We start from the raw sequence: 42,034 nt of genomic DNA, 5'->3' as shown, positions 1-42,034 counted from the left end.
GCCCCTACCCGTCCCATCCTCCAGGGGCTTCGCCCCTTTGCCCCCCCTTCATGCCCCCTGGTTGACCGTCGTCTGCGGATTGGTGGGGGCTGGTCACGCAGTTCCCCGCGCCCCTGACGGGGCGCGGGGGGCTTCGCTCGGTGCTGTTATGCCCAGGGGCTCACGGCCGTGAAGCTGCTGTCGGCTCGGAAGGTGTCCGTGGCCTGGTAGGTGTCCACGCGCAGTTCGTAGTTGTAGTGGCGGATGTAGCGGCCGGGGTAGTTGTACGACTCCAGGCGGACGGAGCCGGCGGTCGTGCCCGGACGGGCGCAGTACGTCGCGTCCTTGTCGAACACCGCCGTGCCGTCGTCCGCGGCGAAGCGGACCCTGAAGTCCCAGTGCCGCAGGTAGCGGCCGGCGGAGTCGCGGAAGGAGTAGCAGTTGGCGTCCGCGAGGCCGGGCACGATCGTGAAGGTCGCGCTCTGCTTGACGGCGGTCGTGCTGGAGGACGTCACCGGGTCGACGTACCCGAGGTTGTCGGTGCGGGCGACGGCGTAGCGGCCCGGGAAGTTGACGGACTGCAGGGAGCGGGTGGTGTTGGTGGGGAGGGTGACGCCGCCTGACACCGTCTCCTTGAGGACCGTCAGATGGCGTACGAAGCCGGTGAGGCCCGGGAGCTGGGTCGGGGTCGACCAGGTGGCGAAGTTGTTGTAGCTGTCGCTGTACCAGTACTGCCCGGCGCCGTAGGCGTCGTAGTAGATCCGCCAGCCGCCGTTGTCGAGCTGGACCAGTGCCGGGCCCTCCATGCCGGAGCCGAAGCCCGCCCAGTTGCCGGTCTTCGTGATGGTGTACGGGCCGGTGAGGCTGGAGGCGGTGCCGTACTCGATGTACTTCGTCGTCTCGTTCTTGGTGAACGCGTGGTAGGTGGAGCCGATCTTGACGATGAAGGTGTCGATGTAGTTCGGGCCGATGCCGGAGAGCTGGGTGGGCGCCGACCACGCGGTGAGGGCGGAGTTCGTCGCCGTCAGCTTGTACGGCTTGAAGATGTACTCGCCCTCGGCGGCGATCGACGCGGACAGGATGATGTTGACGCTGCCGTTGGTGTCGACGAACCACTCCGGCGCCCAGGCGCGCTGCAGGCCGCTGATCGGGACCGTGTAGTCGTAGAGGAAGGTCCAGTTGAGGCGGTCGGTGGAGCGGGCGAAGCCGATGGTGGTGGAGAGTGCCGACCAGGTGCGGGTGGTGTAGGTCAGGTAGTAGTAGCCGTCCGTGTGCTTGAAGATGCTGGGGTCACGGATCAGGCCGGAGGGCGGGGTGTACGCCGGGCCCTTGCGCAGGGTGAACCCGGTCGCGTCCGGCGAGTCGTAGACGTACATGTTCGACTCGCTGCTGTTGGTGAACGCGGTCATGGTGTACCGCGTCGCCTGTCCCGTCGGCGGGTGGGCGGCTCCGGCCGCGCCGGCGAAGGCGGTGGTGAGCCCCAGGAGGGCGGCCACCGAGGTGAGGAGGGCGAGGACCGCCCTGAGGGTTCTGTTCAACGCTCGTCCCATTTCTGCGTGAACTGCCCTGAGGCGTGAGGATGTTGTTTTGTTCGGCATGTCGTACATCGTGCGGAACTTCGGTCAGAAGATAAGAGGGGGGTATCTGCACGTCAATGGGTTGCGCAGGGATTGTGCGAGGTCGGGTTCCGCTTAGCTGCCGTCCAGTGTCCCCGAGTTGCCTCCGGTCCCGAGTTTCCCCAGCTCACGACTGGTTTCCCGAGCGGCTCACAGGAGGGCAACAGGAAACCCGTCGACCCGGCGGGTGACGGGGGCAACTCTGGATTCGTCAGCACGCAGCAAGACCACCACCAGCAGGACCCACGACCAAGGGGGAACGATGCGCAAGCTCAAGACGATGCGGACCGCGGCGGCACTGGCACTCGCGGTCGGCACGATGACCGCGGTGGGCGCGGGCCAGGCCCAAGCGGCTCCGCAGGCCACCGTCCACGGCTGTGCCTCCGGGTACGTCTGCCTGTACCCCGGCGCGGGCTGGAACGGTGACCGCCCGACCATCACCTACTACCGGTACGGCACCTACAACCTGAACAACGTGACCGGCACGTACCGCATCCTCAACAACCAGACCGGCAACGCCTGGTTCCGCACCTGCACCGGCTACAACGGCACGGGCTGCGAGGGCTTCCTGTACCCCAACATCTACATCGACAAGAACATGACGCCGATCAACTCGGTCGTCGTGGGGCAGTAGCCCTGGTCGCTCGATCGCTTGCTCGATCGCTTGCTCGATCGCTTGCTGGATCGCTTGCACGAACGTCCGGAACCGCATCGGCCCGCGGTTCCGGACGCTCGTGTTTGCGCCACTCCGAGTGAAAGGCTTGTCCGCCCTCAGCGTCCCGACAGTAACCTGGGCATCCGCCGTCTCACGGCCCGCACTGCCCTGGGGGACACCTTGAGGGACCCGCAGCTCGGAGATGCCCCCGAGCACCCGACCGACGGGGACGGGACCGCGCCGACCACGCCGTCCTTCCCCGCACAGCTCAGACGACTGCGGCGGGAACGCGGACTGTCGCTCACCGACCTGGCCCGCAGCACCCACTACAGCAAGGGCTACCTCAGCAAGATCGAGACCGGTACGAAACGCGCCACCGTCGATGTGGCCCGCCTCTGCGACCAAGTACTGCACGCCGAGGGCGAGTTGCTGCGGCTGGTCGAGCGGCAGGCCCCGCCCGGCGACGGCGGACCCGAAGGGGAGACCGCGTCCCGGCAGTCGGGCGGCACGTGCCCCTACCGCGGTCTGTCGGCGTTCACCCCGCAGGACGCGCAGTGGTTCTTCGGACGGGAGCGCGCGACGGCCGCCCTGGTGGAACGGGTCTTCGAACGAGTCGGCAGCGGACCGCTGATGCTGGTCGCCCCCTCGGGCGCGGGCAAGTCGTCCCTGCTCAACGCCGGCCTCGTGCCCGCCCTGAAACGCGGGGACTTCCCCATGCCGGGCGCCGACCGCTGGCCGGTGGTCCTGCTCACCCCCACCTCCCGCCCCCTCGACGAACTGCTGGAACGCACCGCCAAAGCGGTCGGCGGGGACCTCGGCATCACCGTGGAGACGGTGCGGGACAACCCCGCCGCCCTGCTCGCCGCAGTACATGCGATGTCGGACGAGCCGCACACGGCCCTGATGTCGGACGAGCCGCACACGGCCCTGGGGGACCGCAGACCCCCGCCCCCTCATCCCGTCCTGATCGTGGACCAGTTCGAGGAACTGTTCACGCTGTGCTCCGACGACGAGGAGCGCCGTGCCTTCGTCCAGGTGCTGCGCGCCCTCGCGACCACCGGGCCGGAGGACGACACGCCCGCCCCGGCCGTCGTCGTGCTCGGCGTCCGCGCCGATTTCACCGGAAGCTGTCTGGGCCTGCCCGAACTGACCCCGGTCCTCACCGACGGACTCTTCGTCCTGGCCCCCATGACCGTGGCGGAGCTGCGGGAGTCGATCACCCGCCCCGCCGAACTCGCCGGTGTCACCCTCGAACCCGGCCTCGTCCCGCTGCTCCTGCGCGACGCCGGACTGCGCGACGAACCCGGGCCACCACTACGGGGCACCGCGCACGTCGGCGGGGCCGACGCCCCGCACCCCTCCGGAATCGACGCCCCGCACCCCTCCGGGATCGGCGCCGCGCACCCCTCCGGGATCGGCGCCGACGAGACGCCCTCCGGCGCGCTCCCCCTCGTCTCCCACGCACTGCTCGCCACCTGGCAGCGCCGCACGGACTCCGCGCTGACCGTCGACGGGTACGAACGGGCCGGTGGCATCCAGGGAGCCATCGCCCGCACCGCCGAGAACGTGTTCGCCCGGCTGTACCCGGCCGAGCAGCGGACGATCCGCCGCATCCTGTCCCGTCTGGTGGTGGTCGCGGACGGCGCCGGAGCGACCCGTCGCCGGACGAGCCGGGCCGCCCTGATGGCACAGCTCGGCGACGCGGACGGCACGGCCGCCGCGCTCGACGCCTTCGTCCGCGCCCGGCTCATCACCCTGGACAGCGACACGGTCCAGATCACCCACGAGGCCCTGCTGCACGCCTGGCCCCGGCTGCGCGACTGGATCCACGCCGACCGCGCCGGCCTCCTCCTGCACCAGCAACTCGCCCACGCGGCCGCCGAATGGGAGCGCGAGAACCGCGACCCGTCCGCCCTCTACCGGGGCACACGGCTGGAGACCGTACGGACCTGGGCCGACGAGTCCGACGGCCGGCGTCGCCTCGGCCCCGGCGAGGAGGCGTTCCTGAGGGCGAGTCAGGCGGAGGAGGACGGCCGCCGCAGACAGGCCGGACGCCAGATCCGGCTGCGCCAGTCCCTGCTCGCCACGCTCGCCGTCCTGCTCGGGCTCGCCGTGACCGCGGGCGGCCTCGCCTACCAGCAGCGTGAGGGCGCCCTCGACCAGGAGCGCGCCGCCCGCTCCCAGGCCCTCGCCGTGCGGTCCGCGTCCCTCGCCGGAGGTCGGCCGGAGGCCTCGATGCTGCTGGCGGAGGAGGCCTACCGGGCGGACACCACCGTCGAGGCGCGCGGCGCCCTCCTGAGCACCCAGGCCCAGCCCTTCTCCGCCCGGCTCGGCGGCTACCGGGGCCCGGTCAACGCGGTGGCCTTCGCGCCGGACGACCGGACCCTGGCGACGGCCAGCTCCGACGGCACCGTCATCGTGCGCCGCGCGACCGGCGACCACCGGACGCTGGCCACCTTCACCGTCCCCGGCCGGGTCCGGTCGGTCGCCTTCAGCCCCGACGGCCGCACGGTCGCGGCCACGTCGACGGACGGCCCCGTGACCCTCTGGGACGTCCGCGACCGCCGTCGGACAGCCGCCCTCCCGGCCGGTACCAAGGGCGACCGGGCGGTGGCCTTCGACCCCCGCGGCGGCACGCTCGCCGTCGGAACCGCCGACGGCGCCGTCGAACTCTGGAGCACCGGGCGCACCCCCCGGCGCACGGCCACGCTCACCGGTCACAAGGGCACCCTCAACGCGCTGGCGTACGCGCCCGACGGCACGAAAATCGTCTCCGCCGGCGCCGACCGGACCGTACGCCTGTGGGACACCGACCGCGCGCGACGGCTCGACGTGCTCGAAGGCCACACCGACGAAGTGCTGGGCACGGCGTTCTCCCCGGACGGACGGCAGGTCGTCTCCGGCGGCATCGACCGGACCGTGCGGCTGTGGGACGTGCGCGGCGGCGAGCAGACAGCGGCGTTCACCGGGAGCAGCGACGACATCAACGCAGTCGCCTACACGCCCGACGGCACGGCGGTGATCGGCGCGGTCGGCGACGGCACGACCCGTCTGTGGGACGTGCGCGGCGGCCGGCAGACCGCCGTGCTCGCCGGACACACCGACTACGTCATGGGGGTCGCCGTGACCTCCGACGGGACCCGGCTGGCCACGGCCGGCTTCGACCAGTCCGTAGTCCTGTGGGACCTGGGCGGGCCGGTGCTGACGGCACGTCCGTTCACGGAGGTCTGGCAGGCGGCCTACAGCCCCGACGGGAAGCTGCTGGCCACCGCCGACACCGACCACACGGTGCGGCTCTGGGACGTACGGACCCACCGCCTCCTCAAGAGGCTCACCGGCCATGCCGAGACGGTCTTCTCGGTGGCGTTCTCCCCCGACGGCAGGACCCTCGCCTCGGCGAGCTCCGACGGCACCATCAGGCTGTGGGACGTGGCCGGGCGCAAGTTCCTGGCGACGCTCACCGGTCACACCGGGGAGGTCTTCTCGGTGGTCTTCGCGCCGAACGGCAGGATCCTCGCCTCGGCCGGCGCCGACCGCACAATCCGCCTCTGGGACATCGCCTCACGACGCGACATCGCCGTCCTCGAAGGACACGAGGACTACGCCAACGCCGTCGCCTTCAGCCCCGACGGCCGCACCCTGGCGAGCGCCGGAGACGACCTGACCGTACGGCTCTGGGACGTCGCCTCGCACCGGGCCCTGGCCGAACTCACCGGTCACACCGGCGCGGTGCGGAGCGTCGCCTTCAGCCCGGATGGCCGCACCCTCGCCAGCAGCGGCAACGACGGCGCCGTACGCCTGTGGGAAGTGCGCACGCGTCGTTTCGAGGCAACCCTCACCGGACACACAGGCTCCGCCCGGGGCCTCGCCTTCTCACCGGACGGCCGCATGCTCGCCAGCAGTGGCAACGACCGCACGGTGCGGCTGTGGGACATGCGGGCGCGGCAGCCCTGGGCGACGCTGTCCGGCCACAGCAACGCCGTGTGGGGCGTGGACTTCGCGCCCGACGGGCGGACGGTCGCCAGCAGCAGCACCGACGGGACGGTACGGCTGTGGGACCTCGACGCCGGGGCAAGCCTGGAGAAGATCTGCCGCGTGAGCGCCGGGCTCGGCCCGGCGGAACGCGACAGCCTGCTGCCGGGAACACCGGTGTCCGCAGGCCCGCCGTGCGGGCGCCGCTAAGAAGTCATCTCATTTGGTGTTCGCGGGTGGGCTGTTGGTCGTGGTGGGGATCGTTGAGCGGCTGGTGCCAGACGAGTTGTGGGTGCTGTTCCAGCGTGTGGTGCCGGAGGCGCCGTCGCGGCCTCAGGGCGGTGGGCGGCGCCGGCACTGCGCCGTGAAGTACTGGCCGCGATCGTGTTCGTGGCCACGTCGGGTTGTACCTGGCAGCAGCTGCCCACGGCGTCGTTCGGCCCTTCGGGGGCGACAGCCCACCGACGGTTCTCCGAGTGGAGCAAGGCCCGGGTGTGGGCCAAGCTCCACCGCCTGGTCCTCGACGAACTCGGTGCCCGCGGCGAGCTCGATTGGTCCCGCTGCGCGATCGACTCGGTGAACATGAGGGCGGCCTGGGCCATGAGTTTGCTGAGCTCCGCCACCGCATGGTCGCGCTGGCTCTCCCGCACCGCGTCCCCACGCCCGAACCACTCGGCGACCCGGCCCCGAAAACCGTTTCACAGGTCAGTCCCCGCTGCCTGGACCACTGCAGATCCGCCCGCCGCCGCTGTCGCCGATACCAACTCGTCCAGCATGCCGCCTCTTTCAACTCCCGTGGCCCTGCGGGCATTACGACCCTAGCGCGCGAAGGGCGCCCGCGGAGGGAACTCGCACCTGGTCGGGGCCCGGCAAGGTCGACGCCCTCGATGGCGTCAGCCGCTGCGGTACGGAGCAGCCCGGCGCCGCGTGGGACTACCTCGCCTCGGTAGTCCCCTGAGCCGGTCCCCGCCCCGTCTCCCGGCCCTCTCCGCCGCGTTGGGTACGTCCTGCTTGCTTTGGGGGCTCACCCCGACCTAATATCGTCATCGTGACGATAATCGCCCAGTGGCCCCCGCTCCCTGCAGGCATCGACTCCAGGGGCCTCGAGTCCCTCCACGGACTCGAAGTGCACAAGTGCGTGGCCCGCGGTCCCGCCGTCCACCTCAATGCGCTGCCCGCGGCCGTTCCGGGCTGTGGGGCCCACGGCCACGTGGGGATCGGCGACGGCCTCAGCACGGAGAAGTGATCATGTTCGAAATGCCGGTAAATCCCTTTGAGCTCTCCGAAGAAGTGCTGAGCCGAATATCTGCCGATGACTCATGGACCCCGATCGAATCGGAGATCTCAAAGGCCAACGCCAAGGTGATTCGCCATTTCCTCACTCCGGCCGAAGTGGAGGCATTCGCGACCGAACTGGCCGCCCAGTGCTTTGCCCCGGTGGGCCGAGACGGCGTTGCCGCCGACTACGCAGAGGGAGATCCGGTCGCTCATCTCCGCGCCACGGCCGAATCCACATCCCTGGCGGCAGAATTCTACCGCAGGCTGCGGACGCTTCTGTCGCTTGAAGTGGGATCGGATGATCCGACGGATTCGGACGGAAGGCCCTGGAGGCCGGCGGCCGTCAATCCGCGTATGCGCTTCATCACGTACGAACACGGCGGATTCATTGTCCCACACTACGATTCTCCATATTTCGCCCCAGACGGAAGGCGCACTCTCCTGACGGTCGTCGTCTACCTGTCGTATGAGGCCGTGGGCGGAGAAACGCGGTTCATCGCCGATAAGCAGAACGATCTTCCCTTTGCGCAACGTGACTTCTCTGACTGGCCGCGGCTCGCGAAGCCTGAGGAAATAGTGAGTGCCCTCCGCCCCGAACCGGGCGATGCGCTCCTCTTCTGGCATCGGACGCTTCACGACTCGGCCCCGCTTCTTGAGGGTAAGAAAACAATACTCAGAACCGACGTGCTCTACGAGCCAGTGGATGTGCCTTGAGCAGCGGCAAGGCCACCGTCGCGCTGTCCCTCACCCCGGAGACCGACGTCCGGCACGCCGTGATCGCCCACCTCCGAGCCGGGCGGCATCGGGTCCTGCCCGCGGCCGGACATCGAATCCACTCGCACCGAACGGCAGGGAGAGCAGCATGACCAACGGGAGGATCCACACCGACTGGGTGGAGACGGTGTCTCAGGACGGCCTGCACCTGATGCAGACGCGCTTGGAGGTGAGAGTTCCTACGTCTGAGGGTCGCAAGTTCATCACCTGCGGTCTGGCCCGGAAGACGTACGTGGTGAAAGACGGTATTGCCTGTCGGGTTTCGTCCTACGCACTCGGCCGCGACCTGGGCAGCCCGGGCAACTACGACTTCGAGATCGTTTCTGCGACGGGGGGCCCTCCGATCCGGAGGTTCTTCAACTGGGACGGCGTGCCGGCCGAGATACTCGAGGGCGCTCTGTTCGACGCGCATGAGGGGCTTGACGATGGCGAGTACATCGTCCGGATCGCGGCGGGAATGACGACCAGCTGGGACAGCGGGACGGGACAGGGCATCGAGCTCCATGTCCCGTGCCACGAGCTCGCATTCGGCGTGGTGGGATCCGCACCGCAGGAGGTGCGCGCGAGTACCGGCGGCCCGTGGGCGGCGCGGCCCTCCGTGGAGATCCCCGTGGTCGATTGGCGCGATCAGTCCACGGCGGAGGCGGCATGGGAGGCCTACCTGAACGGGAGCATAATCAGTCGGGATGCCTACGGGATCTTCTCCCCGCAGCATCTGATGAGGAATCAACGGGATACCGCTCTGGAGATTCTCCGGAGCGAAGGCTACGCCATACCGCGAACCCCGGAACCCGCCGAGACGCCTGGGACCTGGCGCCGCTGGGGTGGAGCATGGATGCCGGCCGATGTGCTCGCGGCCCTTCACACCGTGCCGGACGACACCGCGCAACGTGCGTGGTATCAGGGAGCGAAGGAATCCCTGGACAGCGCATGGGATATGTACCTCCTGTGGACCACCGACGTGTTCTGACCGGGCCCGCGCTCCGTCCATGACCACCGTGGCGGGCCGTCGGCAGTCACCCGGCACCGAGGTGCCGAGTACCGGCCGCGGCCCGGTCCGCCTCCGGCCTGACTGCCGGTCGCGGCCCGGGCGAGGATGTACGGCAGCACCAGAAGGTGCGCCCGCGAGGTTGCGCCAGCGCGGCATCCGCCACCGCATCGCCCGCAGGGGAATCGAGTCCTCGCAGCGGCTCGGACGCCACCGCTGGACCATAGAACGACCATGGCCTGGCTCGCCGGCTACCGCCGACTCCACCGCCGCGCGACGAACGCAAGGCGCAACGCTTCCTCGCCTTCACCAGCCCGGCCCGCACCCTCGTCTGCTACCGCAGACTCACCAAATGAGATGACCTCCAAGTGAGCAGCCGCCCTGCTCACAGCGGGTTTCCTAGGTGTTTCCCGGTTGCCCGATCGAAGGGGGCGACACCTGCGCCCGCACGAGAAGGCCGCGGAACGGCAAGCTGCTGCAAGACCGCAACGACCGCACGACCGCAACGACCGCAACGACCGCATGATCCACGTCAAACAGGAATCGGGGGTCCCGGCATGGTGAGCCGGACCGGACTCAACCGCCCACTGAACGCACGCGCACTGATCACACGCGCACTGATCTCTCTTCTGGCCGTCCTCCTCTGGGTGCCGGTGGCCACGTCCGCCACCGCCCAGGCGGCACCCGCCGCTCCCGCCGCCGGCGACTGCCGCCCCCTCGCACCCGGCGCGTCCGCGGCCGCCGAGCGGGCGATCGCCGCCGCCTGCGCCGAGGTCGCCGCCGGCACCTGGTACACCTGGGGCGGCGGCCACGGGGCCCAGCCCGGACCCACGTACGGGATGGTGGACCCCAGCGACCCGGAGGACAGCAAGCACGACCCCGAGCGCCGCGGCTTCGACTGCTCCGGCCTGGTCCGCCACGCCTACGCCCAGGCCACCGGCGGCTCCGACATCCTCAACGGCGTCGCAAGCCAGCAGTACTACACGCACCGCGCCGCCGCGCGCTTCACCGCCGCCCAGGGCCTCGCCCCGCTGCTGCCCGGTGACCTGCTGGCCTGGGGCACCAAGAAGGACCTGCAACACATCGCCATCTACCTGGGCGCCGGCAAGATGGTCGAGGCCAAGGAGTCCGGCACCAAACTGATGGTGAGCGACGTGCGCCTGAACGGCTCCTACTTCGGCGCCGTCCGCGTCAACACCGGCGCGGTCACCGGCCACGTCCACCAGACCTGGGGCACCGACGTCTGGACCAAGGCCCAGCCTAGCCTCGGGGCCGACCGCGTCTACGCCTTCCCGTACTCCACCACCATCCGCGTCCAGTGCCAGAAGCACGCGGAGAACGTGATCGCGGAGGGCTACGAGAACGACGTCTGGTCCTACCTCCCCGACTACAAGGCCTGGGTCACCAACATCTACATCAAGGGCCCGGCCTGGCTGGCCGGCGTACCCGACTGCAAGGAAGCGCCTCCCACTCCGTGACGGACTCGTGCCGGTGACCGTGGGGGGAGGTCACCGGCACGAGCGCATTCTGAGGCACTGGCACAGCCGCCGACGGAGCTGAGTGAGGACAGGGAATTGGGGGGTGGACCCCGACGCGGTGGAGGACGCCGCGCCTGGTCCGGAGGGCTCACCGGAATGCGCGACGCACGGGGTGCCGCCGTCCGGCCCGTACAGTACGAAGTCCGGCTTCATGCGGATCGCGGCGGCTCTGTCGAGGTGGTGAGGGTCCTGGAGCCGGGCGGTGTGACCCGAACCGGTGGTTCGGAACGCCTCCCGCAAGGCGACCGTCACGAAGTCCTCGAAGAGCCTGTTCATGTCGAACAGGAACCCGTCGATGCGCAGCCCGCCGGGCGAGTGCTCGGCGGAGATGCCGTCCAGGACAGTGCGGGCGAGGTGCAGGGCGTGGTGGTATCGGGCGTTGAGGCGGGTGGGCAGCCAGTCGGGGATCGGCTGCCCGCGCACGATCGCGGTCACACCGGCCAGCCGGGCGCGCTGGTGCAAGAGCCTGCGGCGTACGTCGCGCGGCACACCGGGCAGCCGAAGGGGACGTTCGACGGCCGTACGCAGGATGCGGTTCTCCGCGATGTCGGTGGTGAACTCGTCGTATGCGATCTCCACAGGCAGTGTCGCCCCGAAGCGCCGTCGTATCTGCTCGGCCTCCCGGAGCCGTCCGCGGACGACGAGAGCGCTCTCCTCCGCCGCCTTGTACCCCTGCAGCAGCCCTTGCCGCAGCGCCCGGTCCACCTGCCGCTCCACCGCGTGGGCGAGCGCGGGCACCAGATCACGGTGCTCAGCAACCTCGACTTCCCCGTCCCGCCAACTCCCCTTGGGATCAAGGCTGTAGCCGAGCAGGAAGAAGAGGCGGACGATGGGCACCTTGGGGGTGACACGCACGGTGACCGGCTCGCCGCCGCCCGGTACGGTCACGGCCACCGCCCCGACCTTGCTGCCCGCCCGCAGCGACCAGTGCCCCGGCGCGTACGGGTCGGGGGTCGCCTCCACGATGTCGGCGGCGGCGAGCGCGCGACCGATGGGCTCGGGGAGGGCTCGGCGGACGGCCGGCGCGTGCTCCACCAGCTCTATGGGCTCGACAGAGTCCACGGCTTCCACGGCGGACGTCACGCCAGCGACTCCCGCAGCGCGGCCAGCCCGTACCGCTTCTCGATGTCCGCACCCTCCCCGTAGTGGTGCTCCTCCAGCAGCGGAAGGATCTTCGTCCGCAGGTCCGCTCCAGGCCGCCCTCCCGGTAGACGCCCTTCTTCATCAGATACGAGGGCCCTATACGGAAGTCCGCTTCGTCGATACGGGAGTTGAGCGCGTCGAGCAGGTCGGCCGTCTCGGTGTCCTTGCCCTCCTTGGCCAGCCAGCGGCGCAGCAGCCCACTCGTCGGTTCCGTGCGCGGCGACAACTCCACAAACGCGAACCGGCGCCGCATCGCCGCGTCCACGAGGGCGATCGAACGGTCGGCCGTGTTCATCGTGCCGATCACGAACAGGTTCGGCGGCAGTGCGAAGTCGTCGCCGGAGTACGTCAGCCGCACCGACTTGTTGCGGTACTCCAGCAGGAAGTACAGCTCGCCGAAGACCTTCGCCAGGTTGGCGCGGTTGATCTCGTCGATGATCAGGAAGTGCGGGATGTGACGGTTGCCCTCGCGGGAGGCGAGGTCGGCGAGTTCGCGCAGCGGGCCCGCGGTGAGCCGAAAGGCGACCTCTCTCGTCTGCGGGTCCTCCTGGGGCCGGAAGCCCTCGAAGAAGTCCTCGTAGGCGTACGACGGATGGAACTGCACGAGTTTGACCTGCTCGGGCCCGCTGCCGAGGAACTCGGCGAGCTTCAGCGCGAGGTAGGTCTTGCCGGTGCCGGGCGGCCCGAACAGCACCAACTGCCGTTCGTCCGAGAGGAGTTCACGCACCTCGCGCAGCCACGCGGTGTCGTGCACCAAGAGCTCGTCCGCCAGCTCGTCCGTGGGCTCGGGCAGCTCGAGCTCGCGGCGGGCGACGATCGCCGGGATCTCGACGCTCGGGTCCCGGTCTATGGCTTTGGCCTCCTCCGTCAGCTCTTCGTCGCTTCGGCCCAGCCCTTCGACGAGGGCTTGGACGGGTGTCAGATCGACGACGTCGTGCTGGATCGAAAGCTTCTGCTGGAGGGCCTCCGGCAACTCGTCGTACGGGACTCCGGCGGGCCTCCAGCCGGCCCTCCGGCGCAGATTGGACAGCCCGCCCTCGGACTCGACCTGCTCGGCCTCACCGGTGACCGTGCCCACGTACAACTGCCCGTCGGAAATGGCGCAGAGGGTGTCACCCAACCGCATCTGGGTCAGGAAATAGTGCAGCTCGTCGACCATGGCCTGCTTCTGGCTGTACGAGGTGGTGGCGTCGTACCCCTCCTGTACGAACCGCCGCAGCACGCTCTTGGTGGGGTCCGCCTCGTCCACCTGTGGAAGATGCGTGGCCGAGAGAGTCACCCATCCGCCGGGTACCCACAGCCGCTTCACCAGGTCGCGCCCGGACACATTGGAGCCCCGCACCAGCCATGATTTGTGGGGGGTGCGCCACGAGCTCCCGAGATAGTCGACGAGCGGGAAGCCCTCTTCCGTGCGCCATTGCGCCAAGCCGTCAGTGCTGCGTCCTGCCACCACGGAGGCTGCCGCAGAGGGGGAGTTGCACTCGATGTCCCGTGTCGTCTCCCAGAAATCCGGCCATCGGTCCGACTCCTTGCGGATACCGCCGTCCGTCACCAGCCTCTCCCGTTGGGCCGCGGGGTACGGCGGGATGCCGGGGGTCTCCTCGGGATGCACGGGTGAGCCGGCGAGGACGAGGAACTTCAGACTTCCGAGCCCCGGCTTCGCTCTTCGGCCCGCTTTCATCCCTTTCTCGGGCAGCACCTGCCCCCGGGCCCGCGGCCCTCCGTTCGGCAGGGTCAGCAGGAACTCCGGGTACACCGTGCGGGCCCCGGCCCGCACCGCTTCTGGGCGGGCCTCGTCTCGCTCGCTCACTCCCCGCTCCTTGCCTCGGCGCCCGACGGTGCGCTCAGACTTGCCGATCCGCTCCGCGTGCCCCTACCCGCGGGGTACGACGACTGGCGCTCGCCGCGGATCGACGCCTCAGGTCATGGTGTTGCTCCGGTGTGATGCATCAGAGGATCGAACCACTGAGGCATCGCAATGCGTACAAGGACGTTCCCGTACCTCTGCCGATCCGACAGACTGGGCCGATACGACGATGGGGGCGTACGGGTGGCACGTCGGGCATGTGATGGCTGGGTCGGAAGTCTCAAGGGAGAGACACTTTGCTTCACCGGCAAGGTCGTGGTGGACGGCAAGTGGCTGGTGCGTTCGGAATGCGTCCGAAGGGCCGTGCGGCGCGGCGCGACATCGAAGACGGACTTCTCCGGCGCGATCAGCCTCGTGGTCCACGGCGACCTCACCGGCAAGCAGGTGTCCGACACCCGGCGGGACTACAGCGACACCTTGGTGGGCACCGAGCGTGAGCGGGCATCGGGTCATCACGTGCACGTCGTGGACGGAGCCGGTTTCGGTGACCTGATCCACGACTTTCCGGCGCCCTGCCTGGAGCTACGGCGCCCTCCGCGAGGAACCGCCCCAGAAGTGGTACCCCCGCCGGCCAACCGCGACATTCTCGGTGCGCCCCTTCAGGTGCGCAGGATCGGTCGCCATGGGGTCCGGGAGCTGGCCGTCGACCTCAGTTCCCTCGATGAAGCGACCGCCGCCCACGAGAGGACCGTCGGTGCGCTCATCAGTCATCTGGCGCGACAGAAGATCGAAGCCCACACCTTCGCGAGGAACAGTCCGAAGTTCGACGCGGGTTGGGTGACCGGGAAGGAAATCTTCGTCGCCGAGGTGAAAAGCCTGACCGGGACGAGCCAGGACCAGCAGATCCGCCTGGGCATCGGCCAGGTGCTCGACTACGCACACCAGCTTCGGTCCGCGCTCTCCGGCTGGTCGATACAGCCGGTCCTCGTGTTGGAGAAGAAACCCGCGGACAACAGGTGGGGCTCACTCGCCAAAGCGGTCGGTATCAAACTGATCTGGGCACCGGAATTCCGCGGCATCTGAGGCCACACCTTGACCGGTCGACTTCGTACGAGGTGCACACCGGATCAAGCCCGCGAACCGGACAGGCCACACGCGGCGCGAGAGCGAGGTGCGGACCTTTGGACCGGCACCGTACGGTCAAGCGCGCCTGCTGCCGCCAAACCCTGACACTCGAATTCGTACGCCCATAGAAAGACGCACCGCCTTGCCCCACGATAAGGATCACCAGAGGGAACTCTTCGCCCAGCAGTCCCGCGTACGGGGAATGATGCTGGGCCTGGCGCTCGGGGAAACGGTGGGAGGGGCCCGGGGCAGGCTGCCGGTCGGAGGGGCGCTGCGGGCCGGCGTCAGCACACAACTGGCCTGCTTCACCGCCGAGGGCATCATTCGCGCTCAGGTGCGCGGGAACCACAAGGGTATCTGTTACGCGCCGGGCGTGATCCTGCATGCCTACTGCAGGTGGGCCTACTTGCAGGGCATCGAGCCGGAGAAGATGCGACGCCGCTGGAACGCGCACGGCGTCTCGGTGTGGCCGGACGGCTGGCTCGCGGGCGTGCCCGCGCTGGCCGAGCGGCGCGGCAGCGCACCGGCGACGGTGACGGCCCTGTCCCGGATCGAGGCGGGCGAGGAGCGGATGGCCACTCCGAGCCGGGGTTGCCACGCACTGACCCGGAGTCTTCCTGTCGCGGTCGCCGGAGCCGGAGGGATCTCCCAGGCCGGTGCGCTGGCCGCGCTCACGCACGGCGACCCGGCCGCGCAGGCCGCCACTGTTCACGCGACCGTGCTGGCACACCACTGTCTGACCCATCCCGTTCCGGAGCGCGGCCCGGCCTCCCGGTCCGGCGAGTCCGTACGGGAAGCGCTGTACGCGGGCGTCACCGCTCTGCCGTCCACGGGACGGACCCTCACCGGCGATGAGCACGGTCGTCTGACGGCGGCGTTCCGGCAGGCGGTCGACGAGCCGGTGGACGCGGGACGCCTGGCACGGCTCGCACCGGACGCCACCGCCCCCTCGGCTCTGCTCGGTGGCCTCTACACAGCGGCCGCGTTCCCTGACCGTGCCGATTTCCGGGCCGCGTTGGAGTTCGCGGCGGGCGCCCCTGACAGCGACTCGGTCGCCTGCGTCACCGGCGCGCTCCTCGGCGCGGTCCACGGTGCCGAGGAACTGCCGGTCGACCTGGTCGCTCGGCACGAACTGGCCTGGGCCCTGGACGCCTTGGCTCGCGACCTGGTGCTGGAATTCGACGACTCACCCAGCGGCAGCGAGTACATCCAGGGGTGGGACTCGTACTGGTGGCAGCGCTACCCCGGCTGGTGATGTCCACCGGCTAGCCTGTCCACCGGCCGGGCCGCGTCCTGTCGGGAGTAGGCACAGCGCCAGACGTTCGACGAGCCGATCCACTGCACTGCCTGCTCGGGCGTGGTGCGGGTGTCGACGCCCAGGACGTGGATGATGCCCAACAGGCCTTTGGGGCCGCGCACCTGGAGGATTCGCTGGGCGTGACCGCCCGGCTGGGGATGGACGATGACGGCCGTCGGGGCGTCGGCGGACGCGTAGCCGCTGCTGTAGGTGAGGAGCTGGTGGACGTCGGCCGCGCTCACGCCGTGGCGGTCGTAACGCTTGTACTTGGCGTCCACGGGCAGCAGCGTGCGTTGTGCCCTGTCGTGTCCTGGGGGTCCTGGAAGGCTGAGCAGGAGATCAGGCCGGAAGGTCGAGGCGTTGCCCAGGTCTCCGCGGACGGTGATGCCGACGCCGCTTCCACCGGGTACGGCGTGGCCGCCGTGCGGGCCGACGGCTTCGGTGCCGAGACGGCGGACGACGGCTTCCCAGAGCGCGGGCATGGCGAGCAGGAGACCGTCCGCCGTGGTGCCGAGGTCGGTGAGCAGGTCGGTCACGCCTCCACCGCGCAGCAGCAGGCGGGCCCAGGTGTGTGCGGGCCGGTAGCGGGCGTTGAGGCGGGTGTAGTGGGTGCGGTCCAGAGCGCGGAGCGCCGCGGCTGGGGTCGGGGCCTGCGGAAAGGCGTCGGCGGCGCTGTGCAGAGCGCGCGCCAGACCCGGACTGGCGGTCAGGGTGAGCGCCGTCTTCAGCGCGCTCCCCAGAACTCGGTTGTCCCAGATGTCCGCCTCCCTGTCGAAGGTGCGGACGTGCAACTGGTCCAGTTGCCCGTAGCGGCGGGTGGCCTGGGCGGCCATGTCCAGGCGCCCCCGGAGCACCGGTTCGACACTCCGGCGGCGTACGTAGTCCCGGCGCAGCCCCTCCCGCAGCAGCCGCTCGCACTCTTCGAGCAGGGCGGCGGCGACCAGGTCGGCGTATCCGTCAGGACCGGTGGCCCACCGCCTGGCCGTCGCCGGGACAGGCGTACCGAGAGCGTAGGCGAGCCAGCTCATGAGCTGCTCTCCCTGAATGGCGAACTTGGGTGCGATGACCATGCGGACACGGTCCAGGACCAGGACCCCCACGGTAGCGTCGGCCTTGAGTCGCCAACCGGTGCGCTCCCTGGTCAGGGTGAGGCAGCCCCGGGCCTGGAGGGCGTGCAGACGGTCGACGTCCCGGGGAGTGAGTTGATCGGGCTCCAGCGGGACGGACTCGTACTCGCCGAGCTGGACGGGGGCGCGGTCAGGCATCCGGGCCGGGACCGCCGCTGGTGAACTCGGTCGCCAGCGCGTCCGCCAGGTCCTGCGGGGGCATGAGGAGCGGACGGCCGGTCCCGGCGTCGACCAGGCTGCCGAGGATGCGGTGCAGCAGTTCCGCCCGGCCGAGGCAGTAGTCCTCCAGGAGCGGGATCACCTCGTGGTGGAAGGCCGCGGCCAGATCCTCCTCGGTGGCGATCGGCTCACCGTCCCGCAGCAGGTAGGCGTGCCCGATCTGGTGGTCGGCGTCGAGATGGCGGGCGATGCGCGTGTTGAGGGACTCGAAGAACGCGGCCAGGTCCAGAGGGCCGACGGTCCCGGACACCGCGTCCGGGTCCGGGCCCACGGGCAGGAAGGCGAAGCGGCGACGGACCGCGGCGTCCAGGTGGCTGATGCTCCGGTCGGCGGTGTTCATCGTGCCGATGACCCGGACGTTCGACGGTACGGAGAAGCGGCGCTTGCTGACGGGCAGGGCGACCGGCAGGTTCCGCTTGTCGAGTTCGAGGAGCGTGATCAACTCGCCGAAGATCCGCGGCAGGTCACCGCGGTTGATCTCGTCGACGATCAGCAGGAACGTCTGATCGGGATGGGCGGCGGCCCGGCTGCACAGGCTGTGGAACAGGCCGTCCGTGAGAGCGAGGGTGAGCCCCGGGCCCGTGGCGCTCAGGTCCGGCTTGAAGCCCTCGACGAAGTCCTCGTAGCCGTAGGAGGGATGGAAGGTGACCATGCGGACACGGTCACCGTGCAGCATCTCGGCCTGCGCCTCGGCTCGTTGGCGGGCGTCGGCATCGGCACCGAGCACGTCCGCCCGGCCGTCCAGGGCGAGGGCGGCTCCGAGCGCGAGCCGGGTCTTGCCGGTACCGGGCGGGCCGTGCAGGATCACCTGCCCCTTGCGCTCGAGTGCGTCCAATACGGTCTGCACGTCCTCGGGCAGCGCGACCGGTGTGCCGAGGCCTGCCTGCGCCTGTTCGGTGCCCGGGACGGAGCTGGAGTCGACGTTGTGCGCGGTGAACCTGGCGAAGAGGGACGGGTCGACCTTGGCGAAGGTGGACCGCCACCCGTGCTGGGGCTTCGGCAGTTTCTGCGCGTGGGAGAGGTCCCAGACCACCGGGACGACGTGGTGGAACTCCGGCCGGTCCGGGTCGTAGCGGTAGCTCCCCTCGACCCTGCCGGTGGCCAGGACCTCGTCCGTCCCGCGGTTGGCGACGACCCGGTCTCCCGCCTCCATGTCCCGGTAGGCAAGCAGTCGGCGGGCGAGGGTCAGGCTGCCGCCAGTGCTGCGCGGCCAGTGCGCGTCCAGGGCCTGCTTCAGTTCCGTGTCGCTCTGGTACTGGCCGAGATCGCCGATCTCGTCCCACCCGACGCCGATGAACCCGCCGTCCCGGCATTCCTCCCACAGGCGGCCGCGCTCGCCGGGGGCGATCTTCCAGATGGTGCGTTGCCGGGGATTGAAGTGCTTGTACAGGAAGCGCATCACCTCCTGACCCGTCCAGCCCTCGAACTCCTCACGGGCCCGCACGAGTTCTCGCAGTTGACGGTTGGTGCGCGAGGCAGGGACGCCGGCCTGCGCCTCACCGCCGAGCAACGTGACGAACGTCCGCAGATGTTCGGCCGCGTAGATCGGCAGGAAGTGCTGAGGGAAGTAGGTCGCCAGGGACTTCGTCACCAACGTCGGCCCGTACCGCAGCACTTCGAGGTCGTCCAGCGCCTCGAAGTCTCCTGACCCGACGGCGTCGAAGGCCCGGACGAACTGTCCGCGCAGTTCCGCCCAGGCGTCCTGCGGGTCCATACCCCTCAGCGGAGCGGCCAGCCGCCATTCGCCGGAGTTGTGGTGGTACATGATGTGCTTCGCGGCACTGCCGCCCCTGATGCTGCCCAGGTTCGGGGTGAGGAACTCCAGCAGCCGGCAGTACGTCGGCGCCGACCCGGGCGGCGCGGCCTGCCCGAGGGCGTACCGCTCCAGCGGCAGCTCCGCCCACTCCTCCAGCGGAAACCGGGACAGCACCTGCTTGCGTTCGTCCTCGGCAGCCGACTCGAAGTCCACCAGGCCAGCCCGGTCGAACTCGGCCGCCGCTGTGCGCACATCCACCCCGTTCGTCATGGGGCCATGATGCCGGAGTACGAGTGGCGTTACCCGCGCGGTGCACGGTGGGGCAACTTTCTGTGTGCGAGTCAGGTGGCCGGCACGATGCTCGGCACAACGAAATCCGTTCCTGGACAGTGGGTACAACGGCGACGGGAGATGTCGTGCAGGACTGGATCTACATCCTCAATCCGAACAAGGACACCTTTGACGGTGAGCCCTCCGACAAGGAGACCGTGCGCCGTCTCGCCCACGAGGACCCCGAGCTTGACCTCTGGCTCAGCCGACGCAACCGTATGAGCCCGGGCGACCGCCTGTGGTTCTTCTTCAGTCAGCCTGAGTCGGCGGTCGCCGCGGTGGCCGAGGTCGACAGGGAGCCGGGGGAAGACCCCGACGACCCCGATTTCTCCTACCGGGTGGACGTGACTCTGCTGCCCGGGCCCACGGACGCCTTGTACGGCAACCCGGTGGGCCGGGACGAGCTGGAACTCGGCCAGGTCCGGTCGGTGCAGAAGGCCAAGCCGGGCGCGTTGAAGATCCTGTTGGCGCGAGCCGGCCTGTGAGACGACCGCCGAGACGGATCGGTGAGGCGCGTGACACCAGCAACTCCGTTCGCAATGCACACAGTTGCTAACGTTGCCAGGGAGTCGGTGACCGGAACGGGGGAGACGATGACGTTCGGTGACGAGTGGGCGCGACTGGTCACGCAGGACGATCTCGGGGCGGTCGGACATGAGGCGTACCCTGCACCCCACAGGTCTGGCCGGGAGTTCGACATGCGAGGCAGCGGATCAGTGGAACAGCACGACCTGAGTTCGAACGGCAGCCTTCCTGCCCCGCAGGACCCGGGGCGCGACGGGACACGCACCGATCCGGGGCGGAACGGGGACGCCCGATGACATGGACACCTGGCCGGCTCCGACGCAAGCGCGTGGTCCTCGCCGTCGGAGCGGCGGCCGCCCTCTGCCTGACCGGCCCGGCCCTCGCTGCCTGTTCGGGCGCGGTCGAGTCCGGCGCGGTCGAGTCCGGCGCGGCTGACAGAGCGGGCGAGGTGCCGGAGTGGGACGACAAGGCCACGCCGACGACGGTCAGCCGGCAGATGAACATCGACCTGCCGTCCACAGCCACCGACGTGCGTGCCGCACACCAGAACGGGTTCCAGGACGACGGGCTGCTGCTGGTCTTCACCCTCCCCACTTCCGGCGTGGACGGCTTCGTGGAACAGCTCGATCCCGAGAGGGAGCTGAGGAGCCGCGCCGAGCCCCGCTCAAGCGTCGCGAAGCCCATGACTCCCTTCTCCCACCTGGGACTCCCCGAACCGGAATCCGTGCCGGACGTGCGGGAAGGACAGATCTGCGCCCCCTGCGACGGCGACTTGAACTCCCAGGCCGTCGCGGTGCACAGACTGGACGCCAGTGAGAGCCGGGTCTACCTCCGGGCCGTCGACTGACGACGATCTTCAGCGACGACCTGCTCCAGACGTTCTCCACATGTTCCAATACTCCGCGTCACATCCCGCCAGGCTGCGTGACGTTGGCGGGCCCTGGCCAGCGACGGCGATCAGGATCGAGACCTGGGTGGGCGTCGGGTCTGGCGGCGGGGGCGACGGGGTACTCATGGAAGGCCTTCCAGACCCTCGCGTACAAGGCGACGTCGTCTACGTCGTCTACGTCGTCCAGTCACAGTTCGGCGTGCCAGTCCTCCGCGGCCACCAGGCGGTCATCGAGGACTGAGAAGCCTAGGCGGGCACGATCTTGATTGAGGCAGTGAACGGGATGATGCCCGGCTCGACGGTGTCCATGTCGAGGTCCATGTCCAGCATCCCAGCAAGGGCGGTCGAGCCGGGCGGCCGGCACCGAGGGCGGGCAGATCAGCGACCGCAACGCCGCTTCCCACATCAGAACAGTTCCAGGTCCTCGCCGCTGGTGTCCGCGATGACCGGCCGGGACTCGGCAGGGAGGCCGTCCAGGCGGTCGGGACCGGCCGCGGCGGCTACGGCAGGGGCCGTCTCGGCCAACCAGGCACGAAACCGCTCGGCGGCTTCGCGGTAGGGGACTCGCGCCAGGACACGGTGCTCGCCGGAGGGGCAGAAGTCGACGGTGACCGTGAGCAGGCAGGAACGGGGCGCGTTCTGACTGCCCGTCCAGGACGCGCGCAGGACACCGCAGGGCTTGCGTCCGCGGGGGGCTCGGTGGGTCGGGCGCAGTGATCGGCAGGCTGTGTGGGCGGTCCATGCGGCGAGGTGCGGCAGGGGCAGGGTGGTGCGTGCGCGGCAGCCGGGGCAGCGGTGCCAGTGGCGGAGCCAGTCGTCGGTATCGGTGTGGAAGAGGCGGGTGTAGCGGTTCGCTACGCGGATGTCGTTGCTGTACAGGTGGTCGGGGCGTTCCAGTGTGTTGCAGGACTGGCAGACGGGGGCGCGGACGTAGCCGTGTTCGTGGCAGTGGTCGAGCACGGTGGCGGGCGCGGTGCGGCAGACGGCGCACGCCCACCCGGCCACCCTGCGGGAGGTACCGGGCTTCCTGCTGAGCACCGAGTACAGCTGCCCTTCCAGCTCTTTGTTGTACGGGCGCGGTGAGGCGATGGGGCCCTCGGGGCTCGTCGTCCGCCGACCGCCGGCGTCTTGGGCCTGCCGGGGACGGGAGGGCGGCTCGGTGACGGCTGCGCGTGCCTGTCGGGTCCGCGCGGCTTGCACCCACTGCGTCTCGGCGTGCTCGGCCGCGTCCAGCAGCCTGACCACAGCACGCGGCAGCCACCACGTGCGCCGCGTCCCGTCGCGGGTCTGCTCCACGAGCATCTGTCGCCAGTCGATCCCCGCCAGGGGGTACGGCCGGCCGACTTCACGTCGTGGTGCCTGCTCGGGGCCGCCCAGCTCCTGCAGTTCTCCCGTGATGCGCAGGCGCCAACGCAGCGGCGTTTCCCCGTCGCACTCCTCCTGCCTCGGCGCCCCACGAAACGGACCGATGCCGACCAGGTCCTGCCGATCCATCCCCACCGCGTTCAGTTCCACGGCCGCCCGGCGCACCTCGACCTCCGGAACACTCCACTGACCGCCGCTCGCCCGCACCGTCGCCACTACATGGCTGCCGAGCAGGACGTACCCCACCCTGGCACGGGCAGGAGAGCAGGTGAATGCCCCAGCAGCCGTCGGCACAGCACTGTCGGCCGTCAGATCGACCCAAAGAGCGTCCGCCGCACCCAGGGTGATCAGGCCGTCCGCGGGACCGGGCATGACACGCTCTGACATACCGACAGGCTAACGGCGCCACCGCGGCAACGGGTCTCCAAGGGCCTATGCCGGCCGGGCCGCCGTCCGCGACTCCCTGTTCCTGAGCATCTGGGTCGTCAGCACTCGCCGTGGGGTCCCTGAGCCCCCGTCGGTCAATCGTGCGCGGCTGTCAGGCGCGGGCCACCACGCTGACGCCGGTGCTGGTCAGCCTGGCCTCGTCGGGGTCGTCGACGATGCGGCCCATGCCGAAGTCCAGGACCTTGACCGTGCCGCCCTGGGTGAGCATGACGTTGGCGGGCTTGAGGTCCCGGTGGACGACGTCGGCGGCGTGCGCGGCGGCGAGACCGGACGCGATCTGGGCGCCGATGGCGGCGGCCCAGGTGACGGGGAGCTGCCGTTCCTCCTCCATGAGATCGCGCAGCGTCTCGCCGTCCAGGAGTTCCATGGCGAGATAGGGAAGGTCACCGTGGTCCTCGGCGACTCCGCCCGCGAGGAGTCGAGTGAGGTTGGGATGGTGGAGGCGGCGCATGATGCGGACCTCGCGCGCGAAGCGCTGTACCGCCTTGGGGTCGGCGCCGGTGTCGATCTGAAGGCCGGTACGGCGACGAAGGACGGTCTTGAGTGCGACCATGCGCTCAGGTGAAACCGCGAGGGCGTTCATGTCCTCGGCCCGGTGGACCTCTCCCATGTTGCCCTTGCCGATGACGTGTCCGATACGGAATCTGCCGTCGACCAGCTCGTGGCTCACGCCCCGCCCCTCTGCCCCTGTGCGGCGGGTTCTCGCCGTTCCGAAACGGAATGCGTCCCCCTGACCTGACTGCGCCACCGCCCATCGTGACAGAGCGGGCACCGCGACCGTGCCGCACTGGGGGTCCTGCTCTCGCGGCTCCGGAGTGCCGCGGTGGGCGGCGTGGTGCCGGAGTCCACCTTCTTGGAGCAGGTGCAGGCCTGGGGGCTCGGTGGTGCCGAGTGGGAACGGCTGCGGGGCGAACTGGCCCGGTTGGAGCTGCCCGTCCGGGAAGCGCAGGTACACACTGACGCGGACAGCCCTGGTATGGAAAAGGTTGCACCGTTCCGTGGGGAAATCGTGATCGCCGGGACTGATGTGGTACGAGCGCGACTCCTGCGCTACGCGGACGCCATGGGCTCGTGACATCCCGGGCCGTGCGCGGAGTGGCGCGCGCGACTGGCCGGACTCGGCGAGCGGGACACGGCGGTGCTGCGGGACGGGGCCCCCAGTTCTCGATGCTCAGCACTCTTGAACACAGAGGCACCGCGGCTCAAACCGCAGCTGTACACATCCGACGCGATGGACGGCCGATACCGCACTCCGGACCTCGGCCGGCCTGGCATCGTGCTCGTCCACCGCAGGAGCGCCAAAGAGCTCGGATTCGACACTGCGGTCATCCCCGACAGGCACGCCGACTCGGCAGCCGAACCCTCGTCGGCCGCGCTCCGCATGACCTGCGACGTGCTTGCCACACGTGCGCGCAACGAACTCCATCTCGCGTACGACGGGGACGGGGAACCGCCCCTGATGGCGCAAATGGGGTCGGGCGTGTTGTTGCGTGGGTGACGGCCCGTGCGCGACGCCCAGCCTGCGACGCCCACCTCATGCCGGGCGGGCGTCGCAGGGGGAGTCTGGGCGTGCGTGGCACTTTCCTAGGAAGCCGCCTTGCGCACCTCGTCCAGCGAGACCGGCCGGTGCTCCGCCACCGAGAGCGTCGCCGCCTCGGCGATCCAGCTGGCCTCCAGGGCGTCGGCGACCGTGCAGGGGGACGTGCGGGTGCCGGCGACGACCTCGGTGAACGCGGTGAGTTCGGCGCGGTAGGCGGGGGCGAAGCGGTCCATGAAGAAGGTGTGCGGGACGCCGGAGGGGAAGGTGACGCCCGGCTCGGCGGAGCGCAGCGGGAGCTGGGTGTCGAGGCCGGCGGCGATGCTGTCCTTCATGCCGTGGACCTCCAGGCGGACGTCGTAACCCCGGGCGTTGTGGCGGGTGTTGGAGATGACGCCGATGGTGCCGTCGTCGAAGGTGAGGAGCGCGGACGCCGTGTCGACGTCACCCGCCTCCTTGATGTACTCCGCGCCCTTGTTGCCGCCCGTCGCGTACACCTCGACGACCTCGCGGCCCGTCACCCAGCGCACCACGTCGAAGTCGTGCACCGCGCAGTCCCGGAAGATGCCGCCCGACACCGCGACGTAGGCCGCCGGCGGCGGGGCGGGGTCGAGGGTGGTCGACCGTACGGTGTGCAGGGCGCCCAGCTCACCGCTGAGGACGGCCTCGCGGGCGGTCACACAGCCCGCATCGAAGCGGCGGTTGAAGCCGATCTGGGCCTCGATGCCGCTCTCGCGCACGGCGCGCAGCACGGTGAGGCTCTCCTCGACCGTCTTCGCCACCGGCTTCTCGCAGAACACCGGGATGCCCGCCTCGACGGCGGCCAGGATCAGCCCCGGGTGGGCGTCGGTGGCGGCGGTGATCACGACACCGTCGATCCCCGAGGCGAACACCGCCTCGGGCGAGTCGGCCACGGTGGCGCCGAACTTCTCACCGGCCGCCAGCGCCGCGGCGGCCACCGGGTCGGAGACCACCAGTTCCTCCACGACGTCCAGCCCGGCGAGAGTCCCGGCGTGGAAGGCGCCGATCCGGCCCAGCCCCAGGATGCCAATGCGCATGACGAGTGTCCCTTTCGAAAAAGTGCGGATGAACGCGGATGAACGAGGTCGGAAGCAGGTCAGTCCGAGGCGCCCGGGACGTTCTGGTCCCAGTCGATCACCGAGCCGGTGACCACGCCGCTGCGGTCGGACAGGAGGAAGACCACGAAGTCGGCGATCTCGTCGACCTGACCGAGCTTGCCCATCGGGAGGGCGGCGGCGGCCCGCTCCCGCCAGTCGTCGTCCGCGCCGTGGAACTCGCGCTGGATCGCGTCCTCGCCCTCGGTCTCCGTCCAGCCGATGTTGAGGTCGTTGATCCGGACGCGGTCCCAGCGGTGGGCGTGGGCGGCGTTGCGGGTGAGGCCCGCGAGGCCGGCCTTCGCGGCGGAGTACGGGGCCAGGTGCGGCGGGCCGCCGTGCGCGCAGTTCGAGCCGATGTTGACGACGGTGCCGGGCGCCGCACGGGCCACCAGGTGCTCGACCACGGCCTGCATGGCGAAGAAAGGGGCGCGCAGGTTGATCGCGATGTGCGCGTCGAACAGCTCGGGTGAGGTGTCGAGGAGCGAGCCGCGCGAGGTCAGGCCCGCCGCGTTGACGAGGCTGTCGACCCGGCCGTGCGCGGCGACGACCTGGTCCACAGCGCCGCGCACCTGCGCGGGGTCCGTCAGGTCGGCTCGTACGAAGGTCGCGCCGGTGTCCGCGGCCAGCCGCTCGCCGACCTCCACGCGGCGGCCCGTGAACGCGACGGTCGCGCCCTCGCGCAGGGCCGCACGGACGACGCCCGCGCCCACGCCCTGGCTGCCGCCGTTGACGAGGACGACCTTGTCCTCCAGTAGTGCCATGTAGGGGTGTTTCCTTTCGATCGGCCCCGGCGAGCCGTGCCGGGGCCTGTGACGGACCTGGCGGTACGGCCTTCCACCGTGCCTCCGCCTCTGTCAGTCTTGGGGCGCGAGGCCCCTCGTACAACCCGCAGCGGACCATCAAAAACCCATCATCCGTGCCACCGCCGACCCACCATCGAGATCCAGGACACACTGCCATGGCGCACCCCTACACGATCCGTGAGATCGCCCGGCAGGCCGGGCTGAGCCAGGCCACGGTCGACCGGGTCCTCAACGGCCGGGGAGGGGTGCGGGAGAGCACCGCCCGTGAGGTGCACCAGGCCGTGCGGGACCTGGACCGGCAGCGGACGCAGGTGCGCATCGGCGGCCGTACGTTCATGGTCGACATCGTGATGCAGACCCCGGACCGGTTCTCCACGGCGGTCCGTGAGGCGCTGGAGGCCGAGCTGCCGTCCCTGCACCCGGCGGTCGTGCGCTCCCGTTTCCACTTCCGGGAGACGGGGTCGGCGACGGAGATGGTGCGGGTGCTCGACCGGATCGGACGGCGCGGCTCGCAGGGCGTGATCCTCAAGGCGCCGGACGTCCCGGAGGTCACAGCCGCCGTCGAACGGCTGGTCGCGGCCGGGGTTCCCGTGGTCACGTTCGTGACCGACCTGCCGAGCAGCCCGCGCGGCGCGTACGTCGGCATCGACAACCGGGCCGCCGGGGCGACCGCCGCGTATCTGCTCCGGCAGTGGCTCGGCGACCGGCCGGGCGCTGTGCTGGTGACGCTCAGCCGCAGCTTCTACCGCAACGAGGAGGAGCGCGAGATGGGGTTCCGGGGCGTGATGCGGACCGTCGCGCCGACCCGGACGCTGGTGGAGGTCACCGACAGCGACGGCCTCGACGCGACCCAGCGGGACCTCGTCCTCGACGCGCTGGAGCGGGAGCCGGGGATCGCCGCCGTCTACTCCATCGGCGGCGGCAACACCGCGACGCTCGACGCCTTCGCCGCGCTCGGCCGCGAGCCGCACGTCTTCGTCGCCCACGACCTGGACCACGACAACACCCGGCTGCTGCGCGAGCACCGGCTCTCCGCCGTGCTCCACCACGACCTCCGCCAGGACGTCCGCCGCGCCTGCCAGACGATCATGCGCGCCCACCGGGCCCTGCCCGACGAGGGCCCCTTCCTCCCGTCGGCGATCCAGGTGGTGACGCCGTACAACATGCCGCCGGGGGCCGGCGCGGTCGCCGGCCAAGGGCCTGTCTGAATGTTCCCGCCCGTGCGGCTTCAGCGGCTCAGGCTGCGGCTGATGACCAGGCGTTGGATCTGGTTGGTGCCCTCGAATATCTGCATGATCTTCGCCTCCCGCATGTAGCGCTCCACCGGGAAATCGCGGGTGTAGCCGTAGCCGCCGAGCACCTGGACCGCGTCGGTGGTGACCTTCATGGCGGAGTCGGTGGCGATGAGCTTGGCGACGCTCGCGTGGCGTCCGAAGGGGAGGCCGGCGTCGCGGCGGCGCGCCGCGTCGAGGTAGGTGGCGCGCGCGGAATCGACGGCTGCGGTCATGTCGGCCAGCAGGAATCCGAGGCCCTGGTGATCGATGATCTTTCGACCGAACGTGGTGCGCTCGTTGGCGTAGTCGACGGCGGCGTCCAGGGCGGCCTGCGCGAGGCCGGTGGCACAGGCGGCGATTCCCAGGCGGCCGGAGTCGAGGGCGCTGAACGCGATCTGCAGGCCCTGCCCCTCGCCGCCGATCAGCCGTTCGGCCTCCAGCAGCGCCCCGTCCCAGTAGGCGGAGGTGGTCGGGATGCCCTGCAGACCCATCTTCCGCTCCGGAGCACTGAAGGACAGGCCCTCGGCGGTACCGGGTGCCAGGAAGCAGGAGATGCCGCCGTTGCCGGGCGCGACGCGGGCGAACAGCGCGTAGAAGTCGGCCTTCCCGCCGTGGGTGATCCAGGCCTTGGTGCCGGTGACGCGGTAGCCGGCCGCGGTGCGCTCCGCCTTGCAGGCGAGGGAGGCGGCGTCGGAGCCGGCCTGTGGTTCGGAGAGGCTGTAGCCGCCGACCAGCTCGCCGGCCAGCATGTCGGGCAGCCAGCGCTGCTTCTGGGCCTCGGAGCCGAAGGCGTTCAGTGGGTGGCAGGCCAGGGTGTGCACGCTGGTGGCCACGGCGACGGCCGCCCACCGGGCCGCCAGTTCCTCCAGTACCTGCAGGTAGACCTCGTACGGCTGGGACCCGCCGCCGTACTCCTGCGGATACGGCAGGCCGAGCAGCCCGGCCTTGCTCAGGATGGCGAACAGGCCCTCGGGGTACGCCTCGGTGCTCTCGTGCCGCTCGACCCGAGTGGCGAGCTCTCGATCGGCGAGGTCGCGGACGAGCGCGATCAGATCTTCCGCTTCCTCGGTGGGCAGCATGCGGTCGACGGCCATGTCGAACTCCATACGGTACTTGAAGCGGTACTTGAAACGGTACTTTGGTTGGTACTTGAGTACCGTTTAGAGTAGCGCACGGTCGCCCTGGAATACTGATCGAATGACTGAGACCTCCGCCGTGGGCACCCCGAAGCTGACCGGGCGCGGCGCGGCCCGTCGATCGGAGCTGTTCGAGGACCTGGTGGCCCTGCTGATCGGTGAGGGGTTCGCTTCTTTCACGCTGGATGACCTCGCCGCCCGGCTGCACTGCTCCAAGCGCACCCTGTACGGGCTGGCCGGCAGCAAGGAGCAACTGGTCAGGGCGGTCGTGGTGCACTTCTTCCGGGGCGCCACCGCGCGGGTGGAGGCCGCACTGGAGGCCGAACCCGACCCCGCCGGACGTCTGGCCGCCTACCTGGGCGCGGTCGCAGCCGAACTCGCGCCGGTCTCGCCGAGGTTCTTCGACGACGTGGCCGCGTTCGAGCCCGCGGCTGAGGTCTACGAGCGCAACACGCGCGCAGCGGCCGCCCGGATCCAGCAGCTGATCGACGAGGGTGTGGCGGCCGGCGTGTTCCGCGAGGTCCACGTGCCCTTCGCGGCGGAGGTCATCACCTCGGTGATGGTGCGCATCCAGCAGCGCCAGGTGGTGGCCGCGACGGGCCTGGACGACGCCATGGCCTACGCCCACCTCGCCGAGCTGCTCCTGCACGGCCTCGCCCGCTGAGCCGGGCGGGGGCGCGGCCTCACGCCGAAGACCGCTGCTCTGGCCGATCAGGTCCTTCTGACGATTCGCTGCTCGGACCGTTCTCCCGTCCGCCGCGTCCCGCAGTCGTACGGTCCCCGAGTTCCGGACCGTCGGGTCCGGTCCCGTTCAGCTCGTGACGAGCTGGGGCGCCCGGCGCTCGACAGCCGTCTCGACGGCGCTCTCCAGGGCCACGGTCACCGTCCCGTTCACGGACGCCGCGGTCATCGGCTCGCCGAGGCCCTCCCGGTTGCGGAACAGCCACGCGATGTCCCGCCCGAACGACCAGAGCAGCGAGCCCAGCGCCAGCGCGACCAGGCCGAAGCCCGCCGAGTACGGCAGCAGACCGGAGGCGGCGACCAGCAGGAACACGCCCTGGACGGCGGCCACGGTCTTGCGGGCCATGCTGTGCGGCAGGGAGTTGTTCAGCCACGGGGCGACCTTGGCGGCGGCCACGAAGACGTACCGCATGAGACCGATCAGCAGCACCCACGGGCCCATCGACATCGCGACGTACACGCTCAGCACCAGGATCAGGAACGCGTCGACCTCCATGTCGAAGCGGGCGCCCAGCGCGGTCGACGTCCCCGTCCGGCGGGCCACCTGGCCGTCGACACCGTCGAGGATCAGCGCCACGGCCGTCAGCCCGACGAACAGCGAGACCGGCGGCGAGCTCTGGAAGGAGTCGGCGACCAGCGCGGTGACGGCGCCGACGAGTATCGCCCGGCCGAGCGTGACGCGGTTGGCCGGGCCGAAGGTACGGGTCCGGGTGCGCAGCAGGGCGCGGTTGAGGACCGCCCAGGTGGCGAGCCCGAAGGCCAGCCCGGTCAGCCAGCCCGCCGGGCCCAGTCCGATCGCCGTGCCCAGGAAGGCGAGGAGCAGCACCTGGGCGCCGGCGCCCACGGTCGTCTCCGAGAGCAACAGCCGGCCGTCGTATGTGTTGATCAGGGCCACCGCATACCTTCCGAACGTGTGACAAGTGGATCATCGCCGCGTACCGTGTCCGCGAACTTCCACCGCTGCGTACGTGGCGAACCGCTCGACCGTTCACGGAGACGCACATGAAACCGACTGCCAATGCCTTCTGGCTACGCTCCCCGGGGCAGGGCGAGATCCGTGCGGAGACCCTCGCCGCCCCGGTCGACGGCGAGGTCCTGGTCCGCGCGCTGTACTCAGGAGTCAGCCGGGGCACGGAGACGCTCGTGTTCCACGGCCGAGTGCCCGAGAACCAGCGCGCGACCATGCGCGCGCCCTTCCAGGAGGGCGAGTTCCCCGCGCCCGTGAAGTACGGCTACCTCAGCGTCGGTCGGGTGGAAGAGGGGCCCGACGCACTGGTCGGCCGGACCGTCTTCTGCCTGTATCCGCACCAGAGCCGCTACGTCGTTCCCGTGAGCGCCGTCACCGTCGTGCCGGAGTCCGTTCCGGCGGAGCGTGCCGTTCTGGCCGGAACCGTGGAGACCGCCGTCAACGCCCTGTGGGACGCCGCGCCCCTCATCGGCGACCGGATCGCCGTCGTCGGCGGCGGCATGGTCGGCTGCTCGGTCGCCGCGCTCCTCGCGCGCTACCCGGGCGTGCGCGTCCAGCTCGTCGACGCGGACCCGGCGCGCGCCGCCATCGCCCACGCCCTCGGCGTCGACTTCGCCCTGCCCGACGAGGCGCTGGGCGACTGCGACCTCGTCGTGCACGCCAGCGCGAACGAACAGGGCCTCGTCCGCTCCCTCGAACTCCTCGCCGCCGAGGGCACGGTCATCGAGCTGAGCTGGTACGGCGACCGCCGGATCGCCCTGCCGCTCGGCGAGGCCTTCCACTCGCGCCGGCTCACCGTCCGCAGCAGCCAGGTGGGAACCGTCTCCCCGGCCGCCCGCGTCGGACGGACGTACGCGGACCGGCTGGCGCTCGCCCTCGAACTCCTCGCCGACGCCCGCTTCGACGCCCTCGTCACCGGGGAGTGCGCCTTCGAGGACCTCCCGGAGGTCATGCCGAAGCTCGCGAGCGGAGAGCTGCCGGGGATGTGCCACCGGGTGCGCTACGACGCCGAGTGAGCCAGTGAGTTGAGCGTTCTGGTTGGTCCCACCCGCCCCTGAACTGCCCGAACGGAACGCTGACCGCGAAGAAACCGGAAAACTCGGCTGAACAACGGGTAGGAGGCAGCCGTACTACACGGCATGCCCCGGCCCGGGGGCAGACGTACCGCACTGGAGGGTCGTCCGTTGTTCAGCATCACCGTTCGCGATCACATCATGATCGCCCACAGCTTCCGCGGGGAGGTCTTCGGACCCGCGCAGCGCCTGCACGGCGCCACGTTCCTCGTGGACGCCACCTTCCGGCGCGCCGAACTGGACGACGACAACATCGTCGTGGACATCGGGTTGGCCACCCAGGAGCTCGGTGCCGTGGTGAGCGAGTTGAACTACCGCAACCTCGACAACGAGCCCGCCTTCGCCGACACCAACACCTCCACGGAGTTCCTGGCCAAGGTGATCGCCGACCGCCTCGCCGAGCGGATCCACAAGGGCGCCCTCGGGGAGAACGCCAAGGGCATCGCGAGCCTCACGGTCACCCTGCACGAGTCGCACATCGCCTGGGCGAGTTACGAGCGTGCCCTGTGACCGACGTGACCATCGACCGGGCGGCCGTCGGCACCACCGCCCAGGCAGCCGGTGCCACGGACCGGGCGAACGGAGCCCAGGTGAAGGGCGGGGCCAAGGCGAACGGGGGAGAACAAGTGAGACTCGGCTATGTGCCCGTGCAGAACGCGGCGCTGAAGAACGCCGCGATCATCCCCATGTCGCTGCGTTCCGTGCACTTCGTGATGCCGGGCGGCGTCGACGACCCCACCCGGCCCAGCGGCGGCAACGCCTACGACCGGCGGATCTGCCTCGATCTGCCCGGCTTCGGCTGGCAGGTGCACAAGCACGCGATCGACGGCAGCTGGCCCCGCCCGGACGAGACGGCCCGCGCCGAACTCGCCCGCACGCTGGGCGAACTCCCCGACGGCACGGTCGTCCTCCTCGACGGACTGGTCGCCTGCGGCGTCCCCGAGATCATCCTCCCGGAGGCCGAACGCCTCTGCCTGGCCGTGCTGGTGCACCTGCCGCTCGGCGACGAGACCGGCCTGGAGCCCGAACTCGCCGCCGAACTCGACGCGAAGGAGCGCACCACCCTGCGGGGCGTGTCCGCCGTGATCGCGACGAGCGAGTGGGCGGTCCGCAGACTCGTGTCACACCACGGGCTCGCCCCCGACCGGGTCCATGTCGCCGCCCCCGGCGCCGACATCGCGCCCCTCGCCTCCGGCACCGACGGAGTCTCCCGGCTGCTGTGCGTGGCCGCGGTCACCCCGCGCAAGGGGCAGCACCGGCTGGTGGAGGCCCTCGCGACCGTCACCGAACTGCGCTGGAGCTGCGTGCTGGTCGGCGGGCTCGACCAGGAGCCCGAGTACGTCGACCACATCCGCTCGCTGATCGCGAAGTTCGGCCTGGAGGACCGCTTCCACCTCGCCGGACCGCAGGCCGGCGCGGAACTCGACGCCAGTTACGCCGCCGCCGACCTGATGGTCCTCACCTCCTACGCCGAGACGTACGGCATGGCGGTCACCGAAGCCCTCGCGCGCGGCATCCCCGTTCTGGCCACGGACGTCGGCGGTCTCCCCGAGGCCGTCGGCCGCGCCCCCGACGGCGGGGTGCCCGGCATCCTCGTCCCGCCGGAGAACCCGGCGGCCATCGCCGCCGAACTGCGCGGCTGGTTCGGGGAGGCCGACGTACGGCGTCGGCTGAAGGCGGCCGCGCGCGGGCGCCGGGCCGCGCTGGACGGGTGGGCGACCACGGCCCGCAGCCTTGCCCATGTACTGGGCAGGCTGCGGCACGAACCTCGGAGGGCCGCATGACCACTTCTGCCGATATGACCATGTCCGCGGGCGGGCCCCTGTCGACGGGCGGGCCGCTGCCCACGGGAGCGACCCCTTCGCCGGGTACGCCGGTCGCCGCGGCCGGTGGGACCACGGCCGCCGGGGGGTCCGCCGGCGGGGTGCTGAGCATGGCGGGACGCGGGGGAGACACGCCGTCGCCCGAGGGCCACCAGTACGCGCCGCAGTGGCTGGAGTTGCGCGAGAGCGCCGACGCCGACGCCCGTGCGGCGGATCTGCTGGACCCGCTGCGGATCCGTCTCGCGAACCTGCCGGGTCGTGCCACCGGGCTGACCGTGCATGACCTCGGCTGCGGCACCGGCTCCATGGGCCGCTGGCTCGCGCCCCGGCTGGACGGCGCCCAGCGGTGGGTGCTGCACGACCAGGACCCGAACCTGCTGCGGCTGGCCGTAGCGCGGGCGCCGCGCGCCGCCGCCGACGGCAGCCCCGTCACGGTCACCACGCGGCGCGGTGACATCGGTCGGCTGACGGCGGCCGACCTCGACGGTGCCTCGCTGGTCACGGCGTCCGCGCTGCTCGACGTCCTCACCCGCGAGGAGATCGAGGCGCTCGCGGCGGCCTGCGCGGGCGCCGGGGTTCCCGCGCTGCTGACACTCTCGGTCGTGGGCCGCGTGGACCTGGTCCCCGCACACCCCATGGACGCCGAGATCGCCGAGGCGTTCAACGCCCACCAGCGCGAGAGCGATCTGCTCGGTCCGGACGCGATCAACGTGGCCTGTGAGGCGTTCGCCCAGCGAGGCGCCACGGTCCGGGTCCACCCGAGTGCCTGGCAGCTCGACACCCGGCACACCGCGCTCGTCGAGGAGTGGCTGCGCGGCTGGGTCGGCGCCGCCTGCGAGCAGCGTCCCGAACTCACCGAGCGCGCCGAGGCCTACCTCCGCGACCGCCTCGCGGCCAACGCGGCCGGTCAACTCCGCGTCGTCGTCCACCACAGCGACCTGCTGGCGCTGCCCCGGCCGAAGGGCGGAGCCTCATGACGGCACCGGTGGAGGAGACGGTCGAGGCCCACCCACCGGCGACGGGGGAACGCATACGCCTGCGCCCGCGCGGAGTCCGGGCCCGGGTGAAGGCGGGCACACCGGGCGCGCGGGCGAGGGTCCGCGCGCTCACACCCGGCGCGCGCTCACCCGAACCGCAGCCCGTGGCGGCGGTACCGGGTGCACGCCCGCCGCGGACCACGACCTCGACGCCCCGTACTCCTTCGCCGGTGGACGCGTCACCGGCGCCGGCCAGCTCGTCGGCGGTGGCGACGACCGCGGGTTCGCGTACTCCCTCACCGGCGGTCGCGTCCGACGGCCCCTCCGCCTCGGAGCGGACTCCCGCTGCGGCGCCCGCGGCGCCCGGTCCGGCACCCGCCGGGTCCCGGACCGGCTCCCGGACCGGCTCCCGGTTCGTCCGTGTGCTGCGCACCCACTTCGGCACCCTCGCCGGAACGGCGATCCTCGTGGTCGTGTTCTGGCGCATGGGCACCGGAGTGTTCGTCGACGGGCTGCGGCGGATCGACGGCGCGACGCTCGCGGCGGCCGTCGGGATCGGTGTGCTGACCACGGTGTGCAGCGCGTGGCGTTGGTGCGCGGTGACGCGGGCGCTCGGGCTGCGGCTGCCGCTCGGCCCCGCCGTCGCGGACTACTACCGGGCGCTGTTCCTCAACGCGGCACTGCCCGGCGGTGTCCTCGGCGACGTGCACCGTGCGGTGCGGCACGGACAGAGCTCCGGCGACATGGGCCGGGGCGTGCGCGCGGTGGTGATCGAGCGCACCGCGGGCCAGTTGGTGCTGGCGGTCGTGGGCGTAACGGTCCTGCTGGTGCTGCCGTCCCCCGTGCTGGAGCAGACCCGCCACGCCGCCGGTGTGACGGCGCTCGCCGCGCTGGGCGCGCTGGCGATCTGGGCGGCGGTCCGGATGGGCCGCGGGCCGAGCGCGTCCGCGGGCGGCCGGGGCCGCAGGATCAGGGCCGTCCTCACCGAGGCGCGCGGCGTGCTGCTCCACCGCGACAGCGGGCCCGCCGTGCTGTTCTCGTCCGTGGCGGTCCTGGTCGGATACGTGGCGACGTTCCTGCTCGCCGCGGACGTCGCCGGCTCCGCCGCGACGACGCTGGAACTGCTGCCCCTCGCGCTGCTGGCCCTGATCGCCATGAGCCTGCCGCTCAACGTGGGCGGCTGGGGCCCCAGGGAGGGCGTCACCGCCTGGTCCTTCGGCGCCGCCGGCCTCGGTGCCTCGCAGGGGCTGACCGTGGCCGTCGTCTACGGTGTGCTCAGCTTCGCGGCCGCCCTGCCGGGAGCGCTCGTGCTCGTCGGACGCTGGTACGGCTCCCTGCGGGCCCGCCGTCAGTCACCCGCGGGGGAGACCGGAGGGGGAACCGGACCCTTGCCCCAGGCGTCCGAGGTGACCAACGAGAAGTACGCCCCGAAGGATTCCACGAATCCTGCCAGCAACTCCTTCCCCTTCGTGGCGGACGCCAGGGACGGACGGCCGATCACACCGGAATCGGTGTAGGCCGACATACCGAGGGAGAGGAGATGACGGCGGTCATCGGCAAGGAAATCGGTGGTCTCGTGACCGGGTCGGACCAATTCGGGATGGCAATGCAGAAGTATGGAGGTCTCAATTTCTCCCGCATGCATATCACTGAGCAACGAGGTCTGTACGCCCGCCCGTTCGCGCGCGGCGTCCCAGTCCTCCATCGCCGGGAAAAGCGCCATTCGATGTCCCGCCGCGGTGGATTCCTGGACGACATTGCCCAGAACATAATTCCCGCCGTGTCCGTTCACGACCACCAGCGCCTCGACGCCCGACCGGCGCAGGGACGCGGCGATGTCGTTCACCATCGCGTGCAGCGTCGTCGCGGAGATGCTGACCGTGCCCGGCCAGGCCGCGTGCTCGTGCGAGCAGGCGATGGTCACGGGCGGCAGCAGGTGCACCGGGTACGCGGCGGCTATCTCCCGGGCTATCGCGCAGGCGACCAGTGTGTCGGTGGCCAGGGGCAGATACGGACCGTGCTGCTCGTAGCTGCCGACCGGGAGCACCGCGACCTGTCGGCCCGCCGCCGCCCCCCGCGCCCGGACGTCCGCGGTGGTGTCCGTCGGTACAAGACTCGAACTGCTCATCTTTTCACGGCCTTTCGTCTCTGCTGATGCTCCGTCATTTTCGCATGACGTCAGGACTCACCAGATAGGAACCAGATCATGACAGAAAATGTTGGTGTACTCGGCACGAATGCCAAGTCCTCCGGCGCCGTACGCGTGGTGAACGCCCCCCTGCCCACCACCTACGGCGACTTCGAGGCCGTAGGTTATCTCGACCAGGACCGCGGCGAGGAACAAGTGGCTCTGGTGTACGGCGACATCAGCGGCGGTGAGGGAATTCTCATCCGGCTGCACTCGGAGTGCCTGACCGGTGACGCGTTCGGCTCGCAGCACTGCGAATGCGGCGAACAGCTCGACAGCGCGCTGCGGGCGATAGTCGCCGAGGGCCGCGGCATCCTGGTATATCTGCGCGGTCACGAGGGCCGCGGCATCGGCCTGCTCGCCAAGCTCCAGGCGATGAAGCTCCAGGCGGAGGGCCTGGACACCGTCGAGGCCAACCTCGCCCTCGGCCTGCCGGTGGACGCCCGCGACTACCGGGTGGCGGCCGAGATGCTGCACGACCTCGGCGTACGGTCGGTCCGGCTGATGTCGAACAACCCGCGCAAGCGGGAGGCGCTGCTGCGCCACGGCATCAAGGTCTCCGAGCAGGTGCCGCTGCTCATCACGCCGTGCGAGGACAACATCACCTACCTGCGCACCAAGCGCGAGCGGCTCGACCACTACCTGCCGCACCTGGACGCGGTGGTCCACTCGTCCTGAGCGCCGGGGTCCGCGCGGCGGCCGCCCGGAGGCGACTCCGACCTCGGCCGCCGCGCCCGCCGGCCCACGCACGCCCTCAGGCCCACGCACGCTGTCCCTTCAGGCAAGTACACGGGCGCCCCGCATGAACGTTCGCCCCGGGTGGAAGACCTGACTCCGTCGGGCATCGCGACCACGGTCGGACGAAGGGAGCGTTCGTGATCCGCAGCGCACGGGTCGTCGTCATCGGCGGAGGAGTCGTCGGGACGAGCATCGCCTACCACCTGGCCGCCGCCGGAGTGGACGACGTCGTCCTCGTCGAACGCGACGAACTGGCCTCCGGATCGACGGCGAGGGCCGCCGGCGGGGTCCGCGCGCAGTTCTCCGACGAACTCAACATCCAGCTCGGCGCCCGGAGCCTGGAGGCGTTCGGCCGCTTCCGGCGAGAACTCGGCCACGACATCGGCCTGCACCGCGTCGGCTACCTCTTCCTCCTGACGACCCCCGACGAGGTCGCCCAGTTCGAGGCGGGCGTCCAGCTCCAGAACGACCTGGGTGTGCCCAGCCGCATGGTGGACCCCGAGGAGGCCCGGCGGCTCTCCCCGCTGATCTCCACCGACGGCCTGCTGGCCGCCGCGTTCTCGCCCGACGACGGCCACTGCACCCCCGAGTCCGTGGTCCACGGTTACGCCGCCGGGGCCCGCCGCCACGGGGCGATCGTGCTGCGCAACTGCGAGGTTCTCGGCATCGAGACCTGGCGGGACACCATCACCGCGGTGGTCACGAGCAAGGGCCGCATCGTCACCGACACGGTCGTGTGCGCGGCCGGCGCCTGGTCCCGGTCCGTCGGCGCCATGGTCGGCGTCGACCTCCCGGTGGAACCCCTGCGCCGCCAGATCGCCGTGACGGAACCGGTCCCGGACCTCCCGCCCCACCTCCCCATGACGATCGACTTCACCAGCAGCCTCTACTTCCACACCGAGGGCCCCGGCCTCCTCGTCGGCATGTCCGACCCCGACGAACGCCCCGGCTTCGCCACCGACACCCACGACCGCTGGATCCCCCGCCTGTACGAGGCCATGCGCCGCCGCGCCCCCTCCCTCCTGGACCTGCGCCGCACGGGCGGCTGGGCGGGCCTGTACGAGATCACTCCGGACCACAACGCCCTGATCGGCGAGGCCGGTTCCTGCTCCCGCTTCCTGTACGCGACCGGGTTCTCCGGCCACGGTTTCCTCCAGGGCCCGGCGGTCGGCGAGGTGGTCCGCGACCTGTACCTGGGCCGCGTACCCTTCGTCGACATCAGCCCCTTGACCGTCGACCGGTTCACGGCCGACGCGCTGCGCCCGGAGGCCAACCTCGTATGACCGATCTCCACTTGTGGCTCCGCCACGAGACCCGCACCACCGAACGCCGCACCCCGATCGTGCCCGCCGACGCCCGGCGGCTGGTCGAGAGCGGCGTACGGATCACCGTCGAGGACTCCCCTCAGCGGATCTTCCCCAGGGAGGAGTACGAGGAGGCCGGCTGCCAGGTCGCCGAGCCGGGCTCGTGGGTGTCGGCGTCGGCGCGCGCGGTGATCGTGGGCCTCAAGGAACTGCCGGACACACCGGCTGAACTGACGCACCGCCATGTGTTCTTCGGGCACGCCTACAAGGGGCAGCCCGGCGCCGAGGCGTTGCTGCGCAGGTTCGCGGCCGGGGGCGGGGCGCTGCTCGACCTGGAGTACCTGGTGGACGACCAGGGCCGCCGGCTCGCCGCCTTCGGCTTCTGGGCGGGCTACCTGGGCGCGGCCCTCGCCGTGCTCCACCACCGGAGCGCACTGCGTGCCCCGCTCGTCCCCACGGCGAAGGAGGAGATGGAGGCCGAACTCCGTTCCTCCCGGGGGGACTTGACCGCGCTGGTGATCGGCGCCCTGGGCCGCAGCGGCCGGGGTGCGCGGGTCGCCCTCGGCGAGGCGGGCGTCGAGCCGACCTGCTGGGACCTGGCCGAGACCCGTGACCTGGACCGACCAGCGCTGCTGGCCCACGAGTTGATGGTCAACACCGTCCTGACGACCAGCCCGGTCCCCCCGTTCCTGACGGACAAGGACCTCGACGACCCGGACCGCCGGCTCCGCACCCTCTCGGACGTCACGGTCGACGTCGGCTCACCCATGAACGTCCTGCCCGTCTACGACACGACCACCGAATGGGACCACCCGGTCCGCCGACTGCGCGAGCACCCCCCGCTCGATCTCATCGCCATCGACAACCTGCCCTCCCTGCTGCCCCGCGAGGCGAGCGCCGACTTCTCGGCCGCGCTGCTGCCGCAGCTGCTGGACTTCGCAACGGGTGGGGCGTGGGGGCGCTGCCTGGACCGATTCCGTAAGGCGAGCGATGAACTGGACCTCACAGAAGGGTAGTTGCCCGATGACCGAGGTGGTCCCCGCGAGCGGCACCGTCCACTGGGTCGGTGCCGGCCTGTCCACGGGCAGCGGCCTGGCGGTGCTGTGCGACACCGCCGCCCGGGTACGGCTGTGGCACCGCACCGAGGAACGCGCCGAGCGGGCGCTGGCCGCACGCGGTCTGGCGGGCCGGGCCGAGCCCCGTGCGTACACACTGCGCGCGCTCACGGCGGACCTCGCGCCGGGAGACGTGGTGATCTCCATGCTCCCGGCACCGGACCACGCCCCACTGCTCGCCGCCTGCGTGGGGGCGCGGGCCCACTTCGCCTGCTCCAGCTATGTCTCCGACGCGGTCCTGGAACAGGTGCCGGCGGCCGAGGCGGCGGGCGTCACCGTCCTCACCGAGGCAGGCCTGGACCCGGGCGTGGACCACCTCTTCGCACACAGCCTGATCGACCGGGCCACCCGGGAGATAGGGCCCGAGACCCCCGCCACGTACACCCTCACCTCGTACTGCGGCGGCGTCCCGGCCGTCCCCAACGACTTCAGGTACCGCTTCAGCTGGGCCCCGGCCGGGGTGCTGGGCGCCCTGCGCTCACCGGCCCGCTACATCGAGGACGGCGCCGAGACGACGGCCGACCGCCCCTGGACGGCCACCCGCCCGCACGTCGTCGACGGCGAGACCTTCGCGAGGCCTACCCGAACCGCGACAGCGTTCCCTTCGTCGCCCAGTACGGCCTGCCGTCGGCCTGGACACCGAGGACCTTCGTGCGCGGCACCCTCCGTCTCGACGGCTGGCTCACCGCCTGGGCCCCGGTCTTCGCGGAACTGGACCGCGGCGACGACCGGCGCATCGCGGAGCTGGCCCGTGACCTCGCGGCCCGCCACCCGACCACCGACGCCGACCGCGACCGGGTCGTCCTCGCCGTCTCCCTCGACGTGCGCGCCGACTCGGGCGGGGAGTGGTCCGGCCGCTACCTCCTCGACGCGATCGGCACCGAGGAGGAGAGCGCGATGGCCCGCCTGGTGTCCCGCCCCCTGGCCCTGGGGGTGGGACACATCCTGGACGGCTCACTGCCGACGGGCCTGAGCAGGGCGGCGGAGACGGGGGAGCGCTCGCGGGCATGGCTCGCCGAACTGGCTGAGGCCGGTGTGGAGTTCACGGCGCGAATCGACTAGAGGCGCCGAACGACGTGCTCAGCCCACCACGGCCTCATGAACCAACCGCTTCAACTCGGGATACACCGAGAACGACGACCGCCGCCGCACCTGCGTCATGAACTGCACCGTCAGATCACGCCGAGGATCCACCCAGAAGATCGTCGTCGCCGCCCCGGTCCAGCCGAACGTCCCCAGGGACGACGGGGATTCGGTCACGGCGGGGTCGATGACGACGGACACCCCGAGCCCGAAACCGACGCCCACATTCCCCGGCTGCCGATGGAACGCGCTGCCGTGCGTGTGGATGTCGACACCGCCCGGCAGCTGGTTCGTGGCCATCATGCCGACGGACTCGGCGGACAGCAGCCGTACGCCGTCGAGCTCCCCGCGCCGCCGCAGGAACTCGGCGAACCGGTGGTAGTCGTGGGCGGTGGCGACCATCCCGCCGCTGCCGGACAGGAAGCGCGGCCGGCCGCGCACCGGGAGACCGGGCACGGGTGCGATCGAGCCGTCCTCCTGCTCCCCGTACAACTCGGCGAGCCGCTCAGCCTGTTCGGGGGTCACCTGGAAACCCGCGTCGGTCATCCCGAGCGGGCCGAGGATCCGTTCGGCGAAGAACACGTCGAGGTCCTGGCCCGAGACCACCTCGACGATCCGGCCGAGGACGTTGGTGGAGACGGAGTAGTTCCACTGGGTGCCCGGCTCGAACTGCAGGGGCAGGCGCGCGTACTCCCCGATCGTCTGCGCCAGCGTGGCGCCCGGCCGTACCGAGCTCTCCAGACCGGCGTCGCGGTAGAGCGCGTCCACCGGGTGGTCGTAGTAGAAGCCGAAGGTCAGGCCCGAGGTGTGGGTCATCAGATGCCGGACGAGGAGGGGCTGCTCCGCCGGGCGGGTCCGGACGTCGGCGCCCTCACCGGACTCGTACACGCGGGGCTCGGCGAACTCCGGGAGGTGGCGGGAGACCGGGTCGTCGAGCGACAGCCGTCCCTCCTCGACCAGTATCAGCGCGGCGACGGACGTGACGGGCTTGGTCATGGAGTACACCCGCCACAGCGTGTCCGTCTCCACGGGCAGCCCTGCCGCGCGGTCGCGCGCTCCGTACGTCGTCAGATGGGCCACGCGGCCGCCGCGGGCGAGGGAGAGGAGGTAGCCGGGCAGGCGGCCCTCGTCGACCTGGAGGGCGAGGTACTCGTCCAGGCGGGCCAGGGTCTTCGGGGCGAGGCCGGCCTCGCGCGGTTCGACCTCTCGGCGCAGTCGTTCCATGGTGGTTCTCCTCCGGTGGCCCGGGTCACGGCTCGCGATCATGCTCGTCGCCTTCACGCTTCTTGTCTTCATCGTTCCGTACTGATCGCGTTCCATCCCTCGT

At 70.8% G+C, this 42,034-nt stretch carries 31 protein-coding genes and 7 pseudogenes; 24 read left to right on the top strand and 14 right to left on the bottom strand.

The features are described from left to right. Positions 1-146: 146 nt before the first annotated feature. Entirely contained in the window at positions 147-1,517 is a 1,371-nt protein-coding gene (locus tag P1P70_RS05975; RefSeq protein ID WP_319235181.1) for a glycoside hydrolase family 43 protein, read from the bottom strand. A 340-nt stretch (positions 1,518-1,857) separates the two neighbouring features. On the opposite strand from P1P70_RS05975, the gene P1P70_RS05970 reads away from it, so the two are divergent. From P1P70_RS05970 to P1P70_RS05935, 8 genes and pseudogenes are all read left to right on the top strand, one after another. Beyond that, on the top strand, positions 1,858-2,229 hold the full coding sequence (locus P1P70_RS05970) for a hypothetical protein (RefSeq protein WP_319235179.1): 372 nt from the start codon (positions 1,858-1,860) through the stop codon (positions 2,227-2,229). Positions 2,230-2,430: 201 nt separating this feature from the next. Beyond that, positions 2,431-6,432: a helix-turn-helix domain-containing protein gene (locus tag P1P70_RS05965; RefSeq protein ID WP_319235177.1), complete on the top strand. Its 4,002-nt coding sequence runs from the start codon at positions 2,431-2,433 to the stop codon at positions 6,430-6,432. A gap of 40 nt (positions 6,433-6,472) precedes the next feature. Further along, a pseudogene (locus tag P1P70_RS05960) lies at positions 6,473-6,813 on the top strand (transposase); the annotation flags it as partial. A gap of 457 nt (positions 6,814-7,270) precedes the next feature. Further along, a complete protein-coding gene (locus P1P70_RS05955; protein ID WP_319235176.1) occupies positions 7,271-7,468 on the top strand; it encodes a hypothetical protein in 198 nt (65 codons plus the stop codon). A 2-nt stretch (positions 7,469-7,470) separates the two neighbouring features. Further along, positions 7,471-8,214, top strand: coding sequence for a 2OG-Fe(II) oxygenase (locus P1P70_RS05950; protein WP_319235175.1), 744 nt, complete (start codon positions 7,471-7,473; stop codon positions 8,212-8,214). 148 nt (positions 8,215-8,362) lie between these two features. Continuing rightward, positions 8,363-9,244, top strand: a complete 882-nt coding sequence (locus tag P1P70_RS05945) for a hypothetical protein (RefSeq protein WP_319235173.1) — start codon at positions 8,363-8,365, stop codon at positions 9,242-9,244. Positions 9,245-9,404: 160 nt separating this feature from the next. Then, positions 9,405-9,535: pseudogene (locus tag P1P70_RS45680) on the top strand (IS5/IS1182 family transposase); the annotation flags it as partial. 284 nt (positions 9,536-9,819) lie between these two features. Then, on the top strand, positions 9,820-10,740 hold the full coding sequence (locus P1P70_RS05935) for an NlpC/P60 family protein (protein ID WP_319235171.1): 921 nt from the start codon (positions 9,820-9,822) through the stop codon (positions 10,738-10,740). Between the two features lie 165 nt (positions 10,741-10,905). On the opposite strand, the pseudogene P1P70_RS05930 reads toward P1P70_RS05935, so the two are convergent. Both P1P70_RS05930 and P1P70_RS05925 read right to left on the bottom strand, forming a co-directional pair. Then, positions 10,906-11,883 (bottom strand): annotated as a pseudogene (locus P1P70_RS05930) (McrC family protein); the annotation flags it as partial. Further along, positions 11,880-13,720 (bottom strand): annotated as a pseudogene (locus tag P1P70_RS05925) (DUF4357 domain-containing protein). The pseudogenes P1P70_RS05930 and P1P70_RS05925, both read right to left, overlap by 4 nt. A 345-nt stretch (positions 13,721-14,065) precedes the next feature. Here P1P70_RS05925 and P1P70_RS05920 point away from each other — a divergent pair. Both P1P70_RS05920 and P1P70_RS05915 read left to right on the top strand, forming a co-directional pair. Next, positions 14,066-14,833, top strand: coding sequence for a hypothetical protein (locus tag P1P70_RS05920; protein ID WP_319235169.1), 768 nt, complete (start codon positions 14,066-14,068; stop codon positions 14,831-14,833). A gap of 184 nt (positions 14,834-15,017) precedes the next feature. Further along, positions 15,018-16,130, top strand: a complete 1,113-nt coding sequence (locus tag P1P70_RS05915; RefSeq protein ID WP_319235167.1) for an ADP-ribosylglycohydrolase family protein — start codon at positions 15,018-15,020, stop codon at positions 16,128-16,130. On the opposite strand, the gene P1P70_RS05910 is transcribed toward P1P70_RS05915, so the two are convergent. After that, entirely contained in the window at positions 16,115-17,437 is a 1,323-nt protein-coding gene (locus P1P70_RS05910; RefSeq protein ID WP_319235166.1) for a 5-methylcytosine restriction system specificity protein McrC, read from the bottom strand. The two genes, P1P70_RS05915 and P1P70_RS05910, sit on opposite strands and share 16 nt — an antisense overlap. Then, positions 17,430-19,544, bottom strand: a complete 2,115-nt coding sequence (locus tag P1P70_RS05905; protein WP_319235164.1) for an AAA family ATPase — start codon at positions 19,542-19,544, stop codon at positions 17,430-17,432. Before P1P70_RS05905 ends, P1P70_RS05910 begins: the two co-directional genes overlap by 8 nt. A gap of 146 nt (positions 19,545-19,690) precedes the next feature. Between P1P70_RS05905 and P1P70_RS05900 the strand changes: the two genes are divergently transcribed. Together P1P70_RS05900 and P1P70_RS05895 are read left to right on the top strand one after the other, a co-directional pair. After that, positions 19,691-20,089, top strand: coding sequence for a hypothetical protein (locus P1P70_RS05900; protein ID WP_319235162.1), 399 nt, complete (start codon positions 19,691-19,693; stop codon positions 20,087-20,089). Positions 20,090-20,421: 332 nt separating this feature from the next. Beyond that, complete coding sequence (locus tag P1P70_RS05895) at positions 20,422-20,976, top strand: hypothetical protein (RefSeq protein ID WP_319235160.1); 555 nt, start codon at positions 20,422-20,424, stop codon at positions 20,974-20,976. 58 nt (positions 20,977-21,034) lie between these two features. Here P1P70_RS05895 and P1P70_RS45675 read toward each other — a convergent pair. From P1P70_RS45675 to P1P70_RS05880, 3 genes and pseudogenes are all read right to left on the bottom strand, one after another. Continuing rightward, positions 21,035-21,430, bottom strand: a pseudogene (locus tag P1P70_RS45675) (hypothetical protein); the annotation flags it as partial. Then, positions 21,424-22,770, bottom strand: coding sequence for an endonuclease domain-containing protein (locus P1P70_RS05885; protein ID WP_319235159.1), 1,347 nt, complete (start codon positions 22,768-22,770; stop codon positions 21,424-21,426). The gene P1P70_RS05885 and the pseudogene P1P70_RS45675, both read right to left, overlap by 7 nt. 151 nt (positions 22,771-22,921) lie before the next feature. Beyond that, on the bottom strand, positions 22,922-23,500 hold the full coding sequence (locus P1P70_RS05880; protein ID WP_319235157.1) for a serine/threonine-protein kinase: 579 nt from the start codon (positions 23,498-23,500) through the stop codon (positions 22,922-22,924). Between the two features lie 153 nt (positions 23,501-23,653). Between P1P70_RS05880 and P1P70_RS05875 the strand changes: the two genes are divergently transcribed. Then, positions 23,654-23,905 carry a hypothetical protein gene (locus P1P70_RS05875; RefSeq protein ID WP_319235155.1) on the top strand — a complete coding sequence of 84 codons (252 nt, stop codon included), beginning with the start codon at positions 23,654-23,656 and terminating at the stop codon, positions 23,903-23,905. 509 nt (positions 23,906-24,414) lie between these two features. On the opposite strand, the gene P1P70_RS05870 is transcribed toward P1P70_RS05875, so the two are convergent. Continuing rightward, positions 24,415-25,425 carry a Gfo/Idh/MocA family oxidoreductase gene (locus tag P1P70_RS05870; RefSeq protein ID WP_319235153.1) on the bottom strand — a complete coding sequence of 337 codons (1,011 nt, stop codon included), beginning with the start codon at positions 25,423-25,425 and terminating at the stop codon, positions 24,415-24,417. Positions 25,426-25,484: 59 nt separating this feature from the next. Beyond that, complete coding sequence (locus P1P70_RS05865) at positions 25,485-26,246, bottom strand: SDR family oxidoreductase (RefSeq protein ID WP_319235152.1); 762 nt, start codon at positions 26,244-26,246, stop codon at positions 25,485-25,487. Between the two features lie 197 nt (positions 26,247-26,443). On the opposite strand from P1P70_RS05865, the gene P1P70_RS05860 reads away from it, so the two are divergent. After that, the gene (locus tag P1P70_RS05860) at positions 26,444-27,496 is read left to right on the top strand and encodes a LacI family DNA-binding transcriptional regulator (RefSeq protein WP_319235150.1); all 1,053 of its coding nucleotides are present in this window, start codon (positions 26,444-26,446) and stop codon (positions 27,494-27,496) included. A 20-nt stretch (positions 27,497-27,516) separates the two neighbouring features. On the opposite strand, the gene P1P70_RS05855 is transcribed toward P1P70_RS05860, so the two are convergent. Beyond that, a complete protein-coding gene (locus P1P70_RS05855) occupies positions 27,517-28,656 on the bottom strand; it encodes an acyl-CoA dehydrogenase family protein (protein ID WP_319235148.1) in 1,140 nt (379 codons plus the stop codon). Positions 28,657-28,759: 103 nt separating this feature from the next. Here P1P70_RS05855 and P1P70_RS05850 point away from each other — a divergent pair, with 103 nt between their 5' ends. Beyond that, the gene (locus P1P70_RS05850; RefSeq protein WP_319235147.1) at positions 28,760-29,362 is read left to right on the top strand and encodes a TetR/AcrR family transcriptional regulator; all 603 of its coding nucleotides are present in this window, start codon (positions 28,760-28,762) and stop codon (positions 29,360-29,362) included. Positions 29,363-29,509: 147 nt separating this feature from the next. Here the strand turns inward: P1P70_RS05850 and P1P70_RS05845 are convergent, their stop codons facing one another. After that, positions 29,510-30,334, bottom strand: a complete 825-nt coding sequence (locus P1P70_RS05845; RefSeq protein ID WP_319235146.1) for a CDP-alcohol phosphatidyltransferase family protein — start codon at positions 30,332-30,334, stop codon at positions 29,510-29,512. 107 nt (positions 30,335-30,441) lie between these two features. Here P1P70_RS05845 and P1P70_RS05840 point away from each other — a divergent pair, with 107 nt between their 5' ends. From P1P70_RS05840 to P1P70_RS05820, 5 genes and pseudogenes are all read left to right on the top strand, one after another. Next, entirely contained in the window at positions 30,442-31,422 is a 981-nt protein-coding gene (locus P1P70_RS05840) for a zinc-binding alcohol dehydrogenase (RefSeq protein WP_319235144.1), read from the top strand. Positions 31,423-31,590: 168 nt separating this feature from the next. Further along, positions 31,591-31,989: a 6-carboxytetrahydropterin synthase gene (locus tag P1P70_RS05835; protein WP_319235142.1), complete on the top strand. Its 399-nt coding sequence runs from the start codon at positions 31,591-31,593 to the stop codon at positions 31,987-31,989. After that, positions 31,986-33,263, top strand: coding sequence for a glycosyltransferase family 4 protein (locus tag P1P70_RS05830; protein ID WP_319235140.1), 1,278 nt, complete (start codon positions 31,986-31,988; stop codon positions 33,261-33,263). Before P1P70_RS05835 ends, P1P70_RS05830 begins: the two co-directional genes overlap by 4 nt. After that, positions 33,260-34,279 (top strand): class I SAM-dependent methyltransferase, encoded by a 1,020-nt coding sequence (locus P1P70_RS05825; protein WP_319235138.1) that lies wholly within the window; start codon positions 33,260-33,262, stop codon positions 34,277-34,279. The genes P1P70_RS05830 and P1P70_RS05825 overlap by 4 nt, the downstream gene beginning before the upstream one ends. Next, a pseudogene (locus tag P1P70_RS05820) lies at positions 34,276-35,514 on the top strand (lysylphosphatidylglycerol synthase transmembrane domain-containing protein); the annotation flags it as partial. The gene P1P70_RS05825 and the pseudogene P1P70_RS05820, both read left to right, overlap by 4 nt. Before the next feature lie 113 nt (positions 35,515-35,627). Here P1P70_RS05820 and P1P70_RS05815 read toward each other — a convergent pair. Continuing rightward, positions 35,628-36,407 (bottom strand): creatininase family protein, encoded by a 780-nt coding sequence (locus P1P70_RS05815; RefSeq protein WP_319235135.1) that lies wholly within the window; start codon positions 36,405-36,407, stop codon positions 35,628-35,630. Positions 36,408-36,485: 78 nt separating this feature from the next. On the opposite strand from P1P70_RS05815, the gene ribA reads away from it, so the two are divergent. The 4 genes and pseudogenes from ribA to P1P70_RS05795 all read left to right on the top strand — a co-directional run bounded on the left by ribA (position 36,486) and on the right by P1P70_RS05795 (position 40,686). Beyond that, on the top strand, positions 36,486-37,145 hold the full coding sequence (gene ribA, locus P1P70_RS05810) for a GTP cyclohydrolase II (protein WP_215454286.1): 660 nt from the start codon (positions 36,486-36,488) through the stop codon (positions 37,143-37,145). 197 nt (positions 37,146-37,342) lie between these two features. Then, positions 37,343-38,488 carry an FAD-binding oxidoreductase gene (locus P1P70_RS05805; protein ID WP_319235133.1) on the top strand — a complete coding sequence of 382 codons (1,146 nt, stop codon included), beginning with the start codon at positions 37,343-37,345 and terminating at the stop codon, positions 38,486-38,488. Beyond that, a complete protein-coding gene (locus P1P70_RS05800) occupies positions 38,485-39,525 on the top strand; it encodes a saccharopine dehydrogenase (RefSeq protein ID WP_319235131.1) in 1,041 nt (346 codons plus the stop codon). The genes P1P70_RS05805 and P1P70_RS05800 overlap by 4 nt, the downstream gene beginning before the upstream one ends. A 7-nt stretch (positions 39,526-39,532) precedes the next feature. Then, positions 39,533-40,686 (top strand): annotated as a pseudogene (locus P1P70_RS05795) (saccharopine dehydrogenase family protein). Positions 40,687-40,704: 18 nt separating this feature from the next. On the opposite strand, the gene P1P70_RS05790 reads toward P1P70_RS05795, so the two are convergent. After that, positions 40,705-41,931 (bottom strand): serine hydrolase domain-containing protein, encoded by a 1,227-nt coding sequence (locus P1P70_RS05790; protein ID WP_319235130.1) that lies wholly within the window; start codon positions 41,929-41,931, stop codon positions 40,705-40,707. Between the last annotated feature and the right edge of the window lie 103 nt (positions 41,932-42,034).

Origin of the sequence: Streptomyces sp. MB09-02B (assembly GCF_033794485.1) — a bacterium.
Lineage (GTDB): Bacteria > Actinomycetota > Actinomycetes > Streptomycetales > Streptomycetaceae > Streptomyces.
This window is presented reverse-complemented; position numbering and strand designations above follow the sequence as displayed.

Excerpts from the sequence above, each read along its gene's own strand:
- P1P70_RS05970 (WP_319235179.1), top strand. The coding sequence starts at position 1,858 with ATGCGCAAGCTCAAGACGATGCGGACCGCGGCGGCACTGGCACTCGCG.
- P1P70_RS05950 (WP_319235175.1), top strand. The coding sequence starts at position 7,471 with ATGTTCGAAATGCCGGTAAATCCCTTTGAGCTCTCCGAAGAAGTGCTG.
- P1P70_RS05945 (WP_319235173.1), top strand. The coding sequence starts at position 8,363 with ATGACCAACGGGAGGATCCACACCGACTGGGTGGAGACGGTGTCTCAG.
- P1P70_RS05935 (WP_319235171.1), top strand. The coding sequence starts at position 9,820 with ATGGTGAGCCGGACCGGACTCAACCGCCCACTGAACGCACGCGCACTG.
- P1P70_RS05910 (WP_319235166.1), bottom strand. The coding sequence starts at position 17,437 with ATGCCTGACCGCGCCCCCGTCCAGCTCGGCGAGTACGAGTCCGTCCCG.
- P1P70_RS05905 (WP_319235164.1), bottom strand. The coding sequence starts at position 19,544 with ATGACGAACGGGGTGGATGTGCGCACAGCGGCGGCCGAGTTCGACCGG.
- P1P70_RS05895 (WP_319235160.1), top strand. The coding sequence starts at position 20,422 with ATGACATGGACACCTGGCCGGCTCCGACGCAAGCGCGTGGTCCTCGCC.
- P1P70_RS05885 (WP_319235159.1), bottom strand. The coding sequence starts at position 22,770 with ATGTCAGAGCGTGTCATGCCCGGTCCCGCGGACGGCCTGATCACCCTG.
- P1P70_RS05870 (WP_319235153.1), bottom strand. The coding sequence starts at position 25,425 with ATGCGCATTGGCATCCTGGGGCTGGGCCGGATCGGCGCCTTCCACGCC.
- P1P70_RS05865 (WP_319235152.1), bottom strand. The coding sequence starts at position 26,246 with ATGGCACTACTGGAGGACAAGGTCGTCCTCGTCAACGGCGGCAGCCAG.
- P1P70_RS05860 (WP_319235150.1), top strand. The coding sequence starts at position 26,444 with ATGGCGCACCCCTACACGATCCGTGAGATCGCCCGGCAGGCCGGGCTG.
- P1P70_RS05855 (WP_319235148.1), bottom strand. The coding sequence starts at position 28,656 with ATGGCCGTCGACCGCATGCTGCCCACCGAGGAAGCGGAAGATCTGATC.
- P1P70_RS05850 (WP_319235147.1), top strand. The coding sequence starts at position 28,760 with ATGACTGAGACCTCCGCCGTGGGCACCCCGAAGCTGACCGGGCGCGGC.
- P1P70_RS05840 (WP_319235144.1), top strand. The coding sequence starts at position 30,442 with ATGAAACCGACTGCCAATGCCTTCTGGCTACGCTCCCCGGGGCAGGGC.
- P1P70_RS05825 (WP_319235138.1), top strand. The coding sequence starts at position 33,260 with ATGACCACTTCTGCCGATATGACCATGTCCGCGGGCGGGCCCCTGTCG.
- P1P70_RS05815 (WP_319235135.1), bottom strand. The coding sequence starts at position 36,407 with ATGAGCAGTTCGAGTCTTGTACCGACGGACACCACCGCGGACGTCCGG.
- ribA (WP_215454286.1), top strand. The coding sequence starts at position 36,486 with ATGACAGAAAATGTTGGTGTACTCGGCACGAATGCCAAGTCCTCCGGC.
- P1P70_RS05800 (WP_319235131.1), top strand. The coding sequence starts at position 38,485 with ATGACCGATCTCCACTTGTGGCTCCGCCACGAGACCCGCACCACCGAA.
- P1P70_RS05790 (WP_319235130.1), bottom strand. The coding sequence starts at position 41,931 with ATGGAACGACTGCGCCGAGAGGTCGAACCGCGCGAGGCCGGCCTCGCC.